At 51.7% G+C, this 57,671-nt stretch carries 54 protein-coding genes and 1 other annotated feature (2 of these 55 running past the window's edge); of the genes, 11 read left to right on the forward strand and 43 right to left on the reverse strand.

The features are described 5' to 3' along the window. From AC58P5_RS24170 to AC58P5_RS24280, 23 genes are all read right to left on the reverse strand, one after another. Positions 1-24, reverse strand: partial view of a DUF6630 family protein gene (locus AC58P5_RS24170; protein ID WP_497391163.1) — the 5' portion only. Its footprint begins 432 nt before the window's first position; 24 of the gene's 456 nt are visible here — the first part of the coding sequence; the start codon lies at positions 22-24; its stop codon lies off the left edge, out of view. A 20-nt stretch (positions 25-44) separates the two neighbouring features. Further along, positions 45-1,019: a hypothetical protein gene (locus tag AC58P5_RS24175; RefSeq protein ID WP_497391165.1), complete on the reverse strand. Its 975-nt coding sequence runs from the start codon at positions 1,017-1,019 to the stop codon at positions 45-47. A 165-nt stretch (positions 1,020-1,184) separates the two neighbouring features. Then, positions 1,185-1,652 (reverse strand): DUF6985 domain-containing protein, encoded by a 468-nt coding sequence (locus AC58P5_RS24180; RefSeq protein ID WP_497391167.1) that lies wholly within the window; start codon positions 1,650-1,652, stop codon positions 1,185-1,187. Positions 1,653-1,802: 150 nt separating this feature from the next. Further along, positions 1,803-2,378, reverse strand: coding sequence for a pentapeptide repeat-containing protein (locus AC58P5_RS24185; protein ID WP_497391309.1), 576 nt, complete (start codon positions 2,376-2,378; stop codon positions 1,803-1,805). A gap of 53 nt (positions 2,379-2,431) precedes the next feature. After that, the gene (locus tag AC58P5_RS24190; protein ID WP_497391169.1) at positions 2,432-3,208 is read right to left on the reverse strand and encodes a hypothetical protein; all 777 of its coding nucleotides are present in this window, start codon (positions 3,206-3,208) and stop codon (positions 2,432-2,434) included. A 35-nt stretch (positions 3,209-3,243) separates the two neighbouring features. After that, complete coding sequence (locus AC58P5_RS24195) at positions 3,244-6,294, reverse strand: HNH endonuclease (protein ID WP_497391171.1); 3,051 nt, start codon at positions 6,292-6,294, stop codon at positions 3,244-3,246. 22 nt (positions 6,295-6,316) lie between these two features. After that, positions 6,317-6,706 carry a DUF4280 domain-containing protein gene (locus AC58P5_RS24200; protein WP_497391173.1) on the reverse strand — a complete coding sequence of 130 codons (390 nt, stop codon included), beginning with the start codon at positions 6,704-6,706 and terminating at the stop codon, positions 6,317-6,319. A 28-nt stretch (positions 6,707-6,734) separates the two neighbouring features. After that, entirely contained in the window at positions 6,735-7,223 is a 489-nt protein-coding gene (locus AC58P5_RS24205) for a hypothetical protein (RefSeq protein WP_497391175.1), read from the reverse strand. A gap of 86 nt (positions 7,224-7,309) precedes the next feature. Beyond that, on the reverse strand, positions 7,310-7,858 hold the full coding sequence (locus AC58P5_RS24210) for a hypothetical protein (RefSeq protein ID WP_497391177.1): 549 nt from the start codon (positions 7,856-7,858) through the stop codon (positions 7,310-7,312). Then, on the reverse strand, positions 7,855-8,490 hold the full coding sequence (locus tag AC58P5_RS24215) for a hypothetical protein (RefSeq protein WP_497391179.1): 636 nt from the start codon (positions 8,488-8,490) through the stop codon (positions 7,855-7,857). Before AC58P5_RS24215 ends, AC58P5_RS24210 begins: the two co-directional genes overlap by 4 nt. After that, positions 8,487-9,899 (reverse strand): contractile injection system protein, VgrG/Pvc8 family, encoded by a 1,413-nt coding sequence (locus tag AC58P5_RS24220; protein ID WP_497391181.1) that lies wholly within the window; start codon positions 9,897-9,899, stop codon positions 8,487-8,489. Before AC58P5_RS24220 ends, AC58P5_RS24215 begins: the two co-directional genes overlap by 4 nt. Next, entirely contained in the window at positions 9,896-10,495 is a 600-nt protein-coding gene (locus tag AC58P5_RS24225) for a hypothetical protein (protein WP_497391183.1), read from the reverse strand. The genes AC58P5_RS24220 and AC58P5_RS24225 overlap by 4 nt, the downstream gene beginning before the upstream one ends. A 29-nt stretch (positions 10,496-10,524) precedes the next feature. Further along, positions 10,525-11,301: a DNA and RNA helicase gene (locus AC58P5_RS24230; RefSeq protein ID WP_497391185.1), complete on the reverse strand. Its 777-nt coding sequence runs from the start codon at positions 11,299-11,301 to the stop codon at positions 10,525-10,527. A gap of 26 nt (positions 11,302-11,327) precedes the next feature. After that, entirely contained in the window at positions 11,328-13,979 is a 2,652-nt protein-coding gene (locus tag AC58P5_RS24235; RefSeq protein WP_497391187.1) for an Hsp70 family protein, read from the reverse strand. A gap of 22 nt (positions 13,980-14,001) precedes the next feature. Continuing rightward, a complete protein-coding gene (locus AC58P5_RS24240) occupies positions 14,002-14,697 on the reverse strand; it encodes an iron-dependent peroxidase (protein WP_497391189.1) in 696 nt (231 codons plus the stop codon). Next, on the reverse strand, positions 14,688-15,974 hold the full coding sequence (locus AC58P5_RS24245) for a normocyte-binding protein (RefSeq protein WP_497391191.1): 1,287 nt from the start codon (positions 15,972-15,974) through the stop codon (positions 14,688-14,690). The genes AC58P5_RS24240 and AC58P5_RS24245 overlap by 10 nt, the downstream gene beginning before the upstream one ends. Further along, positions 15,971-17,749 carry a serine/threonine protein phosphatase gene (locus AC58P5_RS24250; RefSeq protein WP_497391193.1) on the reverse strand — a complete coding sequence of 593 codons (1,779 nt, stop codon included), beginning with the start codon at positions 17,747-17,749 and terminating at the stop codon, positions 15,971-15,973. The genes AC58P5_RS24245 and AC58P5_RS24250 overlap by 4 nt, the downstream gene beginning before the upstream one ends. A gap of 46 nt (positions 17,750-17,795) precedes the next feature. Next, positions 17,796-18,641 (reverse strand): PP2C family protein-serine/threonine phosphatase, encoded by an 846-nt coding sequence (locus tag AC58P5_RS24255; protein ID WP_497391195.1) that lies wholly within the window; start codon positions 18,639-18,641, stop codon positions 17,796-17,798. Further along, positions 18,641-19,177 carry an FHA domain-containing protein gene (locus AC58P5_RS24260; RefSeq protein WP_497391197.1) on the reverse strand — a complete coding sequence of 179 codons (537 nt, stop codon included), beginning with the start codon at positions 19,175-19,177 and terminating at the stop codon, positions 18,641-18,643. Before AC58P5_RS24260 ends, AC58P5_RS24255 begins: the two co-directional genes overlap by 1 nt. A 69-nt stretch (positions 19,178-19,246) precedes the next feature. Beyond that, positions 19,247-19,825 (reverse strand): FHA domain-containing protein, encoded by a 579-nt coding sequence (locus AC58P5_RS24265; RefSeq protein WP_497391199.1) that lies wholly within the window; start codon positions 19,823-19,825, stop codon positions 19,247-19,249. 168 nt (positions 19,826-19,993) lie between these two features. Further along, positions 19,994-20,425, reverse strand: a complete 432-nt coding sequence (locus AC58P5_RS24270; RefSeq protein WP_497391201.1) for a DnaJ domain-containing protein — start codon at positions 20,423-20,425, stop codon at positions 19,994-19,996. A 190-nt stretch (positions 20,426-20,615) separates the two neighbouring features. After that, positions 20,616-21,041, reverse strand: coding sequence for a hypothetical protein (locus AC58P5_RS24275; RefSeq protein ID WP_009675650.1), 426 nt, complete (start codon positions 21,039-21,041; stop codon positions 20,616-20,618). A gap of 119 nt (positions 21,042-21,160) precedes the next feature. Next, entirely contained in the window at positions 21,161-23,329 is a 2,169-nt protein-coding gene (locus tag AC58P5_RS24280) for a transcriptional regulator (protein ID WP_218230876.1), read from the reverse strand. A gap of 567 nt (positions 23,330-23,896) precedes the next feature. Between AC58P5_RS24280 and AC58P5_RS24285 the strand changes: the two genes are divergently transcribed. Next, complete coding sequence (locus tag AC58P5_RS24285) at positions 23,897-25,813, forward strand: vWA domain-containing protein (protein ID WP_497391204.1); 1,917 nt, start codon at positions 23,897-23,899, stop codon at positions 25,811-25,813. 92 nt (positions 25,814-25,905) lie between these two features. Here AC58P5_RS24285 and AC58P5_RS24290 read toward each other — a convergent pair whose 3' ends face one another. The 6 genes from AC58P5_RS24290 to AC58P5_RS24315 form a co-directional block, all read right to left on the reverse strand. Continuing rightward, positions 25,906-26,895 carry a serine/threonine protein kinase gene (locus tag AC58P5_RS24290; RefSeq protein ID WP_497391206.1) on the reverse strand — a complete coding sequence of 330 codons (990 nt, stop codon included), beginning with the start codon at positions 26,893-26,895 and terminating at the stop codon, positions 25,906-25,908. A 212-nt stretch (positions 26,896-27,107) separates the two neighbouring features. Beyond that, positions 27,108-28,286, reverse strand: coding sequence for a response regulator transcription factor (locus AC58P5_RS24295; RefSeq protein WP_497391208.1), 1,179 nt, complete (start codon positions 28,284-28,286; stop codon positions 27,108-27,110). Next, positions 28,283-30,262: a sensor histidine kinase gene (locus tag AC58P5_RS24300; RefSeq protein WP_497391210.1), complete on the reverse strand. Its 1,980-nt coding sequence runs from the start codon at positions 30,260-30,262 to the stop codon at positions 28,283-28,285. Before AC58P5_RS24300 ends, AC58P5_RS24295 begins: the two co-directional genes overlap by 4 nt. A gap of 54 nt (positions 30,263-30,316) precedes the next feature. Continuing rightward, positions 30,317-31,141, reverse strand: a complete 825-nt coding sequence (locus AC58P5_RS24305) for a carbohydrate ABC transporter permease (RefSeq protein ID WP_497391212.1) — start codon at positions 31,139-31,141, stop codon at positions 30,317-30,319. A gap of 14 nt (positions 31,142-31,155) precedes the next feature. Next, positions 31,156-32,046: a carbohydrate ABC transporter permease gene (locus tag AC58P5_RS24310; protein ID WP_497391214.1), complete on the reverse strand. Its 891-nt coding sequence runs from the start codon at positions 32,044-32,046 to the stop codon at positions 31,156-31,158. 121 nt (positions 32,047-32,167) lie between these two features. Then, the gene (locus AC58P5_RS24315) at positions 32,168-33,508 is read right to left on the reverse strand and encodes a sugar ABC transporter substrate-binding protein (protein ID WP_497391216.1); all 1,341 of its coding nucleotides are present in this window, start codon (positions 33,506-33,508) and stop codon (positions 32,168-32,170) included. A gap of 240 nt (positions 33,509-33,748) precedes the next feature. On the opposite strand from AC58P5_RS24315, the gene AC58P5_RS24320 reads away from it, so the two are divergent. The 4 genes from AC58P5_RS24320 (at position 33,749) to AC58P5_RS24335 (ending at position 38,584) form a co-directional block, all read left to right on the forward strand. Further along, on the forward strand, positions 33,749-34,909 hold the full coding sequence (locus AC58P5_RS24320; protein WP_497391218.1) for a Gfo/Idh/MocA family protein: 1,161 nt from the start codon (positions 33,749-33,751) through the stop codon (positions 34,907-34,909). 311 nt (positions 34,910-35,220) lie between these two features. Beyond that, complete coding sequence (locus AC58P5_RS24325) at positions 35,221-36,078, forward strand: AraC family transcriptional regulator (protein WP_497391220.1); 858 nt, start codon at positions 35,221-35,223, stop codon at positions 36,076-36,078. Positions 36,079-36,275: 197 nt separating this feature from the next. Continuing rightward, positions 36,276-37,349 (forward strand): Gfo/Idh/MocA family protein, encoded by a 1,074-nt coding sequence (locus AC58P5_RS24330; protein ID WP_497391222.1) that lies wholly within the window; start codon positions 36,276-36,278, stop codon positions 37,347-37,349. Beyond that, positions 37,337-37,675, reverse strand: a sequence feature (23S ribosomal RNA rRNA prediction is too short). It overlaps the preceding gene by 13 nt. Positions 37,676-37,729: 54 nt before the next feature. Further along, positions 37,730-38,584 carry a sugar phosphate isomerase/epimerase family protein gene (locus tag AC58P5_RS24335; RefSeq protein WP_497391224.1) on the forward strand — a complete coding sequence of 285 codons (855 nt, stop codon included), beginning with the start codon at positions 37,730-37,732 and terminating at the stop codon, positions 38,582-38,584. Positions 38,585-38,783: 199 nt separating this feature from the next. On the opposite strand, the gene AC58P5_RS24340 is transcribed toward AC58P5_RS24335, so the two are convergent. Next, on the reverse strand, positions 38,784-38,969 hold the full coding sequence (locus AC58P5_RS24340) for a hypothetical protein (protein ID WP_497391226.1): 186 nt from the start codon (positions 38,967-38,969) through the stop codon (positions 38,784-38,786). Positions 38,970-39,155: 186 nt separating this feature from the next. Here AC58P5_RS24340 and AC58P5_RS24345 point away from each other — a divergent pair, with 186 nt between their 5' ends. Beyond that, the gene (locus AC58P5_RS24345; protein WP_497391228.1) at positions 39,156-39,545 is read left to right on the forward strand and encodes a membrane lipoprotein lipid attachment site-containing protein; all 390 of its coding nucleotides are present in this window, start codon (positions 39,156-39,158) and stop codon (positions 39,543-39,545) included. Positions 39,546-39,614: 69 nt separating this feature from the next. On the opposite strand, the gene AC58P5_RS24350 is transcribed toward AC58P5_RS24345, so the two are convergent. Together AC58P5_RS24350 and AC58P5_RS24355 are read right to left on the reverse strand one after the other, a co-directional pair. Beyond that, positions 39,615-40,022: a hypothetical protein gene (locus AC58P5_RS24350; RefSeq protein ID WP_497391230.1), complete on the reverse strand. Its 408-nt coding sequence runs from the start codon at positions 40,020-40,022 to the stop codon at positions 39,615-39,617. Positions 40,023-40,038: 16 nt separating this feature from the next. Then, positions 40,039-40,230, reverse strand: a complete 192-nt coding sequence (locus AC58P5_RS24355; RefSeq protein WP_497391232.1) for a hypothetical protein — start codon at positions 40,228-40,230, stop codon at positions 40,039-40,041. A 397-nt stretch (positions 40,231-40,627) separates the two neighbouring features. On the opposite strand from AC58P5_RS24355, the gene AC58P5_RS24360 reads away from it, so the two are divergent. Next, positions 40,628-41,035 carry a hypothetical protein gene (locus tag AC58P5_RS24360; protein WP_497391234.1) on the forward strand — a complete coding sequence of 136 codons (408 nt, stop codon included), beginning with the start codon at positions 40,628-40,630 and terminating at the stop codon, positions 41,033-41,035. Positions 41,036-41,070: 35 nt separating this feature from the next. On the opposite strand, the gene AC58P5_RS24365 is transcribed toward AC58P5_RS24360, so the two are convergent. From AC58P5_RS24365 to AC58P5_RS24375, 3 genes are all read right to left on the reverse strand, one after another. Continuing rightward, positions 41,071-42,192 (reverse strand): C39 family peptidase, encoded by a 1,122-nt coding sequence (locus tag AC58P5_RS24365; protein ID WP_497391236.1) that lies wholly within the window; start codon positions 42,190-42,192, stop codon positions 41,071-41,073. Between the two features lie 687 nt (positions 42,193-42,879). Then, positions 42,880-44,145, reverse strand: a complete 1,266-nt coding sequence (locus tag AC58P5_RS24370; RefSeq protein WP_497391238.1) for a glucuronate isomerase — start codon at positions 44,143-44,145, stop codon at positions 42,880-42,882. A 63-nt stretch (positions 44,146-44,208) separates the two neighbouring features. Then, on the reverse strand, positions 44,209-44,976 hold the full coding sequence (locus tag AC58P5_RS24375) for an SDR family oxidoreductase (protein WP_497391240.1): 768 nt from the start codon (positions 44,974-44,976) through the stop codon (positions 44,209-44,211). Positions 44,977-45,278: 302 nt separating this feature from the next. Between AC58P5_RS24375 and AC58P5_RS24380 the strand changes: the two genes are divergently transcribed. Continuing rightward, positions 45,279-46,133 (forward strand): AraC family transcriptional regulator, encoded by an 855-nt coding sequence (locus tag AC58P5_RS24380; RefSeq protein ID WP_497391242.1) that lies wholly within the window; start codon positions 45,279-45,281, stop codon positions 46,131-46,133. Positions 46,134-46,341: 208 nt separating this feature from the next. On the opposite strand, the gene AC58P5_RS24385 is transcribed toward AC58P5_RS24380, so the two are convergent. From AC58P5_RS24385 to AC58P5_RS24400, 4 genes are all read right to left on the reverse strand, one after another. Further along, positions 46,342-47,442: a YitT family protein gene (locus tag AC58P5_RS24385; RefSeq protein WP_497391244.1), complete on the reverse strand. Its 1,101-nt coding sequence runs from the start codon at positions 47,440-47,442 to the stop codon at positions 46,342-46,344. Between the two features lie 82 nt (positions 47,443-47,524). After that, entirely contained in the window at positions 47,525-48,766 is a 1,242-nt protein-coding gene (locus tag AC58P5_RS24390) for a cation:proton antiporter (protein WP_497391246.1), read from the reverse strand. Between the two features lie 4 nt (positions 48,767-48,770). Further along, positions 48,771-49,265 carry a cation:proton antiporter regulatory subunit gene (locus tag AC58P5_RS24395; protein WP_497391248.1) on the reverse strand — a complete coding sequence of 165 codons (495 nt, stop codon included), beginning with the start codon at positions 49,263-49,265 and terminating at the stop codon, positions 48,771-48,773. Between the two features lie 374 nt (positions 49,266-49,639). Beyond that, entirely contained in the window at positions 49,640-49,999 is a 360-nt protein-coding gene (locus AC58P5_RS24400) for a hypothetical protein (RefSeq protein WP_497391250.1), read from the reverse strand. Positions 50,000-50,225: 226 nt separating this feature from the next. Between AC58P5_RS24400 and AC58P5_RS24405 the strand changes: the two genes are divergently transcribed. Further along, on the forward strand, positions 50,226-50,918 hold the full coding sequence (locus AC58P5_RS24405) for a M24 family metallopeptidase (protein WP_497391252.1): 693 nt from the start codon (positions 50,226-50,228) through the stop codon (positions 50,916-50,918). 33 nt (positions 50,919-50,951) lie between these two features. On the opposite strand, the gene AC58P5_RS24410 is transcribed toward AC58P5_RS24405, so the two are convergent. Continuing rightward, positions 50,952-51,713 (reverse strand): HAD-IIB family hydrolase, encoded by a 762-nt coding sequence (locus tag AC58P5_RS24410; RefSeq protein WP_497391254.1) that lies wholly within the window; start codon positions 51,711-51,713, stop codon positions 50,952-50,954. Between the two features lie 311 nt (positions 51,714-52,024). Beyond that, positions 52,025-53,404 (reverse strand): MocR-like pyridoxine biosynthesis transcription factor PdxR, encoded by a 1,380-nt coding sequence (pdxR, locus tag AC58P5_RS24415; protein ID WP_497391256.1) that lies wholly within the window; start codon positions 53,402-53,404, stop codon positions 52,025-52,027. A 264-nt stretch (positions 53,405-53,668) separates the two neighbouring features. On the opposite strand from pdxR, the gene AC58P5_RS24420 reads away from it, so the two are divergent. Together AC58P5_RS24420 and AC58P5_RS24425 are read left to right on the forward strand one after the other, a co-directional pair. Continuing rightward, positions 53,669-54,310, forward strand: a complete 642-nt coding sequence (locus AC58P5_RS24420) for an iron-containing redox enzyme family protein (RefSeq protein WP_497391258.1) — start codon at positions 53,669-53,671, stop codon at positions 54,308-54,310. A 19-nt stretch (positions 54,311-54,329) separates the two neighbouring features. After that, positions 54,330-54,779 carry a hypothetical protein gene (locus AC58P5_RS24425; RefSeq protein WP_497391260.1) on the forward strand — a complete coding sequence of 150 codons (450 nt, stop codon included), beginning with the start codon at positions 54,330-54,332 and terminating at the stop codon, positions 54,777-54,779. A gap of 159 nt (positions 54,780-54,938) precedes the next feature. On the opposite strand, the gene AC58P5_RS24430 is transcribed toward AC58P5_RS24425, so the two are convergent. After that, positions 54,939-56,993: a glycerophosphodiester phosphodiesterase family protein gene (locus AC58P5_RS24430; RefSeq protein ID WP_497391262.1), complete on the reverse strand. Its 2,055-nt coding sequence runs from the start codon at positions 56,991-56,993 to the stop codon at positions 54,939-54,941. Between the two features lie 231 nt (positions 56,994-57,224). Beyond that, on the reverse strand, positions 57,225-57,671 hold the final stretch of the coding sequence (locus tag AC58P5_RS24435; protein WP_497391264.1) for a fibronectin type III domain-containing protein. Its footprint extends 1,311 nt past the window's final position; 447 of the gene's 1,758 nt are visible here — the last part of the coding sequence; its start codon lies beyond the right edge, outside the window — the gene reads right to left on this strand; its stop codon occupies positions 57,225-57,227.

Raw genomic sequence — 57,671 nt, forward strand, 5'->3', positions numbered from 1 at the left:
TCGCACGATATGTTCATCCGACATGCTGATATCCTCCGTAAAAATTATTGGAACAATTCCCCGTGTTTATTGGGAATATATTCGGGATAGTTCTTGCGATAGAAGTTGTCGATAAGACGCAGTAAAGGGTCCCACTCCGGGTAGGGTTCGGGATCTTTAATGTCCATTTTTGCTTCCGGCGTATTCATTAATAGATTGTCAAAATGCTCGGGGACCGATAAGCCCATCTTATTTCTTACAAAAATAAGGAACAAAATCTCATATGGGTAGAAGGCATATACAAAGTCCCCAAATTCTATGGACTGTCCCAATTCTGAAGCTAGTGTTGAATGAAATAAAGTCATTTTATTAATCAATGTCTCAATTTCTTCAAGATCAGGAGCCGACCACCGCTCCAATACCTCCTGATAAACATCCAGGTCTTCAGGTATTAAATCGCATCGCAATCCATCTTCTTCAAATTCTTCTTTTACAGCTAGATGTACTTTTTGATTGGTTCCCATAAGGGCTATATTTTTATACTGCAAATATAACTCCAGTAAAAACCAGGTATGTTTGTTCCACTCGTTAGCCCCCATCACATTTCCACCGAGGTGCACAACAATAAAGTCAAACAATATGTTTTCTTCTTTTTCCCAACCAAACATCGTGAAGTGAATTAAAGCTGTGACGACTTCTCTAAAAGAGTATCTTACTCTCATCTTAGGATAACGGATCTTATAAAGCTCTTGCGCCATACATTGATAAAACACGACCATTTGCATTTTTTTTAATTGTTCTGTTTCTTTCCCACCATTAATCAACACGTCGTTCTTCCAACCTGAGAGATAATAGGAGGAAATTGAGTCAAGAAGTATTAATAAAATATGATCTTTCTCTACGGCATTCAACTCAACGACATTGATAATTTCACTTTTGCCATCTTCATATTCTTCTTTGATATCCTCAAATTTGATCCCATCAACAAAGTTTTTTTCGTATCTTTTATACGCCATTTCTAATTTTTTAGGGTTTAGCATTATATTCTCCTTAAGGTTAATCTATTTCTTTATTCTGGCACTATGTGGAGACTAATTCATGACCCCCAATAGGAAACCTTGATAGACTTAGAGCCAACCAAGGTCAACAGGCCCCTAATTTATAGAGGGTTTTCTTTATCTATACTTAGCAAACCTAATAAAACTTTAAAGGGCAACATCTTGGTATCCTACCTTAGCGACTTCTTCATCTATTAGACGTATACCAACCCCATTTTCCACGTCCCATTTACAGTCAAACGTTAGTCCGATATATCTGCCTTCAAAGCGTCTCGCAGAAGGTACATAAATCCCTACTAGCCGGATATTTTTTAGAAGTTCGTCGATGGTGTCGATTAAGGGATAATTCTCATTGTATGAACCATCATATCCAAGCTCAAACCGTTTTTGTTGGTAATCATCTAAAATTGGTTGCAAAATACTTTGTTGAAGGTGTCCCCAGTTTTCTACTAGAGAATGAAACGAGGCATACTGATTTCCACTAAATTCACCATCGTCTTCACCGTCTACCATTAAAGCAATATCGGCTTCTTTTCCACAAAGTTCAATGGTAGCATTTCTACTCCACACATAATCATATTCAAGCTCACCGAAAACCGCATCATTAATTTTCACTTCGATAAATCTCCATTCTAATTGGTTGTAAATCCATCCTTTATTGTGGAGAGTAAAAAGATGATAGTCGGTTTCACCAACTATCATCCTTCAATCATTATGATGTTTTATGAGAGTAGACACGTAGTGATTTTTGTTCGGCATGTATATCTAAAGTTTACTTTTGACTACTTCAATGACTCCTTCATCAAATATAGCCCCATCTATTAAAGCACCAGTCCAAACTACACCATCAAGCATGGTATTTCTAAAATCTGCTTCTTCGAAATTCCCTTCTGTGAGGGTTGCACCTGTAAGATCTGCATTAGAAAAACTTGCTTGTTGAGCATTTATTCTGGATAAATTCGCGTTTTTAAATGATGAGTTACTAAACGATGATCCAATTACTTCCCCACCAGAAAAGTCAACTTCATCAAAGCAAGTTCCTCTGCACATACTTATATTAATCTTGGCTCCTTTTAAAATAGCTTTATAAAGGTTCGCTCCATTTAGAACACAATCTCCCATATCTATCTTCTCTAAGTTACTGTTGCTGAAATCAGTTTGTTCAAAATCACAATCAAGAAAGGAAGCTCTTATTAATGATGATGCTCTAAGATTTACTCTTACCGCCTGAATACAGTCTCCCATTACCTCAGATAAGTCAGTATAAGATAAATCTACACCGCTCATCTCTAGTCCAGAAATAACTTCCTTGTTTATTTTATAACTATTCAATATTTTCAAGACATTACTTCGGTCCTGTTGCCCTGTCACTTTAACCACATCCCATCTGCACTTTACCTATTGAGATAGTTTTGCCAAGCGGCGCTAGGACTAAACGTTGCGCCCATCCGATTATTGGAAAATTTCGGAACAGCTATCGCGCCAGAGGTTTCTAAATACTTCATTACTTGCAACCACCTGTTAAGTAATTCACTAGAATCAGCTTCCCATGGCTTCTCAATTACATCCATACAAATTCCTTCCCAATCAAACTCAGATACATGACCAGGTGAATTTTTCAAATACTCTCTTCCAAACAGTTCAAGAATATTATTACTAAAATAAGTTCGAGATCCTACCCCCAAAGGACCGTTCTGCAGAAACTCCACTGGTACTGGTTGTGAACACAAATTCATCCATATTTGATTACGTTCATTTTCAGTATTCCAAGGATATGCTGTTGGCCAAAATATATTTGTAATTCCGTAACGAGGTTTTGCAATATTTGATATTTTGTCAGATATCTCAAAAACCATCGACCAATGCTTTTTAGAAAGGGATTTATGGAAATTAAAATATAAAAATGATCGATTACTGAGATTTACATGAAAATAACCAGAATATTTGATAGACTTATCTCGATGAAGATGAATTTCTGTTATTCTTCCTTCTGTAACTTTCTCAATAATTTCATTTCGATTATACTCGACCTTAACCCGTTCATCATTTCCCCAGTGGGTAGGAACAAGCTTTTCATCTGACTCAAAAACATCTAAAATACGACCTAACACCTCTTCATTACTAAAAGATACTGTTGGATACATTTCAATTAAAAATAAATTTGGTGTCATTTCTATCCTCCGCTCAAAGAAATCAATCACATGAATCAGGGATCTACCCAGTAACCCCCACCTTGAATGCTTTCATCCACTTTCCAAATGCGAGTAATCTTACCACTTTCAGGATCGACATAATAAACCGTGCTCTCTTTTCCCAATGGCGCACTAGGTCTCGGTCTAGGAGGAATTGCATCTAAATTAGGGTTATCACTTGAAATAGTCACAATATGCTTACCATTGCCCGCCTCAAGCATTTCTCGTTCAGCCCGCATTTGACTATCATTATAAACAACTTGATCTTCGGAACTGGATTTGTGTTTATGGTCATGGATAAGATCAATTTCACCTTTTTCGTTTCGTGCAATACTATCTGGACGAGTAAGATGTCCTTCACTTGATTCGAAAGTAAGAACTTCACCAGTATTATTATCTTTCAATTCTCTACCTAATTGCTCTTCGAGTGCATTTCTACCTGTAATCTCCTGTTCTATTCCATTTGCTCTATTCTTTCTTAATTGTTCAGTTAATTCATCCCACTTTTTACGAGAAACCGGCTTTTCACCCTTGTCTAGCTTCTCTTCACAATAACGCTCATACCGAGCATCATCGGCTGCTTTCTGATCTCCTCGTGCGTTCGCTTCATCAATTTTTTGCCGATAATACTTTTTCCTATCTAGAGGTAGTCCTTCACTTCCACCTTTACCCGTCCCCCCAGTTCCCCCGCCGCCAACCGTACGGGTCACAGCCTTAGAAGAACTTTGTAAGACGTTCGCACTGTTTGTAACGGATTTCCCTAAATGATTGCCTATTTGATTGGCAGGCAACGGTGGGCCATCAAAAGCAAATTCGTAACCGAACCTTGGCATCTGGACGCTATTCTGAATTTTCCGACCCAGTTCTTTGCCCATTTGGCCTAAATCGGCAATGTCTTTGGTTAATCTGTTGACGGATTTATTCAGTGTTCCGGTTACAGAACCCGCTATACTTTGAGCAAATTGCTGGGTTTCCTTCATGTAGCCCTTGCCCAAACTCGTACCCCAATCATTTAAATTCCCTACAAATTTTCCAAAACCTTCTCCTATTTTGCCAAATCCGTCCGCTATCCACTTAGGAGCTATTTTAGTGGCTCCCTGTGAGATATATTCACCTATCGTCTTCTGGGCTATCTTGGCATCCAGCAGACCTGCCGTTCCAAAACCGACCCCTGCAGTGAACAGCACTTGTCCCCAACTGAATCCCGAATCGCCGTCGGTAAGTTGACTGACGATACTTTCGGCGGCGCCTGAGACGCCCCCTACAACCATCTTGCCCAGTATCGGGGCGCCTGCGCCCAATGGTCCGAATACGGCTCCGGATACGGCTCCGATAACGGATTCTCGGAAAGCATCCGCCGCATAATCTCCAAAGTCACTGACTTCTCCGCGCGAGATATCCGAGATGGCCTTAGCCGCCACTGCCGCTGTTCCGGCGGCTGCCGCTCCGGCAGCCACGGCGGCAATGACAACGGTACCTGCCCCCAATGTCGCTACCGTTACGGCCGCAACAACAGCTACGACCGCTACAATGGCTAGGGCGCCGACAACATTTCCAAGCAGCTTCCCCCAACTGAACTTCTTCTCCGGCGGCGGTTCGGGCGGAGGTGGCGGCGTCCCCTTCTGCGGCTCATCGTTGTACGGCGGGTACGAAGTCTGGTCCCTTCCCTCCGCAAGTACGTTCTCGCTGAGGAAGTGGTACTCGCCTTCAATCGCAAATCCGCTCTGCGCCGCCAGCTTCTTCGCCATCAACTGGCTCGTCGCCTTGATCACGATCCGTTTGGGCGTATACAGCGAGATGTCCTCTCCGGCATTCAGCGTCAGCTTCTTGTGGCTCGTAATGGTGACGCCGCTCGCATCGTCAAAGCTCAGCTTCAGCGGCTCTTTGCTGCCGCCTGCCACGTTGACCGCCGTCGGCGTCAGCTCGACTTCGCTTCCGTGCTCCGTGCCGAAATACCGGTTGCTCGGATTGCCCGTCTTGGCGCAGCTGTCTCCGTTCTTGCGCACGCAGTCGATCACCTTCGCGTTGCCGCAGCTGTCGTCGGGCAAATATAGGCTCGCATCGGTGCCGGCCTTCGGCATGCAGTACATGGCATTGCCTGTCGGCGGCGCAAAAGCGAACCAATGCGCCGAGGCTTTCGGCTGCTCCTTGTCGATCGTCAGGTGAAGCTTGACGAGCTCCCCTTTTACGTCGAGCACCTTGCCCTCCAGCGAGATACCGGTCAGCTTGTCGTTATGGAGGCTCGGCTGGTACATGCCCTCCAGACGTGAAAGGCGGTACGTGTATTTCAGCTGTCCCGCTTCCATCCGGCCGGCTGCTTCACTGACCCGCATCGGCTTGTCCTTGAATCGGAGCTCTTCCCCAATGGCATAGCGGCTGCCGCTTTCGAACTCATAGCCGAAGAAATCCGTATCGTGCAGCCCCGCTCCGCTGCCGCCCGCTTTCTGATACGCCAGCAAATCCTTAAAGGCTTTGTAGGACGTATCGGAAGGCAGCGTACGGCTCTTGAGCTTTGGGATGCCGAAACTGAATTTGGGCTGAACGCTCCAAATATCGCTGATGAGCACCGTGTGAAAACGGCTCGCCAGCCGCTTGAGCAGCTCCCAGTCCGTTTCATCGTACTGGATAACCGGAGCGCCGATAGGCACGCCTGCGCCAGCTTCGCAAATGACATCGTGGCCGGGATAATCCGACAGGATGGCGGCAATCAGAGCGGGATAATCCATATCTGCCTGCTGAAAAGAACGCCGTTTCCTGCGGACATCCAGCAGATAGCTGCCGGCCATCGCCTCGATTTCAAGGGTGTATACCCCCTGGGTAAACACGACCTGAACGTCCGTGATTAAACCTTTGAAGATAGGCTCATCCCCATCTTCGCCGCTTTCAACTACTTGTATTTCATCCTTCAAGGAAGCTTCGAGTACCGCGCCGACATGATCCGCATCATCCACGATGCCGCGCAGTTTCATCCGTCCGTGCTCGCCCGGCTTCCAGGTAATCTCCACATGATCAATCCGCTTCATCCGGTAGGGAGATGTTACCCTGATCTGGTCGTAACCTATCATACTCCGTCAGCCTCCGATCGGATTAATTGTCATGCTGTCCGTCGCTTAAGAATTTAATGACACCCTCTAGCTCACAGTGCAGCTCGGAGTCTGTCGTTAATGCCGGCTTGCCGGCCACCTTTGTAGTTTCTTTGGAATGGGTCCATTTGGCCAATATGGACGGCAGACACGGTTTCCCGGAAATGGTTTGTCCGCTCTCGCTGATCAAAAAAATCGTTTCCCCGCTTTGATTCAGCGGACTTGTGCAAATACCGAAATGGGAAATATTATCCGGCCTAAAATCCTCTTCGTTCATCATAGGTTTCTCGTTCACGTAAGAGCCGTGGCTGTTAGGCAGATTGATGTGCCTTTTATGGGTTCCGCACTGGCATTGAATGTACGCTCCCCTGACTACATACCGGGGTCCTGTCATGACGTGCCGCCTCCTCGGTCAACATGATTTATAACCGTTCTATCTGTTGTTTTTGCTTAGCTAAGGCGTCTACAGCCGCCCCGGCCCGTTCCCTACCGAGCTTCTCGCTCAGCTTATCCACAAATTCCGCGGATCCCACGCTCATTAGGGGAACCTTGACGGCTTGACGCGTCCCCTGCAAAATAAACCGGCCGCCGAAAAAGCGGGAGTAGCCGACTTTCTCAATATCCGAAAAGGAGATCGTTTTACTTGCGAACCAGCTATGAGAACGTACTTCATGATCGGTCACGATCGTTTTAGACAACAGCAGGAAAATAGCGAGGAATCCGAGAATGAACGCACACGCCCCGATAATCGCTATGAACTGCCCGCTTTCTTCCACATCCATCTCCATAGACGGCATCAGAAGCAGAGCACTTACCGCACATAAGAAACCAAGGCTCACCAGCCAGCGAAACGTTCCCAATCGGACCAGTTTCAGGTCTCCTGCGGAGTTTCTTTTTGCGGGTCCAAACATGGGATTAAGCATTTTTTCTGTCATTTTTCTTACAATTGAGATGTACATGGTCCCAAATAATCTCGCTTTCTATGAATAATTTTCGGCTATCCCAAGTTTCCCGTATCTTCTTCAACCGCCGCGCGTTCCAGCCGGATTCCGGCGAAATCTCGTCGCAGCAGGCTTTCGGCGACATCCAGACGGATGATGATCAACGGCTTGGCGCTTTCTTTGATCTTGAAAATTTTGCGTCCCGCCAGCTTGCTTCTCTGAAGGACCAGCTTCTTGATCACGGTTCCGTCCCGGTTGAGCTCGCTGGAGGGGCTCAATACCTCCGCCTCTTCAAAAAGAGGCAGATAGTAATTGCTCTGCTTCCGCTGAACCCTGTCCATCAGGGGAATGAGCTTGACCGGCAGATCCGGCTCATAGGCGGCCGCGATTCGTTTCAGCCGGTCGGAGATCAGATACAGCTGCCCGTCCAGCACATCCGGGTACTCCGTTTCCAGGGTTGACTTTACCTGCATTACAACCGTGTCGGCAATCCGGTGTGCTCTATCCGGACGAATATCCCGGAGATCGATCCGGCTTCTCACATCAAGAAGAACCGGCGCGTCCGTGCAGCGCTCGTCCTGCTTCAGCACAAAGTAATCCATCATCCGCTTAGAGCCTCCCCGCTTGCGCCGCTTTGCGATTCCAGCGAACCGTGCAGAAGCTGGCACTCATCCCGGTATTCCCCGGCCAGTAAGGCGATTTCCGGAACCTTGTTCATCTGTTGATAGTTCTTGCAAGCAAGAAGCTGCGGCACCATATTCCTCATAAATTCCACGGTCAGCAGATGATATTTCACGGCTTCGATCTGCTTGATACGGTCCAAATCTGCGGAAGTGATACGCCTTGCATAAGATTTCTTCGTCTCCTCCAGCGCTTCCATGCGCCGGAATAACGGGGTGAATATAAATTCCGCCCTCCACTCCGACCGGCAATCCGCCGTATCCGTCAACCAGTTCTCATCGTAAGCCTCAATCCGGTAACAAGGGCTGTTCTCCATTACACTTGTCCGCATAAGGGAAAAGTAGATGTACCGGATATTTCCCTTACACCCTTTGGCTTGGAGTTCGGCCGCTTGTCCGCAAACCGCCTCGAAAGCGGCAAGAAACTCCTCTTCTATCCGCTGCCGGTGTTCTTGATAGACGGCATCAACCGTCATCAGATCTTCCTGCCACTTGCCGAATATGTGCTTCTCCAGGAAGTCCTCCATCGCCGCCTCTTTATCCATCCGTCTGCTCATTCGATGTTGACCTTGGCGCCGCTGATTTTGACTTCATCCATGATGCTCAGGCTTGCATCTGCCTGCTTCAGGTCAATGCCTTCTTCCCCTTGAATGAGCACCTTGCCGCCTCCGGTAATTTCGATGTCTTCCATCGCCGATATGGATATTTTTTTGTGGCTGTTGATCTCGATTCCGCCGTCGTCGGTAAGACGCATCAAGAGGCTGCCGCTGCCGATAATCTCAACGGAGCCGGGCTTGAATACAATTTGCTTGCCGTATTTGGTGCTGATGCTCTTAACGGAGGGATCGCTGCGCTTCTGGGGATCGGAGGAATCGGTATCCACGGAACTGGCGGCATAGGCGTTCTTCTCCTGCTCGTCCGGGAAATACAAACGGACCTCGTCCCCGACCTCGGGCATGCAGTACCAGCCACTGCCGTCGGGAGACGAATAGACCGTCGAGTACGGGAACCACAAGGCTTCATCGGAAGATGATTTCCCGTCGATATGAAGCTTGACCTTCACCTTGTCTTTGGATACGTCCTTGATAGACCCGAACAGTGAGGTGCCGGCCAGCTTATAGGCATACAAGGTCGGGCAGCTGAAGCCCTGCTTGTCTCTTAATTCATACCGGCTGGTCAGCGTGCCACCTTCCATCCGCGTGCTGGCCCGGTATACGTACAGCTTCCTCCGCTGAAACGTAACCGGACTGCCCAGCTCCAAAATCATGCTGCTGCTGACCTCATAACTGATGCTGTTCTGTTCGTCGATGCCGGAGACGCCGTTCTCCGACTTCCGCTTGAAGTCCTTCAAATTTTTGCGGATGCTGTAGTTGTAGGCGTCGAGTTTATGAGGCTCTCCCAGGTCAGGAACGCCGACATAGCATTTCATGCCCTTCTGCGAACAGAGCGGAATCAGAGGCAGATGCAGACGGGAAGCCAATCTCCTGGCGAATTCCCAGTCCGTTTCCTTGTATTGGACGACCAGTCCGCCAATGCTTGTTCCTCCGGAAGCCTCCACGACAACGTCCGAGTTCGGATATGGACCCGCGATGCGCTCTAACAACCCGCGATAGGTCTGCTGCTTATTTTGAAAAGAACGGGTAGCTTTCCGGATGTCCATCAGTAGTGTCGAACTCTGGGCTTCGATGGTTAGAGTGCGGACATTGTGCACAGCCTTTACGGCCATATTGGTTACGATTCCTTGGAAAATGACCGTCGCACGCTCTCCGTCACGCACCGAAACGGCAACCTGTTCATTCTCATCGGCCTGCTCCACGTACCGGTCCAGCATCTCTTCCGGAACGATCCCGCTGATCGTCAGCTTGGCATGCTCATTGACTGTTTTGTCCAGACGGAGGTCCATAATCTTCTCGAATTTGTACGGCGCAACGGAAATGTCGGCAAATGAAAACACCGTTTGGCTCATGCTGGCTCCGCCCCTTCCTCCACTTGAACGACCCGGATGGCGCGCACGATTTGAAAAGCCACGTCCCTCCAGGCCTCATACTCGTCGTATTTGCAGCTGAAAGTTCCCATGAGGGTCTTGCCTCCCAGCTCCAGAAAAAACATCAGATTATAGAGAAAAGCATCCAGCGCCGGACTTTTGAACTCGAAATAGCCGACCTGTTTTCCATGGACTTCCTCGATGCCTTCCGTAAAAAACACGTTGGAGGGATTCACTTTTTTAAGGATCGTTTTCATCCCCTGAGTCAATTCCTCGACCCATCCCTCCTCCAGGTCTTGATCGATCCGGTTAAGCGTAATATTGATGCTGCCGTCCTCATTGGTTTTGATCGTTTCCGGCCGCTGGGAATGAGGGTATTTGATAGCACTTAATGCTTCGGGCATGTCCGTGAATTCTTTCGGGATAAATACCAGAAGCTTGTCATCGTAAAAAGCCTGCTGCTCAAACTCGTAATAACGTTGTCCGATCCGCACAGGCCCTTCGCCAATGGTGTTTGTTTTTTGGGATTCTTCCATCTTGTTCAGCATCGCAATAATCTTCTCGTCCGAAAACGCCACGGCACTTCCCGCCCTTTCTTCTTTCTGGATTAATCCACGATCATCCGTTGAGGCGCCCCGAATCTTCCTCCGGGCACCGGGCGGCCCCCGCTCCCCGCTTCCTCCAGAATCCGGGACAAATGGGTGTGGATCTGTTCATTGGTATAAGGCTTGTATTCCCTGCCCATCCGTACCGCCAAGTAATGAAGAATCGCCTCCCGGTCAACGGGCTGCATACTCAGGCACTGCATGGCGAAGGCAAAATCCTGGGTGCCGGAAGCCCGGCTTTTCAACATTTCTGCCGCAAAATGCCGCATAATTTCCGGGTGAAGTGTATTCTGCCGGAAGCCCGCATATTGTGCATGAAGCCGGTTAAGCGTGTTGTACTCGGTCGCCAAGTCCGCGAAATTGCGGTAGTCCGAGCGCAGCCTCGCTCCTTCCTTCAACTTGAACCGCGCCAGCTCGAGTTCCCCGGAGGAGCCTGATACGTACTCGTCCAGCAAGGGCTCGGCCCGGCAGACGGTAAAATCGCCCTCGGTTTCGGCAGGATGGAACCGGATTTTCAATACGGTCTCCCGCCCCGTGGCCGCGTAGGGAAGCTCAATTTCACGAGTCAGCGTGTAGATGAGCCCTCCGTGCTTAACCATTCCGGGTCCGATGCACAGACTGTCTTCGCCAACCCGGATTTCGGCCCCGGCTACGATACCGTCTGAATAATCCCTGAAAAACAAATCCGTCAGCTCGTGAGGGTAATCCCTCAAATTTTCAAGCATTTCCGTTTTCAAAATCCGCCCTTTGGCGAAATTCGGATAGGTACGGGTAAACATGAACACCCCCCTTTCGTCCGCGCTTCTTACTTCAGGCCGTCGAAGAAATCAATTTCCGACAGATCATTTTCAAAGGCAAAAAAACGTTTGGCGCCCAAATACAGCTGTTCCTGGCGGCGCGCTACCGGCACTACGTGGAACCCCCAATTTTGGCCCCCTCCGAAGACGAAAAATTTCACTTCTTCATTGACGATGGAATCGGTCTCGTCCTGAGGAATGTTGCGGCCGTAAGTCTCCGCGATGTCTTCATAGAGCACGGGTTGGAAGCTGTCGGGCCGGCTCGGGTAGCTGTATTTCTGCCGGAGCTTCCCGTTCATATCTTTGAGGCAGAACTCGATCTCGGCGGCTCCCCAAGGTCTCGAAATCGAGCCTTGCGCGGTATTGACGCGGTCCAGCGTGCTGATCAGCACCTTTTCGCTGCGGCTGTGCGTATAAGCCGTGACCGCGTAAGGGATAACGGCGGCCTGATGCGTCACATGAGTCTGGATGATTCCGGCCTTCTTGTCTCCCAGATAACGGATAGCGCCTCTCAGACAAGCCAGCTTCAAATCCGGCACTCGATCGGTTTCGCCTGCCTTTTGCGTAAATTGAATGGTTCTGCCAGGCACAAATTCTTTCAGCGCTTCCCGGAAGACATCGATCCGGCAGGACTGGCCCGTCAGCTTGATGATGGAATAAGTCTGCAGCTCGCCGCTCTGGTAGAAATCTTCCAGAAACTTGCGCACAATTTCATAAATGTCCGCTTTAATCAAATGATTAACTTCCTGAATGGTGAACACCACATCCGGGAATTCATACCGGTCCTTGAACCTCCCCTGCTCACGCACGGACAAATACCACCGGTCCACTCCTGTGATTTTGAGGTCATGCTCGCGGACATCTCCGCTGCCGGAGTGAAACCGGTTCCTCAAGATGCCGGTTTTGCGGAAAAACTCCGTCTTCATGTTCTCCGCCATTTCCCACAGGAAATGAGAATTGTTACGAACCCGGTTGTAATCCTCCCGGGTATGGCTGCCATACTCCCGGAAACGGGTAGGAAGCAGCAGTTCCGCTTCCCTGTACCGTTCTTCCAGCCGTTCGTATACCGACGCCACCCCAACCTCGTCGACATGCCGGAAAACATCTCCGCTCGGAATCCCGATAAGACTGTCGATGTCCGTCACTGTTTCGCCGCAGCTGTAATATTCGGCGAACACGATTTTCATGTACTGCATGATGCGGTAAGTCAGGTTATTGCCCCCGAAGTTGGTGTCGCCGTTCTCATACGTAGTCTGGACGTCAAGCTTGTAAGACATATGGCCGTCCTCGATACGGAACCGGCAGGAGGACAGGTCCGTCGTGCCTCCGCCGCAATCGATAACGAGAGCTTTGTAGGTTTCTCCGTCTTCAAAGCGGTTCTGCTGGAAGCCGTCCGCGATCGTGTTGTAAAGGACAGCCATCCCTTCATCCAGCGAATCTTCCGTTTCCAGACGGTATTCCGGCATAATATCCGTATACATGTCCAGGAACTGGGCTTTGAGCTTGACCGGGCTGGACATATGCAGATTCCGGAAGCGGCATTTGAACTGATGCTCGGCAGTCTCGATAATATAAGCGAGATAGGCGCGGATAATATCGCTTCTGCGCACATGCGTGCTGTTGCCGTTCGCATCGCTTACTTCCTCGGATCTCGCGTAATCGTTCACCCACCGTTTGATCCCGTGAAATACGGTCGCCTGCGTGCCGGATCCGAGTTTCTTCCGGTATAGAAGGGCTTCGTGTCCGAACTGGTACCGGGGATTCAAAGGATCGGAACAATCCGCCACGCGGACGACCGTCGGCAGAAGCTCGATCCATTGACCGTCCGGGGCGGCCGGATCGGGGAACGCCGCGTAGTTAATCGCATCGAGCCGGACCGTTCCGTTCAGGAGGTCCTGGCTGCATGGCGTTTGAACGTACGCACCGTCGAGATAAGCCCCCGCCGTCGTATTGGAGGTGCCGAAATCGATGGCCAATACGGCTTCCGTCAGCTCCGGCTCCCGGATTTCCAGATCGGCTGCCGGCAGGCGGCAGTAATGCAGATTAACCGGGGGCAGGGGCTTGTTCTGGTGGTAGATCCGGTACAAATAATCGGAGTCGTGCCGGCTGAAGAAGAGCAAGCTGTAGTTGCGGTTGGCCGAGCGCTTCAGATAGGCGTCCCGGTTCCTCGTCAGACAGAATGTACCTGGCTTCGATACACTTTGGACCACATTCAGTATGCCGCACAGCTCCATCTGCTCATTTACAAGGAGGGCGTTCGTTCCCGAGAAAGAGGCGGCCCCCTCCAGCCTGCAGCCGTCCCGTTCATCGAGACGAAGTCCCTCGTAGAGCGTGATTCTGGCCGGGACTTTGGTGCCCCTCTCCCCTAAAGGCGTACGCAAATAGCGCCGGATCGCCGTCTGCAGCCGTTCTTCGCCGCCCGGAACCGGGCTTCCGATCAACAGGCATTCTTCCGTCCCCCTGTATTTGAGGATAGTGGCGATGAAGCCTTCACGGTCCAGCGTATTGGCGAACCCTTCAATCAATTTCTCTTTGCTGCAAATGGCCCGGAGCTGGTACGTCGTCATTTCCGTCAGCTCCTCACGGCTGTAGCGCACGGCGCCCGGATCGGCTATTCTATCCTCCGGATGTTGATACAGCCTATATGAGTATCCGTTCATCGTTGTCCTCCTTCACGGCTGGTCAATACATCGCAATGCGGTCCAGCCGCATGGTCTCTTCTACGCCCAATATGCCGAAATGCCGGTTCCAATACAGCTCCGTGTGAAAACGGACGGGGAGCAGCAGATCCAGCAGCAAGCTGATTTTGGCCCGGCCGGATTCATTCTCCTCCTGGTTGATATAGAAAAGAAGCTCATTCTTCTCTTCGCAATTTGCATAAATAGTGGACCCGGGGAACAAAAGTCGGGCGGTCCGCTTCAATGTAAAGAGCGCATCCCCGGTCTGAACCGTCTGCAGGACACTTGCCGCCACAATATCCTGCTCCTCCTTGCCGCACCTCTGAAAGTTCCGGCGCACCTTGTCTCCGAAAATCCCGGCTTCTATGTCACGGCGGACAAACCGAATGTAAAATTCCCTTTTGTTCATTCCTTGGAGCAGATCGATTTCGCCCAGAAAATGAATGAGAATATCGAACAAGGCACGTCTGAATTCCGGGTACTCCGTGTAATTAATATCGAGCATCCCCCGGAACATCTCGTCAAAACGGTAGAACGGATTAATTTCGACCTGTTTCTCGACATGACTTGCGTTCATATGTTCCAGGCTCAGCTCCATATACGGGGAATACACGGAAGCGGCGGAAAATTGAATGTCTTTCTTGTCCAGACCGCACTGCTCAGCCCGGATCAACAGATCCCATATGTAATTCAAACCCATACCCCTTCGCATGTGTATTCGGGCAGGTACATTTGAACCTCCGACACGACAAAGCTCATAAAGTCGTTTCTTATAAACTCATCCCCTCCGAACGACCGGCCGGGCCGAAAGCTCAGACGCAGCGCCGCCTTGCCGCTTGACGCCCGGACCTGGTCACTGATGAAAGGGTTCATTTCGTACGTAACTGCCGTTGAATCGGCTTTGTCCACGATCCGGGTATCCTCCAACGTCAAATATTCGGAAGCTTCAAGGGAATGCACAATCCTCGCCACTTCCCCTTTGGAGCGCACAATCACGGCCTGCTTTCGTGCATACTTGCCGACAAAACTGCTGGCGCAGCGGTTTGAGACAAGTGCGTATTGAAGTCTCCCGATCTGGATATCAACCGGTTGTACAACCTTCAGCACGTTCCAGACTCCGGCTTTCTCTTGCGGCGAAACGATCGTCAGCTCTTCCCCGGATCGTTTGATGTACCGGATATCGTCCGTGTGCCCATCCACCAGATATCCGTGCTCCATCCCCGTTTTCCTCAGTGACAGAACATGTTCGAAATTAACTTTGTCTGAAGCGGGAACCGGAAACCCGCTGTTCTTGATCTCAAGCCGTTCCATATTCCAAAGCGGAATCCGGTCCGTCCGCTTGTAAGCTTCGAACTCTTCCAGATCCACTGAAATTTCCGTAACGGTCTCATCTTCACCGGGTAATTCGGCGCATTCCGTCAGGACGACGTCGATAAATTTATAGGCAAACGGATGGTTGATGGTCCGCCATGGAATGCCATTTTTCAGGAAGATCTGATACAGATTCTCGATCTCTTTGATGTACTTCTCGCAAGGCCGAAGCGCTACTTTAATCGGATAAGTTCCTGAAAGCGTCTTGAGATGTCCGTCGAACAGCCTGCCGCTCTTCGTCAGTTCCCGGATCCGCACGGAATCACATTCCAGGAACAGAGAGATCAGCCGCTCTTCTCTGCCGTCCCTCAGCCCTTCGATGACGTGAAGCATATCAATCAAAGCAGTCTCCACATCCTCCGGGCACATGGGATACAAAAATTCATGGAGAGGGTCCCATTCATCCCGCGAACATAAGCTGGCATAAATATCAAACCGGCCTTCCCAATCTTCAATCTCGTCAAAAACCCGCTTTTCCAGCTGCCGGTTCATTTGCTCCTGATAGTCCACCAGATTGAGAAAAATCCCCGTCATTAACTGCTTGAGCATACGGCGCTGCTCCAAATCCTCCATTTTGTTCAGCCGGTCCAAAATAATATCCTTCATGCGGGGGGATTCCCTCCTTCGCCCTTAGCGGGCCGAGACTGCCCTTCTCCGCCGGTCGGCGACCCGGATGCTCCCGCCGACGAAGAAGGAGAAGATTGAACGGTTCCTTGTCCTCCTGCGGAGGGTGGTGTCTGCGGCTGAGCCGGCTGATTCGGTCCGGATGGAAGATCCCCCGATCCTTGACCCGGAAGAGCTTGTCCCCCTTGACCCGCAGGAGCTGCGGGCGGTGCCGCCGGGACAGGATTTTGCTTTTCCTCGGCTTTGGTAATCTTCCTCTCCATACCGAGCACCCGTTCCAGCATCTTGATTTCCTGATAAATCTCTTGGGCCGAAGCAAAAGCCGTGATCGCCCCGGCGTAGTCCTGGGCGGCCATGCTGCGGTCCCCTTTTTTGTCCAGCTTGTCCGCTTCAAGAAGCTTCGTCTCTTTCTCGAGGCCGGCGATCTTTTCCTGAGTCTCATCCAGCTTTCCCTTAATGAGCTTGTCCCCGTCCGGGAACGAAGCTTCCGCGGATGCCTGCTTCGCTTTCTGGTAAATCTCAAGAGCGCCTATGTAATCGAGAGCGGCAAACTTCTGATCCCCTTCTTTGACCGTATTCATTACAGCCGAATAAGCCTGGACACGCCCTACGCGCTCTTCCAGATGCTGAGGATTAAAATCGGCCTGATTTTTGATCTCGGACTGGGCTTTAGTAAAACTCGCTGAGGCTTTATCGTATTCCCCTTCCTTGAGGAAGGTGTCCCCGTCCACGATATACTGGGCGGCACGCTGTTTTTTGGTAAAAAGAACGGTGTGCACCTTATCTTTGATCTTCTGGGAATCGCTGCGCGCTTCGCTGTATTCCTTGAGCGCCTTGGCATAATCCCCCTCAGCCGCATAGTCGTCCCCGCTCTTTCCGTGCTCCAGCATGCCCTGGGCCGCTTCCGCTTTACGTGCGGCTTCTTTGGCCGCGTATACGTAGGCTCCGCCTCCGACCAACAGCAGGGGAATGAGAATCAGCGCGATCCGTTTGGCCCACTTCCGCTTTTTCCCCTTCACTTCTTTGTAGACTTTATTGGCATAAACAGCCGCCGCCGTATAGTTCGGAACCATCCGCTTCTGCCTGCTCAGAAGAACCTCTTCCAACAGATCCGTAAGCTCCGCCGGTCCTTTCGCTTCCTCAACGGCGTCCACCATCTCGGCGGATGCGACGTTTTCCCACATTCCCGGAGTGCTCATCAAGAGCACATCCCCGTCTTCCAGCATCATTTTCGGAGAGACGTACGGCTCAAACACATCCGGTTTGCCTGCATAATTCAGCAGGTTATGTCTTTCTTCATGCCGGTCCACGGCTTCGAGCGGAATACGTTCTTCATCCGCCCAGGATTGGGCCAGACTCTGGTCGCGGCTCCGTTCTACGAGCCTGCCTCCCCGGATCACATACAATCGCGCGTTGCCCGCAACGGCCCACACGATTCTTGTGTAGTCCGTCACGACGATCAGCACGCTCGCCTTAAGGCGGACCCGGCGGCTTTCCTCATTCAGCCATTCGCTGGCTTCCTGCATGGAGCGTTTAAGCCGGGCGGCCGACAAAGCGGGCTTATTCAAAAAGCGGGACAAAATACTGCGGACAACCATTTCCGCACTGTTTACCTCGCTGTCCGAATCAAGACCGTCCGCCAGCACCCAGCAAGCCATATCTTCAAGCTCGACAAAGGCAAAGTAGTCCCTGTTCTGCACAAAGGTCCCCGCTTCGGTAACGAAACCGGTCTTGAAATCGCTGTTTTCTTTTCTCATTCGTCCCCCGCTCCCTTTGGTCAAAACCTGTTTCCTTCATCCGGCTCTACCAGCCCTGCTCCAGAATGATGACCGTTGCATTATCCTGCTTATGAAGCCCCTTGGCTTCAATCGCATCGATCATGCCCTGTGCGGACTCCTCCGGCGAGCTGCTGCCTGTCAAGATCTGCTCCATTTCAACCTCTGTTAACGTGTTATACACCCCGTCGCTGCAGAAAATGATTTTGTCTCCTGTCTTTAGCCGGAACGGCGTCTCACTGATTTCCATGTTCTGAAACTGCTCATACCCGAGGTAGTTAACCAACTGTCTTCTCTTGGGATTGGCGGCCATTTCATCCTTTGTAATTTCACCCGACAAATATTTCTGCTCCAGCACGTTCTCATACGTATGTTTAGGATTAACGGGAAGAAACTCCCCTTGCCGGAAAATCAGAATCACGCTGTCACCGACTGCGCCCCAATACAGGCTATCCCCGTTGATGATTCCCGCCACAAGAGTCGTACCGCCCTGAGCCCCTCTAAGCTGTTCCAATATCTCGGAATTCACCCTGCGAGCCGTTTCGCTTAAAAAATAAGGGATATGCCGTACATCCTCCACATTCAAGAATTTCTTCAGGAACGTGGACACCGCAAGTGTACTGCACATTCTGCCGTTCGCCAGTCCGCTGATTCCATCCGCCAGTACGGCCAAAGTTCCAATGGCCGTTGTGGTGCTCGCGAAATAATCGTCCTGCTCGTTCCTGGCTCCGATGGTCTGTCCGTTCCCTATCCGTACCGCGGGCACTTCAGGCTTCCGCTTATTCAGCCGGCTCCGTACATATAGCATCAGCAAAATGAGGAGAATGGCAGCCCCGACAATCAGATACGGTGTTCCCTCTGATCCCGTCGGCATTAGCCGATCCCCGCAGCGGCCGTATTATTCCACTCGAAATGGGCTCCGCACAGCGGAATGAAAACAAATTTGCTCCGCCCGAGCTGGAGCAGATCATAAGCGGTCAATTCCACCGGCGAATAAACCGCCTCGTTATTGTGGTACGCCAATCCCGATGCATCTCCGGGCAGCAGATAAAAATTCCGCTTCTTCGGGTCGTAGACAATGACCGCGTGATTCCGTCTGGAAATCGCGTTGTCACCGATAATCCGGATGTGCATTTCTTCCGAGCGGCCAATAAAATTTTTCTCGGCCATGATGCGGTAATCTTGTCCCATCTGAGGCCCTTCGATGCAAACCAGCCATCCCGCAACCGGTTCAATGCCGGTCGTCTCCCCCAGAAACGGCATCGTCTTATCGTCTTCCTGCACTCTCTGCGGCCTCGATTCCTCGGCTCTTGAAGCCGGCGGTTCGACCACTACGCTGCAGTAAGGGCACGTATTGCCATGTTTTCTGGTGCTGAACATGTGTCCATTGGCGCATCTTGTCAAACTCATCCTGTTCATTCCTCCGTTTGTCCTGTCGGATCGGCTGTCAGCTTCTTCTCCGCTTGCTCCTTATTTGCCTTATTTCACCAAAAGCCTCGTATTGGCTATGTATACAATATCTCCGACATCCAGCTTGTGAGGCTCCTCGACTTCTTGTTTCTCTCGGGGACCCCTGCCGCTTTTCTGGATGCCCACACCGCTTTCGGAATCGACGTCCTCAATAAACCACTGTCTGCCGCTGCGGTTTAACACGGCATGTTCGCTTTGGATCAGCGATGCATATTCGGCATCGGCCAGATCTATATCAACCTCGTTTTGACCGGAGCTTTTGCCGATCAGCAAGGATGTTTCCCCCTGGATATACCACTCCTTCACGCTTTCCCCATCCTCATTAAGCAGGACAAGCTTCGCGATCGCCTCCCGTTCCGGCCTTTCTACCGGCATACGGTAGTATACGAACCCCAGAACGGACAGCCCTACCGCCATAAGAAGACTGACGAACATTTTCAGCGTATTGTCGGTATTGATAAAATAGACATAAATCAAGACGGCTGCCGCCAGCCCTGCAATGAGTACGTCCAGTAGAGTAATCCATCCGGATTTTCTGCCTTTCACGCCGGTTTCCCCCATGTCCCTCGCATTATTGCGTACCAACATTCGCGCCATCGGGAACGCAAAAAAGTTCCCTTCCTGACGGCAAGATGTCTCCGACACATCCCATACACCGTAGAAGTGGAACATACTGCTTCATTGGCACCCGCCAGCTTCTTCACCAGAGGGGCATCCCGCAAGCCGACTTTGCTTACGCGTTGTTACCGAAGCAGACTACTTCTTCTTCGCATTGAAGAACCGGTTAAAGAGGTCTGTCGTATCCATCGGATTTTTCTGAGATGGTTTGGCTTCCCCGCCTCCGGCTTTGCCGGCAAAACCGAAAAAGCGCTCAAAATTCTTTCTTACGTCGTTTGGATCAAATTCAGCCTGCTGCGCTCCGGCACGGCTGCTAGCCGCTTTTTCATGCGAGCCCTTGCCGCCGTTCCCTCGCCGATCCTGTCCGTCGAGTTTATGATCGTAAGCGTTTCGCGACGCTCCATCCTCCAGCGTCTGGTACGCTTCATAGATCTGCTTGAACTTGCGCTCCGCATCCGGATTGCCTGGATTAAGATCCGGATGGTACTTCTTGGCCAGCAGCCTGTACGCCTTCTTGATCTCCGCTTGAGGAGCGTTCCTTGCCACGCCAAGCACCTGGTAATAATCCATTCTGCCCTCGTCCCTGCACATATGAGATAAACCTCTGCCAAGGTCTTCCGAAAATAAACGACCGCGGTGTAGAGGTAGGTTTATTCGCTAATCAGGATCGCTTTCCGATGCATAGATGGCCGGAAAATTCCGGAACAGAATTCAAGAGGCGCAACGCCTCTTAAATTCTGTTCCGATGAACGGCCGGAATTTATACGGAGTAGCCGCCTTCGACTTTCGCGAATTCGGTTTTGTCCTTCTTCTGCTTAATAAACAGGCTGAAACTTCCAACACCTTCGGTGTCTCCGAAATTCTCGGTGTAGTCCACTACGAAAGCATTCGGGAAATAAATCTTACGGACAACTTGGTCAGCCGCAATGACTTCAAGCGTCACTTTTCTGTAGCAGTCCGCTTTCTCGGCCGGAACCAGCGACCACAGACCCAGCTTCAGCGTGTCATCCGCGCTGTCGCCGTCCGTAGCCGTAATAATTTTGCCCGAGATTCGGAGCGTTGCCCCTACATCGGTCGATCTTGCGTTGGAATCGTTTGGCGTGTCGGTATCGTAAGTCACCGTTTGAATGTTATCCATGCCCAATTCGAATGTTTCTGCGCCTTCTACTTTAAGTCTGAAACCCATTTGTATTACCTCCTTGAATTTGGTTGATAAGGTTCCCGGCAGCAAGGATTGCTTACGGGATTTATGTATAAAGGCAGGTATGGGAAACCATGCCTTTAACATACGCTTTAGTGCGCCGATCATACTTTGACCGGCGACGTACCCTTCGTGATCGTCACTTCCAGGTTCTTCACGTTGCCGTTAAATACAAGATCGATATGGCACAGGTTGCTCTTGTCGTCGATGATGTAGCTCATATCGTCTCCGTCCTGAATGATCGAGTTTACGAATCCCCGGGTACCGAGCCATTTGCTTTTCTGGCTGCTTGGATTGTTGCTGAAAAATTTAACAATGTTCTCATGCTTGAAATCACCGGTCTGGAAACGGAGAATCCGTTCTATGTAAGTACTGACCAGTGTTTTATAAATGGAATCGAATCCGTCTTCCGCCATCGCAAGACTGCGGGCCTTATACACGGTAATTCGTTTGATATCCCGGTCCTGAAGCTGGGCATTCTCCGAAGAGAAAATGAATCCGAAATTTTTGCGGTTAATGGCATCCTTGATGTTGTTGGTGAAGCCGGATATTTCCTTGGCCATCGTGGACACGGCCCGCAGGCTGTGATCGCCCGCCTCAATATCGAAGCGCACGCCCGGATAGTCTCTGCTGACGCTCTTAAACTGTTCCCGCAAATATTCCGGGCATTGGTAGGCGGAAACCAGGCCGGCCGCCACGTAACTCGCGCCGATATAAACGCCTTCGATCCACAGTTTCAGAATGTCTTCCTTCTCCTGGGACAGACGCGCTCCGTCTTCGGTATGCAGCATACGGCTGTCGATCACCACACCCGACTTGTCTTTCGGGATAATGGTAAAGTTCGGAACGCACGGGACAGCAAACTCGCTGTACTCTTTGCGGACAAGCACGCCGCATTTGTCGATATACTTATCGATTCCCGCTGTCGCCATGCTGTTGAAGGTGGTGTCTTCACCCGATTCGAAGCTGAAGAAAAGCTGCACTTTATACTCCTTAAGCACCTGGAGCAGCATGGACAGCGATTCCATCGTATTCCCGTCAGGCTTCATAACCTTCTCATTGCCCTTGAAACGCTCCCGGCTGACTTTGACTTTGCCGGCCGTTTCGAGTTCAACGGAAGGCACGATGCCAAACCAGATCGTATCGCTGAAATCGTTCTTGGAGTTGACTGTGTTGAGGTAGGTCTCCAGACGCGGAATATTGCTGCTCTTCACCGTCATGTCCAGCTTGCTGTTCGTCACGAGCAAAGTAGGCTGCATGCCTTTGTTCTTCGTGGCGTACTGTTCGAAAAACATTTTGACGCCCAGTATCTTCTCGACGAGAGGCTTTACCGTTTTGACGAAGTCGTCCTTCGCGTTTTTGTAGAATTCCAGATAGGTGTTGTAGTTCTGCACTTCCGTCTCCACATCCACGGTGCTCTGCACAGCGGGAAGCGGGCAGAACGTGCGGACAACCAGATCCTTCACATAACCCGACGGCGTTTCCGTGATCGATTCGTAATCTTCCTCGAACACCGAAACGAGCTCGTTGGAGCTGTTATCGTCGAGCAGCATAAGTTCCGTGCTTCCGCTCTTCGGCGCCTCGATGATTTTGAGCTCGCCGTTATTGCCGATCGTCAGCATACCGATCTGGAAGGCCTCCGATTTGTTCTCTTCCTGCGCACTGCCGAGAAGAAGCCGGGTTTTGATATCCTCGATAGCAAGCGGAAGCATCGCCATGACGTTGTTGTAGTTCTTGCTCGCATCTTCGAACATCCCGTTGAGCTTGTCACCCAGATCGAATTTCTTCGGATCACCTTCGTCCAGCTTTTCGTACTGTCCGTATAAATAATGGATTTCTTTCCGGACCTGGCGGATATCGTCCATCACTTTTTTTGGGGAAATCATGTCGAGCAAATTCTCGAACTTAAAATCCACATTGGGGATACCCTGGCTGCGTTTGGTGTCGATCAGGGTGAAGAGCATTTTAAGAAAATCATTGTTCTGGTCGATCCTGATTTCAGAGATGGCGTCGTCCGCCAATCCTTCCGGCTTCTTTAACGTGTACATCACTTTCTGATTAGCCGCATTGTAGAAGGAGTAGACCGTGGGAGAAAATTTGTCGAGAAACTCGTCGAAATTACGTACAAGCAAATGCCTGTTGATTTCCTTGATTTTGTCATCGCTCAAGCTGTCAATGGCTTTGACATCTCCTACGATAGTCACTAGGTCTAATTTCTCAGGATTAATCTCCTCAAAAAGCATCGTTCGGTTCGTTTGATTGATAATGTCCATAGCGGTCAGCGGAAAGTTTACCTGATCAAGGCCTTAAGCAAGGCTTGTTTAATGGCGAAACAGTAAACCTGCCGCCCCCTCCTTCCTGTGAGTTTAGAACTAGTTTCTTCTAATTAAGTAGTTATAAAGAACTATTTATGTAAAAACATAACTCCACATTCCGAAAATGTAAAAATATCCGGTATGTGACTTTAGAAGTAATCATAATGATGCGTATTATAATTTGTCAATATTTATTAATATAGGGATAGAACACCTTTTATATAAGTAAAAACGTTGCTTAAAAATAAAAATTTACTTTTTTTATCCACGATCTAACATTTTTTCTTTTCAAAGCCGATGAACTATTTTGAGGAATAAAAGAAAAAATGACAATTATTTGTAATTTATAAGGAAATTAGTCCGATATCTCTACAAAAAGGTGATGTCATGTCTCTCGTTCGCAAGCTTATTCGCTCTAAAAAATGGCTCCGAGCCGCGTTACTCGTGTCTCTGGTTGCAGGACTGTGGATCTATCCCGGGCTACTTTTTGCTGCAAAAGTGGAAACTCCTCAAGAGCTTGATGCCATGTTTGTGCTGGACACGAGCTTTTCCATGAATGAAACAGACAAAGACGGCATTGCAGCCGAAGTGGTCAAAATGTTCATGGATCTCGAGGGAACCAGCCATTCCCGTGTCGGCTACGTAGCCTACAACGATAAAATTGTCTCTTCGCTTCCGCTTTCGGACCTCGGATCGAGCGAACGCTCCAACGCCTGGAAATCAACACTGGACGGAATCAAAAAACGCGGATACTCCGATATGGGGCTTGGTCTGCGTAAAGCGGCCGAGCTATTGGAAAACGGTTACGATCCCGACCGGAAGCCGTTCCTTATTCTGCTGTCCGACGGGGGGACCGACTTCGGCAAGCACACGAGCGGAAGAAACGCGGACATTTCGGGCCGGGACGTGGAAGACTCTATCGGCATCGCCAGAAAGCTCGGCATCCCGATTTATACCGTGGGATTAAACAGGGACGGATCCGCCCGTAAATCGGAACTGGAAAACATATCCGCCGAAACCGGGGGCACCTCTTTCATGGCGGGCAGTGCGGATGATTTGCCGGAGATTTTCAATCTCATCTTCGCCAAACAATTGCAATCGTCCCTTATTTCCGTATCCGCCGTCTCGGCAACGGGCGAGCTTCAAGAGGTAACGGTACCCGTTGCGAACTCAAGTATAAGCGAGGCAAATCTTATTCTCTTGTCTCCGAACCCTTTAACAGAGGCACAGGTCTATTCCACCTCCAAAAATGTGCGGCTTTACAAGTCGGACAATTACACGCTTTTGAAAGTGATCGAGCCCCAGAAGGGCAATATGAGGGTCATGTTCCGGGGGAAGCCGGGCGATCTTGTGAAGGTAAATCTTCTCGCGGGCTATAAGCTCCAAGCAGGGGTTGAAATACCTGAGGAAGCGCAGAAGGGAGTCGCCTCTCCCTTCACAGCGCGCTTGTATCATGCCGACGGTAAACCTCTTGGGGATTCGGACCTATACGACTCCATCAAAACGGAACTAGTCGTGACAAATCCGCAAAAGAAAACAGAGGAGCGCTTTCCGTTTAAGCAGGCGGGAAACGGCTTCGAGCTTGCACATATTTTCCCGGCGGCAGGTACTTATTCGTGGAAAATCGTTATGACCGCCCCTGATTTTTACCGGGAAACCACGCCGGCCGAGCTGAAAGTGCTCAATACCCCGCCCGAAGCGAAACACGGAACGATCAAAATCAGCAGGGAGGACGGCGAACAGAAAATTGACCTCGGGGAATACTTCCATGACACGAACGGGGATAAACTTACGTATTCCATCTCCGCTGATGACGGCCGGAAATCCGTGGAAGCCAAACTCCAAGACGGCTTCCTGCTCCTAAACCCTCTGGGCACCGGCGATAGTGAACTGCGGGTTACGGCAACCGATGAAGAGGGCGCGAGCGCAATGGCAGCCTTGGCCGTAACAGTCGTTTCGATATGGACGCTTATTACGAAAGTCCTGCTCGGAGTAGCGGCCGCCGCAGCTTTAGGCGCGATTCTTTACTTCACGCTTCGTCCGAAACCTAAATTCACGGGACGCCTGGAAGGTTATTTTCTGCAGACCGCCAGCGGCAATGACATCCCGGTAAAATATTGGCCGCTGACTTCTTTCGATACGCGGAGCATCAGTCTACAGGAGCTGTTCCGCAGCCTGAATGTGAGCGAATCGCTGCCCGAGGCTGACCGCATCTTCTTCGAGGCACGTAAGGACGGCAGCCTCCGGTTCCGTCACAGCACACGCTGTTCGGTACAGAAAGGCTCATCTCCGCTAGGCAAGAAGCAGAAAGAAAAGCTGGAATACGGGGATAAGCTTTACATCACTTTCGAAGACGGAGTTACGGAGATCGAACTTCGTTATAAAGCCGTGAAGGCCAGTTATCAGCCGCAAACCCAAGAAGCGCAAACCGCCCGGATCTAAACGGACGGGTTGCGCTTCTCGAAATTCGGGAGCAAGCTGCGAGTCATGAGGATCGGCTTTCATTGATGAAGCGAGGCGGGTGTTAAGAAGAACTAAACATCTGACTTAACCAGATCTTTCTTCTTACTGGAGGAGGCCGCATTTCCCGGTGAGGACTTTCTCCCGGGGCGAAAGTTTGCACGTAAGCCCTCTACCGCTTTCCACAAAAGCGATTCCGTTTTTATCGCGGTTCTCAAACGCCGCAAGCTTCCCCTCTGTCCGGCATCCATGGACAAGCAGTTCATAATGCGGCGGGACAGCAAAGGCGTCACTCTACCGCCCCGCTTACGTAAAACTTGTTCAACCGGGTCATGGAACAATCTCCGGCTAGCCTCAACCGGCGCTTCTCCGCACAGGCAGTAATACAGGGTTGCACCCGTGCTGTACAGGTCGGAGAAAGGACCTTGGCGGGATGCGGCCGAATAAAATTCTAAAGGAGAATATCCCGCCGATGTAAAAATAGGCTTGTCCTCACTCAGCGAGTGAACGGCCGATCCGAAATCAAGCAGCTTAGCCTGACCGTCCGGGCCGACGATAATATTGGAAGGTTTGATGTCACGGTGCAGCACGCCCTGCTCATGAATATACTCAAGAGCATCAAGGAGACTGGGCACCATTGTTGCATAAAATCGGCTTTTCGAGCGTAAAAGCTTTTTACGGATGAAACGCTCCAACGACATTCCGCGGCACCGTTCGAGAACGATATAGGCCGTCCCGTTCTCCTCCACTCGTCCAATAAGTCCCACAACGTTCGGGTGCCGCAATTGTTCCAGAATCACCGCTTCATTCCAGAAGACGGACTTCAATGTCTCGTATTTGCTTCTTAAAGAAGGAGTCCGGCATAGTACGGACCTCCCATCCACATCCCGCAAAGCCAAACTTTTAGGAAAAAATTCTTTTACGACGCACGCGGCGCCTGTTCCGGTTTCCCGTGCCGCATAGACGATGGACAGCTCGCTGTAAGCAAGAACTCTACCGATCCGGTAGGCTCCATCGTGAAGGAATGTCTTCGCCGCTAGCCCGTACTCAATTCTTACCGACATGCTCCCTTTTCCTCGCTCCCCTGCCAAAACGGCAGCATCCTGATAAACTTCATCAAGTCTCAAATAATATGCTCATATTAACATATGGCCCACCATTTGGTTAATACTAATCTTGTTAAAAAAGCTACCTACATAAAAAGGCTCCCTCTTGAAGAAGGGAACCCGTTAGATCGTGTAAAGTCCGGAGTTGCGTTCAGCCAGCCAATCCCCGCTCATACTACCGTCACATTATGCTCCTGCCGGTATTCTGTAGGCGTCTGCATGAATTTTTTGCGGAACACCTGCGTAAAATGCCGCACATCCTGGTAGCCCACCCGCTCGGCGATTTCAGCCAGTTTCAGCTGCGGGTTGCACAAGAGCTGCTTGGCTTGATCCAGCCGCAGGCCCGTTACATACTCCTTGTAGCCCTGGCCGGTCTTCTGCTTGAACAGCTGGCTAAAATAGACCGGGTTCAGGAAGACGACGGAAGCCATCTTCTCCAGGGACAAGTCCTCGGAATAATGCGCCTTGATATATTGAAGCGCCACCTCGATGGATTTGTCTCCGCTCACTTTAATGCTGTCATACTCGACCGCAGCGGAGGCCTGCCTCAGCCGGGTGACGATTTGCGGTACGCTTTTAAAATCATGATGAAGCCCCGAGTTCAAAATCTGGAACGGTACCTTCAGGTAGTGCTTGAGATGACTTTTCAGCACATCCAGCAGGGTGTCGATCCGGATTCCATCGCTCAGCGCTACGAGTCCGAGCAGGCTCTGGCGGTCGTAACTGACGACGAAACCCTGTCCATGCGTCTCGATCATCTCGGAGAGGACATTTTCCACGATAAAATGCTCCAGATGAACGCTCTTGTTCCCGGCATCCATCTGGACGAACACGAGGTAATAGTCCGGGAAGTCCTCCACGAACGACTGAATATCGAGGTTGCCGGTATCCAATCCCGCCGCCAGCCGGAGAAAAACCGCTTCGCGCAAATATTTCAGGCTCGACTTCAGCCTCACACTTTCTTTGCTTTGGAGGTTCTCGCGCCTGATCTCGCCGGTCAGGCTCTCGATCAGCTCGATCAGCTTGGGCTTGCCGATCGGTTTCAGCAGATAGTCGCGGGCGCCAAGCCGGACAGCCTCCTGCGCATAAGCGAATTCGGAGTGGGCCGAAATGACGACCCACTTGATGGCCGGATGCTTCCGCTTCGAAATGCGCATAAATTCGAGACCGGTCATGCCCGGCATAATAATATCGGTGAGCACGATGTCCACGTGCCGTTCGCCGAGGATCTTGACCGCTTCCTCGGTAGAAGCCGCCAGATGAACGCCGTAGCCGGGATAGGCGTTCTCGATCGTGCGCTTCACACCTTCCCGGATAACACTTTCATCGTCCGCAACGAGAATGTTCATACGTCTCTCTCCTCCTTCGGAAGCGGGACCCGCACGATGACGGTCGTTCCCTCGCCCGCTGAACTTTTGACGGTGACGCCGTATGCTTCGCCGTACATGTGCTGCACGCGCCGGTGCAGGTTCTGCAGGCCGATGCCGCCCTGGGACGACGCATCTTCCTCACGGCGGCCTACAACCGGCCGGGAAGGAAAACCCGCATCGGGCGAAAGAGCCGGAGTGCCGGCATGTGCCGAAGCCTTCGCCGTGCCGGAGGAAACACCAACGGCAGCGGCAGTTCCGTAGGCGGACGCATCGGCACCTGAGGTGGCGGATGCTCCGAAGGCAGCCCTAGCACCGCTGCCCGAGCCTGCGTCGGCACCGCAGGCGGCGCATTCGCCGTACAGCGACTCGCGCAGCCTGCGCAGCTCCTCCTCTTCGATGCCGACTCCGTTGTCCTCGATTCGGATCGCCAGATCCCGGCCGTCCGCGAAGGTCGAGATGGTGAGCATCCCCGGCCGGTTAAGCGGCTCCAGACCGTGCTTCACGGCATTCTCGATGATAGGCTGGAGCGTCATCTTCGGGATACGGATGTCCATGTACCGTTCATCCGTTTTCAGCTCCACCTCCAGGCGGCCTTCGAGCCGGAGGAGAATAATGGTCAGATAGTGGTGAATCTGCCGGAATTCTTCCCGCAGCGTAACCTCCGCCCCTTCTTCCCACTGGCTGCTGTAGCGGAACATGTGGGAAAGCGAAAGCACGACTTCGCCCAGCTTGTCGTTGCCTTTCTCGTCCAGCATCCAATAGATCATATCCAGCGTATTGTACAGGAAGTGGGGATTCACCTGGGACTGGAGCGCGTGAAGCTCCGCGTTCTTTTCGCTGACCGATGAAATCTTCACGCGTTCGATCAGCTCCTCGATCCGGTTCACCATATGATTGAACGATCCGACCAGAATGTTGATCTCCCGGTAGGACGTCACATTCACGATCCCTTTGAAGTTGCCCTGCTCCACCTGCTTCATTTGCCGGATCAGCCGGATGAGCGGCATCGAAATCCGCTTCGATACAATGGAAGCGATAAAAGCCGAGACGAGAACGAGAATCGTTCCGATCAGGATAATATAACGCTGCATCTGCACGAGCTCGACGTTCAGGTCTTTGTAGGGTGTAAGGCTGACCACCAGCCAGTCGGCAAAAGGCAGCCTGGAAGCTACCGCCAGCCGCCCGTTTTTCTGATCGACGATCATTTCCTGGGAATCGTCCGGCAGCTGGATATCTTGGAGGGAAGGCAGCGCTTCGGCCGAAGCGGTGGAAGACACGAAACGTCCCTTGTCCGAGACGAGGTACACCTCGCTGTGTTCGCTGAGCTTCAAGTTATTCAAAGCGGACAAAATCGCCTGCGGATTCGCTTCGTAAAGCACGATCCCGATCGGCTTATGCTCGTTGAGATCGTAAATCTGGCGGCCGAAGGCAAACACGGTCCGCTTCTCGTTCTGGTCGATCAGGGAGTGCGGAAATACGCCCAGCCAGACCATTTTGCCCGAAGATTGACGGACGTCCCGGTACCAGTCGGTACTGCGGTACTCGGGATCGACCACGTTCATGTAATTGCCGTAGTTGTAGATCTTTCCTTTGTCCATGATGACGTGAATGCCGATCAAATCTTCCCGGGAGTAGAAAATCGCCCCGATCATGTTAGTGACGGAGCGAGTGTTAATATAATCGAGCGCGGGCTCTTGCGGCGATTCCGTCAACAGACGGACGAGATCGAAATTGTTGCCGATCGTTTTGGACAAGCTGTCGTAGCCTTTGAGCAGCAGGTCGAAGAGATCGACGGTCTGCGAGACGTTTTTCCGGGAAAGGTCGCTGATCTTCGTCTGGAATTGCTCCGTCGTGCGGCTGTAGAACAGCAGGGAGATGATAATCAGGATGCCGGACATGCAGAACAGGAACAGAAAAAACAACCGGTGATGGATGGATTGGAAGCCGCGTCTCAAGGATTCATCCCCTTTCGTTGTTTCGCCCGGTTCCCCATGCCGTCAGCACAGCGCCTACCCTTTTACCGCCCCGGCAACCATGCCCTTCGTGATTTTTTCCGCAAGAATGAAATAAAGGAGAATGACCGGCACTGCCCCCATGACGAGAAAAGCCCCGATGTTGCCGTAATTGACGGAATACTGGCTCACAAAGGTGTACACACCGAACGGAAGCGTCTTCAACTTCTCCGATGAAATGAAGGTCGCCGCCAGGATATATTCGTTCCAAATGTTGATGAATGTCAGGATGCAGACCGTCATGACAGGCGGAACGGAAATCGGGAGGATAATGCTCCGGAAAATGCGGTACACACTCGCCCCGTCCATATAAGCGGACTCTTCGATTTCGTGCGGGACGGATTTCATAAAACCGCTCAGGATAAAGACGGCAACCGGCGTCTGGAACGCGATGTAAGGCAGAATCAGGGACAAGTGCGTGTTGAGTATGCTCATGTTTTTGAAAATAATCATCAGGGGCAGCAGCGTAGCCTGCAGCGGAATCATGAGCCCGATCAGGAAAACAAGCATGACAGCGGGGGCCAGCTTCCAGCGGAACCGCGAGATGGCGTAAGCCGCCATGGAGCTCAGCAGTATGACGCAGACCATCGTCACAACCGTGACGAACACGCTGTTGAACAAATACTGCAAGTAATGCCCCGCCTCGTAGGCTTCTTTGTAGTTGCCCCATCTCGGGGATGCGGGCAGGGAGAAAAAGCTGCTGCCGAGAATCTCTTCGTTGGTCTTCAGGGAATACGTAAGCAGCCAGAGAAGAGGATACATCTGGGTGACGATCAGAATCGCGAAAAGCGTAAAGACGATTCCTTTTTTGACGGATTTCACAGGTGTTCCTCCTCCTAGCTTACCTTATTTTCCAGACGTTTGAAAACCACATTAATCAGCACCGTAAACGCCAGGCACAGGATGACCAGGAACGTGGCAATCGCGCTTCCGTACCCGTATTTCTGGGAGAGGAACGACATGTTGTACATATGCGTCGAGATCACATCCGTGGAGTGTGCGGGCCCTCCGCCCGTCATGACCATTACGAGATCGAACGCCTGCAGGGAGCCGATAAAAGCGAGCACGAGCGAAATTTTCAGAATGGGCACGATCATCGGGAACGTGATGTATCGGTCGGCGGTAAAGCCCTCCGCGCCGTCGATGCGGGCCGCCTCGTAGATCTCGGCCGGGATGTTCTGCACCCCGGTGAACTGGATGAGCAGGTGATAGCCGAAATACTGCCACAGGGACACGATATACAGGCAGAACATCGCGATCTTCGGCTCGGTCAGCCAGCTGTGCGTCCATTCGGTCAAGCCGAAAGCGGTGAGCATCCCGTTGATCATCCCGCCCATCGAAGCCGGGTTGTAGACGGTTTTCCAGAGCTGCCCGATAATGACGACCGACAAAATCACCGGCAGAAAGTAAATCGACACGAGCGAATTGGCTTTTTTCACGTACCGGTTCAGCAAAATCGCCACCAACAGGCAAATCGGAATCTCGATCATGGAAAAGACCGCGTAAAGCAGCGTCCTCCGGACAGACGGCCAGAAGACCGGATCGTCGAAAAACATCGTCTTGAAGTTGGCCAGGCCAACGAATTTGGAGCCGGATATGCCGTTCCAGTCCAGCAGCCCGGTGTAGAACGAGACCAGGATGGGGACGAACACCATGCAGACGTACAGCAGCAGGCTTGGAAGCACGAAGACGGCGATTGTACGAGCAGGTACTTTTAACACATTCACACAAGTACGCCTCCTGTAGACAAACGGCCGCTTGCTTTTTCTCACGATGCTGCGGCCCTTGCGAAAAAAATGTCGATGAAAAAGGGGTCCGGTCCGAACCCCTCCATCGCAGCACTCCGTTTTATTTGTTGGCCTCGAATGCGCTCTGATGCTCCTGCGCGACCTGTTTCGGATCGGCCTTCTGGATGAACAGATTCTGGATACTTCCCAGGTGGACTTGAGCGGTAGCCGGGTTCATCGTGTTGTCGAACGCGAGGTCGCCGCCTTTGACGTTTTTGAACAGATCGAGGATGGAAATCGCCAGATCGGAGTAACCCGCCGCTTTAAAATCCCCCTCTACCTTCTGTCCGATGCCTACGGCGTTCTTCAGTTCGAACTGGACTTTCGGCAGGTTCAGCGTGAAGTAGTTCAGGAAGTCCTTCGTCTCCTGCAGGTGCTTGCTGTTGGCCGAAATGGCGAATGCGCTGCCCGGCGCGATCATGTACTGGTTCACGTCGCCCTTGCCGCCTACCGTCGGGAACTGGAACACGCCGACCTTGCCGCCCACGGAAGAAGCGTCGATGGCGCCCGTTTCCCATGTGCCTATGATGTGCATGGCCGCTTTGCCTGTTTTGAAAATGTTGCCGCCCGCGTTGTAATCGACGGACGTCGCACCCTCGTTAAACGCGCCGGCCTGTACCAGCTCCTGGAACTTCGAAACGGCCTCCGTGAACGCCGGGTCGTTGAACGTCTTCTTCTTGTCGAGCACGTCCTGGAGGAAGCCCGGACCGCCGTTTGTGCGAAGCAGCATATTCATAAACAGGAACGAACCCGTCCAGGAATCTTTCTCCCCGATGGCGATCGGCGTAATGCCTTTCGATTTCAGCAGCTTCACGTCTTCAAGCAGTTCCTCGAACGTCTTCGGCGTATCTTTGATGCCTGCCTGCGCGAACAAGTCCTTGTTGTAGTAAACGACCTGAATGTTGTTGCCGTCCGGCAGCGCGTACACGTTGTTGTTAAAGCTGTAGTAATCGAGCAACCCGTCCTGGTAAGTCCCTTTCAGGCCGTTCTTATCCAGCATGTCGTTCAGCGGGGCGAGCAGCCCGGCATCGACGAAAGGCTTCATCTGGGCGGCCGGGTTGACGATCGTGATGTCCGGGATCTCTTTGGAAGCGGCCTGGGTTTTCAGCTTCATTTTCTGCTGGTCGGTGTTCATGGAATCAAGCTCGATATGAATATTGGGGTTTTCCTTCTCATACTGCTCCACGATTTTATGAAGCATTTTGTACGTAGGCGTCGTCGGATCGGGGTAAATGTTCTGGAACGTAATGGTGACTTTCTTGTCCCCTCCCTTGGATCCCGTGTTCGTATCCTGCGTGTTCGCCGTACCCGCGGATTCACCGGCTCTTCCGCAAGCCGCCAAGCCGACCGCCAAGACACCGACCAGAGCCGCGGCGGAGATGCGAGCTGTTTTTCTGCCCATTTTCCTAACCCCCATTAAGTTCGAAATGTAAGTTTATTATCATCGTTTGGAGCGCTTTCAACAATGCAAGAAATTTAGGTTTGTGGTTTACTTTTTCAAGATTGTGAAATTTTTTCAACTGAACAACCAAAGTTAAATCCTTCCGCCAACTGGCAAAGCGCAGTAAAACGTTCCCCCGCACAGCCGTGCTACACTAGTACAAAACGGCCTTGATCTATGCCGGAGAGGATGGTTTTACAGATGGAACATGTCCGCATCGGAATCATCGGATTAGGTAACATGGGTTCGGCGCACGCGAAATATTTGATTGAGAACAAAGTAAAAGGCGCAGTGCTTGCAGCGGTGTGCGACGCTCGTACCGAGCGGCTGGAGTGGGCGGCCCGGGAATTCGGAAACGGCGTGGAGCGCTTCACCGGGATCGAAGAAATGTACGCCTCCGGCACGATCGACGGCGTGATCATCTGCACACCGCATTACGGCCACCCGGCGGAAGCCGTTGCGGCTTTCCGGCACGGCCTGCACGTGCTGACGGAGAAACCGGCGGGCGTTTACACGAAGCAGGTCCGCGAAATGAACGAAGCTGCCGCCGCATCCGGCAAAGTGTTCGGCATCATGTACAACCAGCGCACGCAGCCGCTGTACAAAAAGCTCCGGGAGCTGATCCGGCAAGGCGAGCTCGGGGAGATTCGCCGGATCAACTGGATCATCACCCTCTGGTACCGGTCCCAGAGCTACTACGATTCCGGCGGATGGCGCGCCACGTGGGCGGGAGAAGGCGGCGGCGTGCTCATCAACCAGTCGCCTCATCAGCTCGACCTGTGGCAGTGGGTGACCGGCATGATGCCCACGCGGCTGCGTGCCTTCTGCGCTTTCGGCAAGCACCGGGACATCGAGGTCGAGAACGAAGTGACCGCCTACGCGGAGTACGAGAACGGCGCGACAGGCGTATTTATCACGTCCGCCTGCGAAACACCGGGAACGAACCGGCTTGAAGTGGCGGGTGACCTGGGCAGAATGGTCATCGAAAACGACAAGCTGACCTTCTACCGGCTGCGGCAGTCCGAGACGGAGTTCAACCGCACCTACACGGGCGGCTTCGGGGAGCCGGAGGTGTGGAAAATCGACATTCCCGTCGGAGGAGAACGCGGTCAGCATTCCCTCATCACCCAGGATTGGGTGAACGGGATTCTTCACGGCACTCCCCTGATCGCTCCGGGCGAAGAGGGCCTCAAGGGGCTCACGCTCTCGAACGCCATGCTGCTGTCCGCCTGGACAGACGAATGGGCGGAGCTGCCGCTGGACGAGGACCGCTTCTATGAGCTGCTCCGGCAGAAAATACAGGCTTCCGGAGCCGTGAAAAACGCGGAGGAGAAGACGCTCGATACGACGGGTTCTTACTGACGGGCGGGGGGACGATGAAGCACAGTATCATCTATGAAGTCCGGGCATAAGGAGCTCGCCTTCGGTTGCGGGAGTCTTAACGAGCATGCCGCGATGTTCAGCGCGGTTGCGGACACCTGTCCCTGCCCTGTGACGGACCGCCGTCACAAATGACAGCGCTCCCTAGTCACACAGTGTGCCGCAAGACGTACGACACTCTGGACACACATTCTCTTCAAATAGAAACAGGAAGCGCTTCCATGCTACACTAAAGATAGAAAGGCCGCTTGCCGGCGGCCCTTACATCCCGATAAAGCGTGGTGCTCTCCCGCATGTTCATGAACCTGCACGACCGCGAAGTTACGCTCGGCCTGAGCTATCGTAACGAGGGGAAGGTCGATTCCGTTTTTCATTCCCATGCGTATTACGAAATTTATTACTTCCACGGCGGAAGCTGCAACTATCTGATCGGCGGCAACATTTATATGCTCCAGCCCGGGGATCTCATCCTCATGAACGGCATGACGCTCCACTGCCCCAAGGTCGACACTGCCGTCCCTTATATCCGGACGACCGTGCATTTTGAGCCGGCGGCCCTTAAACCGTATCTGGAGCTGCCTCATGCGGTCAATGTTCTCCAGCCTTTTCAGGAGTTGAAAAACTGCCGCCTCACTCTTCGCGGTCCCGAAAAGGAAGAAGCGGAGCGCATCCTGCATGAAATGAGCGTCCATCGCAAGACGGACGGCTTGACCGCCTACAACCGCCTCCACCTCGCATTCCTGGACCTGCTGTATTTCGTTCACGAGCAGTGTCAGCGGACGCTGCGCGCGGGGCGCGAATTTTCTTCCGAGAAAGAAAAACACGTCCAGCGCATCGTCAGCTTTCTCGAAGAGCGCTTCGCGGACGATCTGCACCTGGAGCATCTTCAGGAGCACCTGAACTTCAGTAAATTTTATTTATCTAAAATATTCAAGGAAATCACGGGACTGACTATCTTTCAGTTCGTGTACCGCCGCAGAATCAACGAGGCCAAAACGTTGTTCCTGCACAATCCCGGCCACTCCGTTACCGATGTGTGCCTGCAGGTCGGCTTCAAGCATCTCGCTCATTTCAGCCGCTTGTTCAAGCAGCAGGTCGGACTCACGCCGGAAAAATACAAGAAAACGGTCCGCGAGCAGCTTTCTTCGTAACGGCCGGTCACAGGGGATCGGCTAGCGTCAATTCATTCGTCGTGAAGGTTGCCACAAGAGCCGCGGTCTCGGTGTTCCCCTCATTCGAGAAGGGTTCTCACTGGCTGCAGCAGCCGGATACATCGCCGTACAACATCTCATATGAAACCTTTTCGTAACGGGTATGATCCTACCATCATCTGAAAGGAGCATCTCTTTTGAGCAAAAATGACGGCATGAACTACGCGCCGGAAGGCAAACCGGCGCCGGTCGTCGCGAAAGGCGAGTTTATTTTCGCGGCTGCGGGATTGGAGCACGGCCACATCTACGGCATGTGCAACGGCCTGCGGGAAGCCGGGGGCGAACTGAAATGGGTCTACGATCCCGATCCCTTGAAAGTAAAAGCTTTCCTGGCCGCTTACCCAGGTGTCCGCGCCGCCTCGTCGCTGGAAGAAATTTTACAGGACGGGGAAGTCCGGCTGGTAGCGTCCGCCGCCGTTCCATGCGACCGGGGGCCGCTTGGCGAGAAAGTGATGCGCAGCGGCAAGGACTACTTTACGGACAAAACGCCGTTTACCGCGCCGGACCAGCTTCAATCGGCCAAAAAAACCGCAGCCGAGACCGGCCGCAAATACGTGGTCTATTTCAGCGAGCGGCTTCATGTCGAAAGCGCCGTCTTCGCGGGACAGCTCGTCCGCGACGGGGCGATCGGGCGCGTCGTGCAGGTGCTCGGCCTCGGCCCGCACCGGCTTAACGCCGCTTCGCGTCCCCGCTGGTTCTTCGAGCGGGCCAAGTACGGCGGCATCCTGTGCGATATCGGCAGCCACCAGATCGAACAGTTTCTGTTCTTTGCCGGCTGCCAGGATGCACAGGTGCTGCACAGCAAGGTCGCCAACTACAACAACCGGGAGTATCCGGAGCTGGAGGATTTCGGCGACGCGACCCTGCTCGGAGACAATGGGGCGACCCAGTATTTCCGCGTCGATTGGCTGACGCCGGACGGGCTGTCCACCTGGGGAGACGGGCGAACCGTTCTCCTCGGCACGGACGGGTACATCGAGCTGAGGAAATACGTCGATATCGCCCGAAGCACGCAGGGCGACAACCTGTACCTCGTGAACGGCGAAGGCGAACGCCGGCTTGAGCTGAGCGGCAAAGTCGGCTATCCGTTCTTCGGGGAGCTGATTCTCGACTGCCTGAACCGCACGGAGCATGCGATGACCCAGGAGCATATTTTCAAAGCGGCCGAGCTCTGCCTGTTTGCCCAGCGGAATGCGGTCAGGGTCGAATAGCGGCACGTTTTCCGCCTTTTACGTACGTTACTTTTTCGGCGCAGAGTCACTTGGCCAGTGAGCTATTATGCACTCTTTAATGGCGCTTGCTTCTAAGCTCACATCTTGGTTATCGGTGCACTCCACATCCTTTCTCACTTCACACATACTTGGGGATCTTAGCCGATAATCTGGCTGTTTTCCTCTTGACGATGGATCCTAGCACTCACTGTCCGATTCCCGGGGTAATGTCTGAGGCATTCAGAGTTTAACTGGACTTGGCAACCCTCAGCCCTAAACTCCGTGACCACAGTCATGCGATGCCGCATAGAGCGCTGTAAGCTGCACACAGTGTGGCGATTTACTCATAACCAACTATCCGACCGGAGGTGTCCTACCGAATGAAATTGTCCGTGTTTACTGTCGCTACACCCGAGCTGTCCCCCGAACAGCTTGCCTCCGCCGCAAAAGAGGCCGGAATCTCCGGCATCGAGTGGCGGTACAAGGAAATTCCGCCCGAGATGGCCGGTGAAGCGCCGTCCTTTTGGCGCAACAATCTCTGCTCCATTTCGCCGGACTGGGACGATGCCGAGCTGAGCCGCTTCCGTGACGCGGCCGCGCGTCACGGGCTTCGCTCCCTCAGCGTGACGCCTTACCTCGACGCCGGCGATCTGGAAGGCACGGAGCGCGCGCTCGACGCCGCCCGGCGGCTCGGAGCTTCCTTCATCCGGCTCGGCGTGCACCGCTATGACCGGACGCGGAATTTCCGCGAGCTGTTCGGACTGCAGCGGGCCTATCTGCGCGAGGCGGAAGCCTTGTGCCGGGAGTACGGCGTGAAAGGGCTCGTCGAAACGCACCACGTGACGCTCGCACCGAGCGCCTCCGCCGCCTACCGCCTCGTGGAAGGACTGCGGCCCGAGCATATCGGCGTGCTGTACGACCCCGGCAACATGGTCTATGAAGGGTTCGAGAATTACCGGATGGGGATGGAAATTCTCGGCCCTTACCTCGCCCACGTGCATGTCAAGAACGGGGGCTGGGCGCCGGGCGCCGATGAGAACGGCATGACCCGCTGGGTTTCCGCCGCCCGCCCCATGAACCGGGGGATGGCCGACTGGCGGCAGGTCATCGCGGATCTGCGGGCGGTCGCCTACACGGGCTGGCTGGGCGTCGAAGATTTCAGCGGCGAGCTGCCCGGTCCGGAGATGCTGAAGAAGTTCAGCGCTTTTATGAACGGGCTGATGCAGCCTTCCTAGGCATAGAGGCACCATTCGAGCAATGAAAAAACCAGCCAGATTGTCCGGCTGGTTTTGCTTTTTCAGGGGGGAGGGAATTACAACGATTAGAATGAGTGCCATGAGGGTGAAAAGGTCAGCAAATTTTTTTCATAAAAACCCATTTATAATTATAACCCAAATTAATTGTTACATTTCGCTGTAATTTAATAAACCCGCGTTAAGAATTTGCTATAAATAAAACTGAGGAGGTTGAGAGTAGCCCTACAATAAATAGTATGGACAATATCCATTTTATTCTCTGCTTGTACTTCTCATCTTTAATAACTTTCCTTACTAGAACAAACAATAGTAAAAAAACTATTGCCTGCAGTATAACAGCAAAAATAAACTCTTTAGTATCCATCTAAAATACGCCTCCTTTCGTCAATTTATTAATCCCTTTCATTTCTATAGATACAATTTTTTTGAAATTTATTATACTATATAGGAAAGTATACTCTAAGCTCCCGATCACTTTTGTATAGACCCTTAATCAAAGTTGCTGGCCAATTTAAAAATGGGATAAACCGGAGAAAGGAGGGTTACCTCCATGAAGAAAATCGTTATATTTCTACTGCTGACTGTATTACTGGCAGGATGCCAAAACCGCCCCGAAGCCGAACCGGCCCCAAAACCGTTAGCTAATTTTTACCAAGTCGATTGGGATAAAATCGATCGGATCGATATCCGAAACGGTGCCACCGGTGCGCTAAGAACTTTTAACGAGAAAGAAATCGTCCGAAAATGGATCGACGAAGCCCGCTTTATAGAGATTACCCCCGATCCTAACCAGGAAAAGAGAACGGGTTTTAGATATTCAGCAAATTTATATGAAGGCGATCAACTGAAGTTCGGCTTTACAGATAGCTACATCGGGAACGTATACACACTCTCTTCAGAACAGCTTTATAATCAACTCAAGAGTTTGTTCGAATCATAATTCTGGTTAAAAAAGACCATCCGGTTATTATCTATGATAACAACCGGACGGTCTTTCTTGGAATGCGTTTTATTCAAAAACTTTAGTACTCTGAAGTTTTTCAACTTGTAACGGATCACTCTCATCTGTGGTAAAACTGGCTGCCTCCGCCAAGACGCCCTTCATACTCCGAAGATTATATTCAAGATCGGCTTTGGGATCCGGAGGAATGACCTCAGCTTCAAGTTTTCCCGTTTCAATTCCCAGTGACTTAACCTTTTTACCTTGTTCTACTTTTTTCTTGATTTCCTCTTCCGTGTTACCAGGCATTTTTTCAAGCTTCTCTTTTTCTTTTGCAAATTGATCCTTTTTCTCGGAAAGTTTTGTTATACTCGGAGAAGAATCCGCGTAGGTTTGATAACTGAATAATGTTCCGAGGGAAATAACTAAGCCTGCCGATATAATTAATGTTGTCTTCTTTACATTTTTGGTTTTCATCTTTACCCTCCTTGAATTAACCTCTTTGTTTTACTTGCAGTGTAATAAAATACCCGCCATATGGAATTCTGTTTTTAATTTCATTTTTTAAGTCCAATGCCCAATCCCAACTACCATCATTGGTTGATTGTACTATCTCACCTTTCCACAAATCACTATACACCTGGGAAAAATTATAATAAGCATCTTGAATTTTATATTTCTTCATTTTATAAACTTTTTTCCTCCTTCGCAACCACCCCCAGTGTTGTCTAAATTGATGAGCACCTGTCCAAGTTGATGTTCTTGGATTTGAAGCAGGTGGTATGTTAGGTCCGTAGTAATACCAGTCTATCGAAACGTATTTAAGGTGTGCGAAGCACGGCAACCGAGTTATTTGATCTGCGGATAGTGAGTATGGAGAGGCTTTGTTTATCAACAATTTTTGCGGAGAAGTGGTGGGCGTAGCCCCGTAGGCAGCGAGAAAAGAAAGAAGTAGTTCACATAAAATGAAAGGTTAGCCTGGCCACCGCCGGCTTTTCCCGCCCCCTATTTACTGAAAAATATTTATCCAGTTTGTAACAAAAAAGTATTTAAATGCGTCTATATATTAAGGAGGGATTTCAATGAAAACCTTAATAATACCATCCATGTTGTTGTTTTTATTAATACCAGTATTAGGATGTGAAGGAAAATCATTAAACGCAAACATTTCGGAGTCAATTAAGATGTCTAAGGAGATTAAAGTTATATTCGGGGACGGTAACGAATTAACCATTTCGGATAAAGTAACACTTGAAAAAGTTCTAGGGGAGATCAAATCCATCAAGTTTGAACGCATAGAAATTCCCGATTCTGTTGGGCAAAACTTTTCATTGAGGTTAGAAAATGGTCTAGAATATACCAGCACCGGTTATTTAAAAATCAATAAGACTTATTATAAGGCAAAGGATACAAAAATAGTTGTTAATTTAGACAACTATATAGTAGCCTTAGGCAAAGAAAAAATACCTGGCTTACTGGGTGATAAGTAAAGGAGAAGGGCTTAAAGCCCCTCTCCTTTATTTAATTAAGGCTGTACTTTTACTGTTTCATTCCAGGACAGCTGTGGCAGATAGATGTAAACGTCTTTAGGAGTTGAATCCCATGTATCATGTACAATTACATATCTGTACCATTTCAAATTTTCCGATGGTTGTTGGTATTCCTCAAAGCCAACTCCTGTCATATCGTGGTTAGAATATGTTGCATCTCCAACAACATTTATGATATCAGGACGATTCGCATTGATTTCTGTTTTATGATCTGAGAAGTTAGCTGAATTTCTTGTGACCGATACAGTATAGCCGCGGTCAGACCAAAACTTTTTCATGCCAGTAACACGAGTGTCCCAGTCTGATCCTCCTTTTGAATCTGTGTTCATATATGTTGAGCTTGCTAGTACATCTATTAAAGTATCGGATGTTGTTGTGCTCTGTAGCAGATTTGTGTAGCCTTGTGAATATCTATAGTACCAAATGATATTTGAAAAGCTTGTAGGACTACAACCTTTTCTCCAAGAAAAGTCAGGCACTGAAGAAATAGTTTTTTTGGAATAACTTACAACATTATTAACAACAATTGCTTCAGATGATGATAAGTCAACAATGTTTGATTCTTGTTCAGTTTCTGGTGCTTTTTTTAAACCGTTTAATGAGCCTTTGGATTTAAGACTTTTCTTGCTTATCGATTTTTTTTCACGGATATCATAGTAGTCATCATTGTTCTTTTTAATGTAATACTGTGTAGGACCAACATACAAGGCTTTCTCATTTTTCTCAGCTTTTAAATAGGGGCTATTCCCTTCGCGGGCAGATTCAACTACTACTGGCGAATCATCGGCAGTCACCACTAAATAACCGGCATCCCCTGTCGCGTTATTAATGTCAAACAAGAAAGCCGTGACATCATCTTCAAAATCATACAGAGGATATTCATAGGTGATTTTTGCTGTTTCCCATGAATTAAACCCATTCTGGCTTACAACATTCACATACTTTTGTGCTGCCAATAAAGCATCCTGCTTTAAATTTGTGAATTGAGATTTTGAAAACTCATTTGCAACTGGAGAACTAGCAAATGCTGATATAGGTGATAGAGATGCCATCAAAACCATTGAAACTCCTGCTAACAACATTCTTTTTACGTTCATTAACCACACCAACCCATATTTGTATTTAATTACATAATATTAGACAACATATATTGGAAAAAGTTTCATGCCAATATCATATTTTTATTTTGCATAAAGTGGCATCAAGGACATGTAAACAACGTATTGGCCTCCTTAGCGTACGAAATCCGCGTTTTGTTGGCGACCCCTAGTATACGATATGGACGTTGCCATCCCCCGATCTCTACTCTTGTGTAGCAGTTCATGTAGTCCATGCCGCTTGCGTATCCTTGCTCGATCAGCGCCCGGTGTTCGATTCGTTCCGGGCGGTCGTTACGCTCGAACACGCGGTTCACTGTTCACGCCACTGGCCAAGCAACTCCCGGTCGTTCCATTGGCACACCTTGTTGGCATCATCCATCTCATTAATGGACGGACAAGGATGAGACGAACAGAAAAGCCTGCTAAATCCATTTTTCCTTTCCGCAAAAGAGGGAATTAATGATGTAACAACCAAAGTACTTACAAGTGCTAAAAAATTTCCGTGGTCTAAACTTTTCTGGAAGGTCACAACCATTTTTATATAGTCGTAAAAAAGCAACTCCGAAGACTTCGGAGTTGCTTAACATCAAAGATATATTTTCGGCTCTACGATTGTAATTATTTCAATTGACTTTATTTATATCTGATATTTAGTTTTTAATGAACGGGCTCTCTAATATGCCCCTATCTCGCCTCTCTGCCCAAAAACCGCCAGAAATTGCGATGATACAGGTCATCGAAGTCGCGCTGTATCTCTTCCTCCGTCACGTACCAGCCGCTGTCGTACAGTTTTTCGTACTTGTCCGCAAGCACCCGGCCGATGATGGAACGGGAATGCTCCCACTTGTAAATAAGCTGCTCAAGAACGCGGCAGTCCGAGTGCTGCGGAATGACGGAGGTTCCGAGAAGCTCCACCCGGAAGCGGGTCATCTCCTCCACGATCGATTCCACGTGCAGGAACCACCAGCAGCCGAAAATCATCAGGTTGCGGAATTTGCGCGCAAGCACCGCAAGCTCATGCTGATTTTCGCGGGCCAGCATCGTGACCAGAAATTTCTGGTCCGGATAGCGCCGGCAGAGGGCTTCCACCGCGGTCACGTCCGAGTGCATGCTCATGTCGCCCGCCAGACGGAGGCCCGGATTGACCGAACGCCGCACCCCGATCATGAGCGCAAAAGGAATGCCGTGCTCCCGGCACACCGGAATCATCGCTTCGTCGATCATCCGGCTGCGGTGATCCTCCGACGGATACACAAAATCCCCCGGCATGGAAACCGCCAGGTAGAGAGCGTCCATTCGCCGGACCCATTCCGACAGGAAGCGGCGGACTTCCTCGCGCGTCTCCTCCGTCCATGCCTCCTCTACGCGGTATCCGAGCTGCTTCAGTTCCCGGACCGCCTGCGGCCAGTTATTCAGAAGCGCATCAACACGCAGGGCCGCGGAGAAACGCGGATCGGTATTACCTCCGCGGTCCAGCCACACCGTCCGCTCGGCCGCATCGAACGGGTCGTTCGTCATGACGATGTGCTCCACCTTAGCGAGCTTCATGACCGTGTCGAGCTGTCCGCGCAAATCCCGACCTGCCAGTATGCGGCGGTATTCTTCCAGGTTGCGGCTGGAAACATCCAATCCGAGACGATTCAAAATCGTGATCAATCCGCTTGCTGCCTCACTCACCGGAGAATGATCCGTGAACAGCTTTTTCCAGATGAGATCCGCCTGCTCCCTTTTCGGCATCGCCCAGAAAGCATCGTATGAATCTTCCGACCAGCGGAAAGATTCCGAGATCAGATAATGATAAGTCAGCAATTCATCGATTCCCCAGAGCAGAGAGTCTTCAAAATCCGCTGAATATAGATGGGTATGCATATCGGTGACCGGGGTGGAAGCGGCCAGCCGCCCGACGATTTTTCTAAGCTCTGCCGCGTTTTGAATCGTTTGTGCCTTCATGGTTCCACATCCTTTTTCATAGATTAGATTACGCATTAAAGCCCCGCCAAAAAGCGCCCGGCTCTAAATCGTCATAGCTCCGAATCCCCCGTCGACCCGCAGGATAGAACCGGTTACGAACCCCGAGGCCGCGGATGAGGCCAAGTACACGGCGGCACCTTGAAGCTCGCGCGCTTCACCGAACCGGTTCATCGGCGTATGGCTCATAATGGAGGAAATCCGTTCCTCCGAAAGAATTTTGCGGTTCTGTTCCGCCGGAAAAAAACCCGGTACGATCGCATTCACGCGCACCCCTGCCGGAGCGAACTCCCTTGCCAAATATTTGGTCACGCTGTTCACACCGGCCTTCGACGCGGAATAAGTGAACACCTTCGACAACGGCGGATCGGCCGATACGCTTGAAATGTTGATAATGCTGCCGCCGTGGCCGCTTTCCACCATATATTTGCCGAAGACCTGGCAGGCCAGCATGACGCTTTTCAGATTGACGCTCATGATGCTGTCCCACTCCTCCTCCGTGATCTGGAAAAAAGGAGTCGCGCTGTTTTTGCCCGGACAGTTGAGCAGGATATCCGCTCTGCCCGTCCAGTCCAGCACTTCGTCCAGAACACGCCGCAAATCTCCCGAGGACGTCGCGTCCGCCTGGAGGCAGCGGGCCTTACCGCCCCCTTGCTCTATACGGTCCCGGACTGCGGCGGAGGTATCCGGGTTGCGGCCCACAACGGCCACCTGTGCTCCGTGTCCCGCCAGTCCGGCCGCCATCTCCCCGCCCAGCGTGCTGTTGCCGCCGATGACGACAGCCGTTTTGCCCGTTAAATCGAATAAGTTCATATGAGTGTGACTCCTTTGGGGTGCTCCGGCTGTGACGGACTGTCCGATTATATATAATAAGGACACTAACTATCCTCTCCCACACATAAGCCGGGCCTTTTTGTAAAATAAACGGATTCGCTTTATTAATCTGCTTCTACCGTACCATGAGATGCTGTAAAACGCTTTCTTCTCGTTATGCACCTGCCTTTATTTATTTATATCTGGTTGGTGTGATTTTCGGAGAGGCCATGCTAAACTGTGTGTAAGATTAACTTGGTTTATTAACTGATCAGATTCCCGAAAATCCGGAGGATAGCCGAATGAGCCTGATGGAATCTTTTACGAAGCCGATAGAAGCCCTGTACAATACATCCCGCATTCCCGCCGGTTTTCATTCCCATCTTTATTATGAAATTTATTATTTTCACAGCGGACAATGCAGCTATCTGGTCGGGGACCGGATTTACAATCTTTCTCCGGGCGATCTCCTTCTGATGAACGGCATGACTTTGCATTATCCCAAAATCAATCCGGCATTCGAGTACTGCCGCACCATTGTGCATTTCGACCCGGCCTTTGCCGAAGGGCTTTTCCGCGCCCCTCTGCTCACTCCGGTGCTGAACCCCTTTAAAAAGGCGGATAACCGGCTGATTTCCCTGGAGCCACGGGAACGGGAGATTTTGGAGCCGATGCTGGAAGAATTGTGCTCCCTGTCCGGGGAAAGCGATTCTTTATGCCGCGACCGGTTCCTCACTTCCTTTATGCGGGTGCTGCTTCAAGTGTATGAAATCGCCGACAAACCCCGTAACCGGAGCCACGAGCCCGCCGGACCCAGACAGCAGCATGTGCAGCAGCTCATTTCTTATGTGGAGGCGCATTACGCCGACGACTTGTGCCTGGATGACATCGCCGCAGCCGTCCACTTGAACAAGCACTATCTCGTCAAAATGTTCAAAGAAACGACCGGTATTACCTTGTTTCATTACTTGTACCGGCGCCGCATTAACCAGGCGAAAGTTCTTTTCACCCTGGAGCCTGAAAAAAGCATCACCGAGACCGCCTATGAGGTCGGCTTCAAGCATTTATCGCACTTCAGTCAGACGTTTAAAAAGTTCACCGGCCTAACGGCGGACGAGTTCCGCAAGCAGGTGCTGAACATCTATCCGAAAGAGTGAGGTGCTGTTTGGAGTCTGCTTCGCGTTAAAACATAAAAAGGCACCGCAGTCTATTGCTGCGGCGCCTTTTTGTTCCGTCGGGTAAACCTCCCCGCAATGTTTGCTCTTGCTCTTGCTCTTGCTCTTGCTCTTGCTCTTGCTCTTGCTCTTGCTCTTGCTCTTGCTCTTGCTCTTGCTCTTGCAAAATCTCCCCGGTACGGGCCGCCCGTTATTCCGCCAGGCTTCCGTCCCTTCTTCGCCCCCGCGAATCCGTCACGATACCGGCAGCCGGGTCGATAGCTTTCACAATGGCCTTCAAGCGGGCTTCCTCCATAAAATGAACGGTGTAAGAAAGGCTTTGGCCCCTGCTGCGGCTGAAGCCTTCACTCATCGCTTCATTCGGCGCTCTTTCGTCCGGCTCCCGGACGCTCCCGTTCGCCCCTCCCCCCGCAAACTGGCTCGGCTCGATAGGCCGGAAGTTCGCCATGACCCGCCGGGAACGCCGGCTGAAAAAACGCTCGGCAGCCCGCTCCAGCCCATAAGCGCGAGGTTCTCCCGTTATCGCTCTTTTTGCAGCCGCCTCACGCTCTCCCGCCTTTTCAGCTTCACAGTCAAATGCCTTCCGTCCCAGCCTGGCCTCCATCTCCTTCTCGATTTCGGCGCAGTGCCCGCTTACAATCGTAATCCGGCGGTGCACGGAAAACCCTCTCAGGCTGAAATGGACCGTTTCATACGCGAGCAGATAAGCGAGAATGGAGTACATCGCCTGCTCCCAGCCGTAAATAAAGCCCGCTCCCGCCAAAATAAAGCAGTTCAGCAGCATGAAATCCTGATCTTTAAAGCCGAATTTCACCAGTTTCTCGGTGTGATCCCGCGTTTCCAGCGTATCCAGCGTACCCCCGTAGCGGATGACCAGACCGATCCCCAATCCCAGAGCGACTCCTCCGCAGAAGGCGGCCGACATCGGATTTTCGATCAGGGCCGGTACCGGGTGCAGAATAAGGGCACTGAGCGAAAATACGAGCAGGCCGAGAATCGTAAGCACTGCGAAGTTCCGCCGGACCTGCCGGTACGAGAGCAGAATAAGAGGCAGGTTCAAAACGAACAGAAACAGACCGAGCCTCATCTCCGTAAAATGGGCCGCCAAAGCGGACAGTCCCGTCATCCCCCCGACCAGCATGCGGTTCGGGATCAGAAACAGCTCCAGCCCGACTGCGGCCAACACGCTCCCCAAAATCACCATCAAGAGCTTGAAACACCACTGCGCCAAGGACCAGCCGCCCATTGTTTCTCCGGCCGGACCGATCCGGACATTTTGCAAAAGTTTCATCGGAATTCCTCCTCATCGCTTAGATTTCGTCCTTACAGGACTGTACAATCAGCCAGCGTCCGAGTGCGGATCTCCTTCGGCATTACCCGCTTCCTTCTTTTCGCAGGACGGTTTTGCCTTCTTTTTTGCCGGGCGCGTCTTTGAAGGGAATTATTTTATTCAACCACTTGTAGATGGTTTTGCTTTCCTTGGTAAGCAGCGGCCCGAGAATCGCCATGATGAGCACGTACAGAGCCGCGAACGGCTGTAAAACCGCAAGCAGTCCGCCCGCTTTGCCGAGATTGGCCATAATGATGGAAAATTCGCCGCGCGACACAATGGTCAGGCCGATGTTGGACGAAGCCTTCGAAGGGAGACCGGCGCTCCGCCCCGCCAGAAATCCGGCGGTCAAGTTGCCGATCAGGGTGATCGCGACGGCCCCCAGCGACATCCAGACAGCCCCGCCGAGTGCCAGGGGATCGATGGTCAGCCCGAAGCTGAAGAAGAAGATGGCGCCGAAGAAATCCCGGAACGGCATGATCAGATGCTCAATCCGTTTGGCGTGCTCCGTCTCCGCCAAGACAAGCCCGACGAGCAGAGCCCCGATCGCTTCCGCGACATGAATCGTTTCGGAGAAGCCCGCTACAAGGAACAACGCCGCGAAAACGACGAGCGCAAACAGCTCGTTGGAGCGGATGTTCAGCAGCCGGTTCAGGAGCGGAACGGCTTTTCTGCCCGCTACGAGCAGCACCAGCATAAATCCGAGCGCGATGAGCGCGGAGAGCAGCACGCCTCCCACCGTTGTGGAACCGCTCAGGACGAGTCCTGACAGGATAGAGATATAGACGGCGAGGAAAACGTCTTCAAACATGATAATGCCGAGGATCATTTCGGTTTCGGGATTGGCCGTTCTTTTCAGATCGACCAGAACTTTGGCCACGATGGCACTGGAGGAAATCGTCGTAATTCCGGCAATCACCAGAATTTCGGCTAGAGGAAAACCGAGCGCCCAAGCGAATAAGACGCCCAGCGTAAAATTAATGAGGATATAAATCGTACCGCCCACGGCGATGGAACGCCCCGACTTGATAAGCCGGCCTACCGAGAACTCCAGTCCCAGATAGAACAGAAGGAACAGGACCCCGATCCGGCCCATAAACTCGATCAGCGGCGCGCTTTCAATGAACCTGAAGTCAAAATGCCAAATCTCCAGCGCGTGCGGACCTACGGCCATCCCGATCAGAATGTAGAAAGGAATGACCGAAAAGCGGAGTTTGGCCGACAACAACCCGGCCGCCGCAATAAGCGCGATAGCCAGACCCACCTCGAATACCAGATGATTCATCTATTTAACCACTTCCATTCTTTAAAATGTGCCGGAACAATTTTTGCTGCTGTCTTTCCCCGACCACGATCAGAGTCGAGCCGGCGGACAAGACATAATCCGGTCCCGGATTAATCTGTTTGCCTTGATTTTTTTCGACAACCGCGATGATGGTCGCTCCCGAATTTTGCCGGACGTCCAGCTCTCCGATCGACTTGCCGATGCAGGCATACTCCGGGTCCATCTTGTACCACTCGATGATCAAATCGTCCAGAGCCACTTCGATCGACTCCAGCGCCTTCGGTTTATACGTCAATCCGCCTACGATTGCGGCAAGCTGCCGGGCTTCATCGTCGTCAAGGGTAACCATGGACAAGCTCTCGTCGGGATCGTCGTAGTGAAAATGGTACATTTCACGTCTGCCGTCGTCATGAAGGACAACGACGATCTTATCTCCGCCGCGGGTATTCATCAGGAACTTCTTTCCTATCCCCGGCAAATCGGATTCTCTTACGTACATAGCGGAACAGCCTCCTATAATTGAGTGTAAGTTCGGACCGTCCGGTCCTATTTCAGTCTTTATTCGACCGGTGCATTTCACCGGTTCGAGTTCTTGGAACCGCCCGCGCCCTTCCCGCCGTAAGGAGTCCAGGAATTCGGACAGACGGGGGCCTTACCGCCAGGCTCATTTTTTCGCCGTGGCTCTCCATCGTTCTTTGCATCAATTCATGTTATTTTTTATACATCCTTATACAATATTTATGCATTTAAGCGACTGTCGGACAGACTCAAAGAAACCCTCTCTAAGCGGCCGAAAAAATTTTACAGCAGGTAACTTCGTTCAAAATTCGGAATGGACGGGACTATACGATTTGCCGGATAACGGCAGAGAAATTAAACCACGTAATTCGACGTGAACTTGATGGGAAGAAGGAGCTTTTTGCGCCTTAACAGGCAGACGAAGGGTTTGTACCGGTTCCCGGGAAGGGGGGCTTTAAAGAGGGTAAACAGGCACAGTACGAATAAAACCACGAGGGTGTTGGCCGCCTTCACCATTTTGGCAAAATGATGGGTAACGGCTTTGCGGATGACATACTTGGATTTGTGTTCGCTAAGCGGAGGGATAGACTCATACGTAGAGGATGACTGGCCGGCCGCGGCTTCCTGAGTGAGCGGCACGGGCGCGGAGAAGCCCAGCAGCAGCGAAAGAGCAAAAAATAGACACAAGCGAATGATCGCGTTCCGTTGCTTCATCGTCTACCCCCTTTGTTATCTGTTACAACTATGATAACACATTTCGTGCATTTTCGAAACAGTCCGGCACTTATTTTATGCATTTTTTTGTTTGATTATGCAAAATTTCCGGCACCCTGTCCTTATGTCCCTGCCGCGTCTGTAACTTCCCAACTCGTCCCTCAGCCCGTACTATAGAGAAGGGGATAATTGGATACCCCTTAGAGAGAGAGAGGAGCAGACCACAATGGCAGCAACAGAACATGAGCGTCGTACAAATTTACGCGAGGCGGAAAAGAAAGCACTTGCGCTTTTTGAAATGGCCGAAGCGAAAGGAATTCTGCGCAGCGGCGTTACGGAAAAAGAATTGAACCGTGAAATTTATCAGTTCGCCTTCGAGCTTTACGGGATCAAAAAGTACTGGCACAAGCGGATCGTGCGTGCGGGAAGCAATACGCTTCATCCGTACCGGGAAAATCCGCCGGACAGGCTGGTGGAGCCGGGAGACATTCTCTTTATCGACTTCGGCCCGATCTTCGAAGATTGGGAAGCCGATTTCGGACGCACGTACGTGTTTGGAGACGATCCTCTTAAAAATAAACTGCGGCGGGACGTCGAGCTCGCCTGGCATGACGGCAAAGCCTTCTTCGAATCTCGTCCGGACATAACGGGCAGCGAGCTTTACGATTTTATGACCGCATTGGCCCGCGATTACGGCTGGGAGTATGGCGGCCCTCACGCCGGTCATCTTATCGGGGAATTTCCTCACGAGATCGTACAGGGCGAAGAGGTCGAGAATTATATCCATCCCGACAATCACATCAAGATGCGGGATAACGATAAAAACGGCCTGCCCCGCGACTGGATCCTAGAGATCCATTTTGTGGACCGCGAGCGCGAGATCGGCGGATTTTTCGAGCAGCTGCTGACCGTGGACTAATCATCCCTTAACAAAAAGGAGCCTGCACGGCACTCAAACGAGTACCGTGCCGAGCTCCTTTAATTTTTGCAGGATGTTTTCCTCTGTCCGGTCGTCGACGGCGATTTTTTCTTTGGCCAGTTCAGCCAGCGCGTCATGGTCCCCGATCAACACCGAATGCTTCGCTTTCCGGAAAAGCGGCAGATCGTTATTGTCGTTGCCGAAACAAATGAACTCATCCAACCGGAGCCCGCAGCCGCTCAAGGCCGCCATCTTGTTGACGCCTTGGCGGGTTACATCCAGAATACCCTCCGAGGAGTGATGATGGATCGTAACGTCCAAGGCTCTCAGCTTCGCGGACAGCTCCTCAAACCGGCTGCAGGAGAGCACGACGATTTTGACAAACGATTGAATGTCGTCCGGCTCCACGCGTCTCGCCAGCCCATGGGGGTCCACATTAGCCAGGAATGGATGCTCCGGACTCAGACGGTAAGCATAGTTCCATGTATCGTCGATAAGATATTCGGCCTCATAATCATTCAGCAGGTTAACGATTTGCCCGGCTAACGGCCCGGGAATCGGCTGGTACGCCAGCGGCTGCTCGCGGTAAAACGTCATAGCGCCGTTGGCCCCGATCAGCAGATGTCCGCCGAATCTTTCGTCCAGGACGGGAAGCATATCCCGGCAGGGCCGCGCCGATGCGAAGCCCACAAAGTGCCCGCCATCCTCCAGCTCCAGCAAAACATCCAGAATGCGCTTCGAAATCGGCTGTCCTTTGAAGCAAATCGTTCCATCCAGATCGAAAATAAAGTTCATGTTCACGCCCACCTTACTCGGTTGATGTACCTAATCGTAACGGGTACGGTCCGGCCGTTAAAGGGACAGAACGCGCAAAGTGAGCAGGACACCCGGCAGGCGTGCGACAAACTTGCGGCAGGTTCCGCCTGCCATGTAATGACCGTTCAGGCCTGTGAGCCGTAAGGGGCGTTACTGGCTCGGGCGGTACGGCACAGCCGCACTTTCCGGCAATGCGGTGCGAGGCCGGGCGTACAGGGCACAGCCCCGCCTTCCCGCTCAGAGCCTGCGCAGCGGGAACAAGCGGCCCGCCTCCGCCACAATCCGGCGGCTCAGAACCACGCTGCCGCCAGCGCCTTCACGCCGGCGGCAATTTCCTCACGGCCCAGCGCCCCGTATCCGAGCAGCACTGTCGGATACTCGTCTCCGGGCCGCAGCCAGTACCGGGCGGTGCCGTACACCCGCACGCCCTTCTCCAGGGCCGCTTCAATCAGCTCGTCCTCCGAACGGTCCGTCCGTACGGTCAGGAAAGCGTGAAGCCCCGTGTCTTTTCCCTCGGCCCGCGCTTTTCCCGGCATATACCGTTCAAGGGCCTCCGAGAAATACCGCTGCTTCTCCTCGTAAAGCCGCCGCATCTGCTGCAGATGCTTGTACCAGTATCCGTCGGACAAGTACCGGGCGAAGGTGAGCTGGTCCAGTCTGGAAACCGGCTGGTCGTACTCCGGAACCTTCGAATGAAACTCGGAAAGAAGCCCGGAAGGCAGCACCATATAGCTGAGGTTGAACACCGGAAGCAGCGCTTTGGATATCCGGCCGATGTAAACCGATTTCTCCGGGACCATGCTCTGAATCGCCGGGAGAATCCCTTCCTCGTATTTGAACTCCCATTCGTAATCGTCCTCGATGAGATATTCGCGGGAGCGGGCCCAATCCGCCAGCTCCGCTCTTTTATCGGCAGGCATCGTGATTCGGTTCCTGAACTGCTGGGAGGGGCTTACGTACATCACGTTCGCGCCGCTCTCCGTCAGCTCACCGAGCGAGACGCCGCTGCCGGTCAACGAAATCGGGTGCACCCCAAACCCAAGATTCAGGAACGTATTCCGGGCTCCGTCGTACCCGGGATTTTCGACGCCGATCCTGTGCTTCCTCACGTCGAGAAGCTGGCTTAACAGCATCACGAGCTGCTGGGGGGCCGCCCCCACGATGATCTGGTCCGGGGTAGATATAACGCCTCTCGATTCATATAAGAGCCTGGAAAGCTCCTTGCGAAGCGGATATTCTCCCTGATTCGTTCCTTCGACGGCATAGCGGCTCTGATACTGCGCGATCATAAGGTTCCGTACTTTGTTCCAATGCCGGAAGGGAAACGTCCCGAGTTCAATATTGCCGTAGCGGAAATCCGCCGTAACCGGGAATCCAAGAGCACCCGCAGCCTCCGCTGCCGTATCCTCGCGTGCAAACGCCTCCGGCTCATACGTCACGCAAAAGCCTTTTTTGGCGATATTCCGGAGATACCCTTCCGAAACCAGAAGCTGATAGGCGCTTTCTACGGTATTTTTACTGATGCCGAAGGATTGGGCGCAGCTGCGGATGGAGGGAAGGTAATCTCCCTTCCGAAGCTTCCCTTCTCTAATCCCGTTTTTGAAATAGGTATACAGCTGATGAAAAATCGGCTTCCGGCTGGCCGAAAAATCAAGAGTAAATTCACGCATGACGCGGTTCACCTCCTAAGCTTGGATGCTTCCTCCGGCTTTACCGGAGAACGCTTTTGTACACGGCAGCCTTATCCACAATGAGTGCCGCACCTCCTAATTTATCGTGCATATCCTGTTTTTCCGGTCCACAATTTCAGTCATATCTTCCCAAACTTCATTTAAATTTTCAAGTGAACATATTTTAATAGAAATTTGTCGTTATTTGTCTTAAAAATTTACATTATTTTACCGATATACATGTAGAAAGGGGAGAATTCCTGAATGACAAACGTAACAACCACCAAAGAAGAAGTTGTCGAAAGAATCAGCGGGATCATTTCATCTGAGCTTGAGCGTGTTAAAACACAAAATCCGTTCTTTTTGAATTTCCCGGCGGAAAGAGATCCGCAATATTTTGTCTGGTGCAACAACCTCTACCATTTGTCCAAACATTTCGGCGAGCTGCTGAAGCTTAGATGGGAACGGTTCCCGGATGTGGACCACGATGTTTTCTCCACTCATTACGACGAAGAGAAAGATCATGCCGAAATGCTCCGCAAATGGATGATCGGCATCGGTTTGGACGATCCCGAAAATCATACGGCCAATTACGAGACGGAACACTTCATCTCTCTCCAATACCGCGCCGTTGCGGCCATGGATGAAAATATGTCGCTGCTGATCATCAACAGCACGAGCGAAGGCTTCGCTCACGCCGTCTACCTTCACGCCTACAAAATCTTGCAGGAAACCGGCTTCACGGATCTCGAATACTGGGCGATTCACTGCGAGGCGGACGAGGAACACAGCCAAGTGTATCATCTCATCCAGAATATGACCGAAAAACAGCTGCAGGAAGCCGAACACCTCGTGAAGTATACCTGCAACACTTTGGACGTCATGCTTGGTTCTTGGTTTAAATAATTCGCGAAGGGGTATGTAAATGAGCGTTCAACTGAAAGATAAATTCAGCTCCAGCATGGATAAGGCCAACCTTGTTTTCGCCTGGCAGGTTGTCGATAACCTGACGGTCGAGGAAGCCCGGGAAGCGGCTCGCATTATTACCGAAACTGTGGAAAACAGCGCCAAAGCAGGCAAAGTAAAGCTGCTCGTCGACAACCGTTTTATGGAGCGCGACGGACGTCCGATCGTGTTCACGCCGGAAGTCAACAGCATTTGGGAAGAAGCGCAAAGAACGGTATTCCCTCATGTTTCCCACATTGCCGTGCTTTGCAGCGGTTCGATCATGAAGATGCAGATGGACCGCATCTCCAGAAACTCCAACATTTCCGATATTCAAAAAAGCTTCTGGAATAAAGAAGATCAGGCTATGCTTAAAGAAGCTTTCGACTTTTTGGGCGTTAGCTCCAACGATCTCGTTAAAAACAAGTAAAAGCTAAACGACGCGAGCCCCGAGTTTCCTACGAGGAAACCGGGGCTTTTTTTGCGCATCCGCCTTTTGCCGTAAAAAAAAGCGCACAGATCCCGAAGGATCGTGCGCCTTTCCCCTAGCATAGGCTTCCAACGCGCGGTTCGAAAGAATAGGCTTCTGTCAGCTCCGGTCTTTAACTTCCCGAACTTCCAGCGTGATGGGCTGCGTATACAAGTCGTACTTGCTACCGCCGTCGATTACCGCCGTATATCTCAGCAGAGCGTGAGCTTTACCCGGTCTTTTCGCCGTGATCCGGCTTCCGTAAGCTTCCACGCTGCTTTCGCCGTCGAGCAGGATGACATCGGCCGCCTTCTCCAGCCGGTCGCCTTTGAACGTCTCCATCAGGACGGACAAGTCCTTGCTTTCGTAGTTGCCGACGACGATATGGTCCTGTACCGGTTTAACGGAGGCCGCCCAATCGGAAGCCCAGAACGCGTAGTCCGTCGTAATGCCGAACGCGCCGTAACAGAAAAATTTCGCAAAATTGCTTTTATCGTTAAACGTCCAAGGAGAGATCAGAACTCCCCGGTGCTTGGCGGCTTCCATAAAATTCGGACCCAGTCCTTTGTAAGTGGTGTTGAACGTAGTATTTCTCATCTGCATCAACCGCAGCGTATTGGTCAGAGACCCGTCGATATTCGCCTCGTTGGCGGTTTCTCCGGTGAGCAGCCCCATCGGCATTTCAGGCATCAGCTCGGAGAGGCGTTTCAACTGGTCCGGATTGAAAGACATCATGTTGATCAGATCTTCGGCGCCTTTATCTTTAACCACCTTAACAAAAACGTCCATCGCCGCCGGGTTCTTCGATTTCATCTCGGCCATAATCATCTTGCCCTGGCTCCGGGCGAGATCGATCTGTTCTTCGAGCGTCGGAATCTGGACGTACGGGAATCCGGCCGGATGCGGTTTGTTGGCGTTCAGCTTTTTCAGCTGGGCCAGCGTAAAGTCCTCGACCTTGCCTTTGCCGTTCGTCGTGCTTTCGAGCAAAGGGTCGTGAATGATCACGAGCCGGCCGTCTTTTGTAAGGTACATATCGTTCTCGATAAAATCCGCTCCCGCCTCAAGGCCGAGCCGGTTGGAGACGATCGTGTTCTCGGGAGCCTTCGACGGCATTCCCCGGTGTCCGATGATGTAGGGCTTGCGGATTAGCGTATTCCCGTGGGAATACACTTTCAGCGCTTTGTAGGCCGCCTTGGGCGAATCGGTCACAATCCCGTTGACCCCCGCCGTAATCAGCGTGTGCAGACCCAGATCCGGGCTGGCCTTCGTTCCCGCCTCCTTCGTCCAGACGACGATCAGCCTTTGCTGAAGGTACGCGACGGAGGAGCGAGAGGCCGAAGCCCCGGGCAGAATGGCGATCTTGGCCAGGCTGGCCGTCGTTTTGCGGCGGATATTCAGCAGATCGTCCGCCGACAAATTACCGGCCGAGCTGAAATCCACGATGCCGCGCACGGCCGGGTACAGCGTTCTCGCCCGCTTGACGAGCTCGCCTTGGTCGGACACGACGAAAGCGTCCTCGATGCCGCTCTTCTTAAGCAGGCCGGCGACGCTGTCGGCCGTCTCTTTGTCCCGGACGTAGAAAGCCGGGATCATCCGGCGGCCCAGCGCGTCCAGAACGGCACCCAGCGTACCGAGCTCCGTCTTGCCGGAAGGGTCCGTAACGCGAAGCCCGCTGTTCACATGGAGGATGACCGTGGCGGGCTTTGCCGGACCGGAGAGACCCTCCAGCTGCTCCTTGCTGCGCAGCTCCGTCACGATTGTCGGCGCGATGGCGATGCCCGTCTCCGGCTCCGTGACCTGCACGAGCTTCCCGCCGACCACCGGGGGCTGCTTCGCCGGCTGCGCAGCGGCTCCGGCGCCTGCCCCGACGGGTGGAGGCGTCCCGCCCCTTCCGGTGGAAGCTGCCGCTGTTGCAGCTCCGGTTTGTTTCGTTTTATCCAAAAGGATGTTCGGGTGATCCGGGGTTCCGCCTGCAATCGTCGTGCCGCTTCCAAGCGCCTGACTTCCTGCATCGGCCATATGAGCCTGCGGCATGCCCGCACGAAACGGAACCGCCATGCCCACCAGTGCCAACGTAACTCCCACATAGAAAATGTTCCAACGACGTGTCGACTGTTTGCGCTCTTTCCCTGTGGAAGGTTTCAGGTACTTGAAAAATCTTGCCGGTTGCTGCACGGCTCTCCCCCTTACATGTGGTGAAATGTCTCCCACTCCCGATAAATCCCTTGTGTGTTTGCAGTTTAGGGTGGATACACCCTCATTGTATCAAGTTCTCATTAGCAGGTAATCAATTCTTTATAAAGAATGTTTGAATTTTCCTTAAACTTTTCTTACAAAAATAAAGACTTCCCGACCATGGATCGTCGGGAAGTCTTTTGGTAAATCCGCGCTTACTTAAGGCGGAAATTAAGGCAGCTGGTTGAGGAAAGGCTTAACCGTTTTCGCGAAGTTGTAGCTGTTCATGCCGTCCCAGTTGATGGACCAGGTCATGGCACCGCGGATGTCCGGATATTTCGCTACCGGCTTGTAGCTTCCGCAGCTGTTGCCGGTTGCCAGGCAGTTCAGCGCGTTGTTCACGACCGATGCCGATACATAACCGCCGCCCGCAGCCGAAGAAGTTGCCGGAACGCCGATACCGAGCTGGCTAGGATGTACCCACTGGATAGCAAGGTCCGTAAGAGCCGTCAGGAAGTCGACGGTTCCCTGCGAGTAGCATTTGCCGTCACGGCCGAGCATACAGCCGGAATTGTAGTACTGGGTGTTGATGACTGTGGTAATGTCTTTCACATTGTTATAGAACTGGATGTAGCTTGTTTGATTGTTCTGCATGTCGATCGTTTGCGGAGCCATGGT

The sequence above is a fragment of the Paenibacillus sp. JT31N7 genome, assembly GCF_059692095.1.

What these genes read in the sequence shown, in the direction of transcription:
- AC58P5_RS24195 (WP_497391171.1), bottom strand. Translation starts at nt 6,294, where the DNA reads ATGATAGGTTACGACCAGATCAGGGTAACATCTCCCTACCGGATGAAG.
- AC58P5_RS24335 (WP_497391224.1), top strand. Translation starts at nt 37,730, where the DNA reads ATGAAATTGTCCGTGTTTACTGTCGCTACACCCGAGCTGTCCCCCGAA.
- AC58P5_RS24255 (WP_497391195.1), bottom strand. Translation starts at nt 18,641, where the DNA reads ATGCCGACGGGATCAGAGGGAACACCGTATCTGATTGTCGGGGCTGCC.
- AC58P5_RS24340 (WP_497391226.1), bottom strand. Translation starts at nt 38,969, where the DNA reads ATGGATACTAAAGAGTTTATTTTTGCTGTTATACTGCAGGCAATAGTT.
- AC58P5_RS24205 (WP_497391175.1), bottom strand. Translation starts at nt 7,223, where the DNA reads ATGTTTGGACCCGCAAAAAGAAACTCCGCAGGAGACCTGAAACTGGTC.
- AC58P5_RS24345 (WP_497391228.1), top strand. Translation starts at nt 39,156, where the DNA reads ATGAAGAAAATCGTTATATTTCTACTGCTGACTGTATTACTGGCAGGA.
- AC58P5_RS24265 (WP_497391199.1), bottom strand. Translation starts at nt 19,825, where the DNA reads ATGTTGGTACGCAATAATGCGAGGGACATGGGGGAAACCGGCGTGAAA.
- AC58P5_RS24355 (WP_497391232.1), bottom strand. Translation starts at nt 40,230, where the DNA reads ATGAAGAAATATAAAATTCAAGATGCTTATTATAATTTTTCCCAGGTG.
- AC58P5_RS24410 (WP_497391254.1), bottom strand. Translation starts at nt 51,713, where the DNA reads ATGAACTTTATTTTCGATCTGGATGGAACGATTTGCTTCAAAGGACAG.
- AC58P5_RS24220 (WP_497391181.1), bottom strand. Translation starts at nt 9,899, where the DNA reads ATGAGCCAAACGGTGTTTTCATTTGCCGACATTTCCGTTGCGCCGTAC.
- AC58P5_RS24400 (WP_497391250.1), bottom strand. Translation starts at nt 49,999, where the DNA reads ATGAAGCAACGGAACGCGATCATTCGCTTGTGTCTATTTTTTGCTCTT.
- AC58P5_RS24200 (WP_497391173.1), bottom strand. Translation starts at nt 6,706, where the DNA reads ATGACAGGACCCCGGTATGTAGTCAGGGGAGCGTACATTCAATGCCAG.
- AC58P5_RS24360 (WP_497391234.1), top strand. Translation starts at nt 40,628, where the DNA reads ATGAAAACCTTAATAATACCATCCATGTTGTTGTTTTTATTAATACCA.
- AC58P5_RS24260 (WP_497391197.1), bottom strand. Translation starts at nt 19,177, where the DNA reads ATGAGTTTGACAAGATGCGCCAATGGACACATGTTCAGCACCAGAAAA.
- AC58P5_RS24295 (WP_497391208.1), bottom strand. Translation starts at nt 28,286, where the DNA reads ATGAACATTCTCGTTGCGGACGATGAAAGTGTTATCCGGGAAGGTGTG.
- AC58P5_RS24320 (WP_497391218.1), top strand. Translation starts at nt 33,749, where the DNA reads ATGGAACATGTCCGCATCGGAATCATCGGATTAGGTAACATGGGTTCG.
- AC58P5_RS24375 (WP_497391240.1), bottom strand. Translation starts at nt 44,976, where the DNA reads ATGAACTTATTCGATTTAACGGGCAAAACGGCTGTCGTCATCGGCGGC.
- AC58P5_RS24405 (WP_497391252.1), top strand. Translation starts at nt 50,226, where the DNA reads ATGGCAGCAACAGAACATGAGCGTCGTACAAATTTACGCGAGGCGGAA.
- AC58P5_RS24175 (WP_497391165.1), bottom strand. Translation starts at nt 1,019, where the DNA reads ATGCTAAACCCTAAAAAATTAGAAATGGCGTATAAAAGATACGAAAAA.
- AC58P5_RS24270 (WP_497391201.1), bottom strand. Translation starts at nt 20,425, where the DNA reads ATGGATTATTACCAGGTGCTTGGCGTGGCAAGGAACGCTCCTCAAGCG.
- AC58P5_RS24365 (WP_497391236.1), bottom strand. Translation starts at nt 42,192, where the DNA reads ATGAACGTAAAAAGAATGTTGTTAGCAGGAGTTTCAATGGTTTTGATG.
- AC58P5_RS24385 (WP_497391244.1), bottom strand. Translation starts at nt 47,442, where the DNA reads ATGAAACTTTTGCAAAATGTCCGGATCGGTCCGGCCGGAGAAACAATG.
- AC58P5_RS24395 (WP_497391248.1), bottom strand. Translation starts at nt 49,265, where the DNA reads ATGTACGTAAGAGAATCCGATTTGCCGGGGATAGGAAAGAAGTTCCTG.
- AC58P5_RS24420 (WP_497391258.1), top strand. Translation starts at nt 53,669, where the DNA reads ATGACAAACGTAACAACCACCAAAGAAGAAGTTGTCGAAAGAATCAGC.
- AC58P5_RS24210 (WP_497391177.1), bottom strand. Translation starts at nt 7,858, where the DNA reads ATGATGGATTACTTTGTGCTGAAGCAGGACGAGCGCTGCACGGACGCG.
- AC58P5_RS24325 (WP_497391220.1), top strand. Translation starts at nt 35,221, where the DNA reads ATGTTCATGAACCTGCACGACCGCGAAGTTACGCTCGGCCTGAGCTAT.
- AC58P5_RS24235 (WP_497391187.1), bottom strand. Translation starts at nt 13,979, where the DNA reads ATGAACGGATACTCATATAGGCTGTATCAACATCCGGAGGATAGAATA.
- AC58P5_RS24315 (WP_497391216.1), bottom strand. Translation starts at nt 33,508, where the DNA reads ATGGGCAGAAAAACAGCTCGCATCTCCGCCGCGGCTCTGGTCGGTGTC.
- AC58P5_RS24275 (WP_009675650.1), bottom strand. Translation starts at nt 21,041, where the DNA reads ATGGGTTTCAGACTTAAAGTAGAAGGCGCAGAAACATTCGAATTGGGC.
- AC58P5_RS24245 (WP_497391191.1), bottom strand. Translation starts at nt 15,974, where the DNA reads ATGAAGGATATTATTTTGGACCGGCTGAACAAAATGGAGGATTTGGAG.
- AC58P5_RS24350 (WP_497391230.1), bottom strand. Translation starts at nt 40,022, where the DNA reads ATGAAAACCAAAAATGTAAAGAAGACAACATTAATTATATCGGCAGGC.
- AC58P5_RS24240 (WP_497391189.1), bottom strand. Translation starts at nt 14,697, where the DNA reads ATGGGTTTGAATTACATATGGGATCTGTTGATCCGGGCTGAGCAGTGC.
- AC58P5_RS24380 (WP_497391242.1), top strand. Translation starts at nt 45,279, where the DNA reads ATGAGCCTGATGGAATCTTTTACGAAGCCGATAGAAGCCCTGTACAAT.
- AC58P5_RS24215 (WP_497391179.1), bottom strand. Translation starts at nt 8,490, where the DNA reads ATGAGCAGACGGATGGATAAAGAGGCGGCGATGGAGGACTTCCTGGAG.
- AC58P5_RS24285 (WP_497391204.1), top strand. Translation starts at nt 23,897, where the DNA reads ATGTTTGTGCTGGACACGAGCTTTTCCATGAATGAAACAGACAAAGAC.
- pdxR (WP_497391256.1), bottom strand. Translation starts at nt 53,404, where the DNA reads ATGCGTGAATTTACTCTTGATTTTTCGGCCAGCCGGAAGCCGATTTTT.
- AC58P5_RS24250 (WP_497391193.1), bottom strand. Translation starts at nt 17,749, where the DNA reads ATGAGAAAAGAAAACAGCGATTTCAAGACCGGTTTCGTTACCGAAGCG.
- AC58P5_RS24390 (WP_497391246.1), bottom strand. Translation starts at nt 48,766, where the DNA reads ATGAATCATCTGGTATTCGAGGTGGGTCTGGCTATCGCGCTTATTGCG.
- AC58P5_RS24425 (WP_497391260.1), top strand. Translation starts at nt 54,330, where the DNA reads ATGAGCGTTCAACTGAAAGATAAATTCAGCTCCAGCATGGATAAGGCC.
- AC58P5_RS24190 (WP_497391169.1), bottom strand. Translation starts at nt 3,208, where the DNA reads ATGACACCAAATTTATTTTTAATTGAAATGTATCCAACAGTATCTTTT.
- AC58P5_RS24290 (WP_497391206.1), bottom strand. Translation starts at nt 26,895, where the DNA reads ATGTCGGTAAGAATTGAGTACGGGCTAGCGGCGAAGACATTCCTTCAC.
- AC58P5_RS24280 (WP_218230876.1), bottom strand. Translation starts at nt 23,329, where the DNA reads ATGGACATTATCAATCAAACGAACCGAACGATGCTTTTTGAGGAGATT.
- AC58P5_RS24370 (WP_497391238.1), bottom strand. Translation starts at nt 44,145, where the DNA reads ATGAAGGCACAAACGATTCAAAACGCGGCAGAGCTTAGAAAAATCGTC.
- AC58P5_RS24230 (WP_497391185.1), bottom strand. Translation starts at nt 11,301, where the DNA reads ATGTTTACCCGTACCTATCCGAATTTCGCCAAAGGGCGGATTTTGAAA.